This is a genomic window from Streptomyces sp. I05A-00742, assembly GCF_013055795.1.
Lineage (GTDB): Bacteria > Actinomycetota > Actinomycetes > Streptomycetales > Streptomycetaceae > Streptomyces.
Genome location: NZ_JABETO010000034.1, coordinates 1 through 56,396, shown reverse-complemented (window position 1 = coordinate 56,396; position 56,396 = coordinate 1). Strand labels below are relative to the sequence as shown.

The 56,396-nt window shown below is 71.1% G+C and carries 52 protein-coding genes, 6 tRNA genes and 4 pseudogenes; 26 read left to right on the top strand and 36 right to left on the bottom strand.

The features are described 5' to 3' along the window. Positions 1 to 18: 18 nt before the first annotated feature. Together recG and HN013_RS25570 are read right to left on the bottom strand one after the other, a co-directional pair. Positions 19 to 2,268 (bottom strand): ATP-dependent DNA helicase RecG, encoded by a 2,250-nt coding sequence (gene recG / locus HN013_RS25575; RefSeq protein WP_171170179.1) that lies wholly within the window; start codon positions 2,266 to 2,268, stop codon positions 19 to 21. 27 nt (positions 2,269 to 2,295) lie between these two features. Then, on the bottom strand, positions 2,296 to 3,957 hold the full coding sequence (locus tag HN013_RS25570; protein WP_312018713.1) for a DAK2 domain-containing protein: 1,662 nt from the start codon (positions 3,955 to 3,957) through the stop codon (positions 2,296 to 2,298). A 283-nt stretch (positions 3,958 to 4,240) separates the two neighbouring features. Between HN013_RS25570 and rpmB the strand changes: the two genes are divergently transcribed. After that, positions 4,241 to 4,426, top strand: a complete 186-nt coding sequence (gene rpmB, locus HN013_RS25565) for a 50S ribosomal protein L28 (RefSeq protein WP_004942804.1) — start codon at positions 4,241 to 4,243, stop codon at positions 4,424 to 4,426. A gap of 284 nt (positions 4,427 to 4,710) precedes the next feature. Here the strand turns inward: rpmB and thiD are convergent, their stop codons facing one another. Further along, a complete protein-coding gene (gene thiD / locus HN013_RS25560) occupies positions 4,711 to 5,502 on the bottom strand; it encodes a bifunctional hydroxymethylpyrimidine kinase/phosphomethylpyrimidine kinase (protein WP_171170175.1) in 792 nt (263 codons plus the stop codon). 43 nt (positions 5,503 to 5,545) lie between these two features. Continuing rightward, positions 5,546 to 6,532: a thiamine-phosphate kinase gene (locus HN013_RS25555; RefSeq protein WP_171170173.1), complete on the bottom strand. Its 987-nt coding sequence runs from the start codon at positions 6,530 to 6,532 to the stop codon at positions 5,546 to 5,548. 155 nt (positions 6,533 to 6,687) lie between these two features. Between HN013_RS25555 and HN013_RS25550 the strand changes: the two genes are divergently transcribed. Both HN013_RS25550 and HN013_RS25545 read left to right on the top strand, forming a co-directional pair. After that, complete coding sequence (locus tag HN013_RS25550) at positions 6,688 to 6,921, top strand: Lrp/AsnC ligand binding domain-containing protein (protein ID WP_004942812.1); 234 nt, start codon at positions 6,688 to 6,690, stop codon at positions 6,919 to 6,921. Positions 6,922 to 6,940: 19 nt separating this feature from the next. Next, entirely contained in the window at positions 6,941 to 7,522 is a 582-nt protein-coding gene (locus HN013_RS25545; RefSeq protein ID WP_312018712.1) for a DUF3515 domain-containing protein, read from the top strand. On the opposite strand, the gene HN013_RS25540 is transcribed toward HN013_RS25545, so the two are convergent. From HN013_RS25540 to HN013_RS25530, 3 genes are read right to left on the bottom strand one after another with little or no spacing between them, the layout of a single operon-like run. After that, on the bottom strand, positions 7,519 to 8,667 hold the full coding sequence (locus tag HN013_RS25540; RefSeq protein ID WP_171170172.1) for a D-alanine--D-alanine ligase family protein: 1,149 nt from the start codon (positions 8,665 to 8,667) through the stop codon (positions 7,519 to 7,521). The genes HN013_RS25545 and HN013_RS25540 overlap by 4 nt on opposite strands. Positions 8,668 to 8,701: 34 nt before the next feature. Next, positions 8,702 to 9,700, bottom strand: coding sequence for an NAD(P)H-dependent glycerol-3-phosphate dehydrogenase (locus tag HN013_RS25535; RefSeq protein ID WP_171170170.1), 999 nt, complete (start codon positions 9,698 to 9,700; stop codon positions 8,702 to 8,704). Further along, on the bottom strand, positions 9,697 to 10,455 hold the full coding sequence (locus HN013_RS25530) for a 1-acyl-sn-glycerol-3-phosphate acyltransferase (RefSeq protein ID WP_171170168.1): 759 nt from the start codon (positions 10,453 to 10,455) through the stop codon (positions 9,697 to 9,699). The genes HN013_RS25535 and HN013_RS25530 overlap by 4 nt, the downstream gene beginning before the upstream one ends. A gap of 242 nt (positions 10,456 to 10,697) precedes the next feature. Here HN013_RS25530 and cofC point away from each other — a divergent pair, with 242 nt between their 5' ends. After that, complete coding sequence (gene cofC, locus HN013_RS25525; protein ID WP_171170193.1) at positions 10,698 to 11,372, top strand: 2-phospho-L-lactate guanylyltransferase; 675 nt, start codon at positions 10,698 to 10,700, stop codon at positions 11,370 to 11,372. 9 nt (positions 11,373 to 11,381) lie between these two features. Further along, positions 11,382 to 11,606 carry a hypothetical protein gene (locus HN013_RS25520; RefSeq protein WP_171170166.1) on the top strand — a complete coding sequence of 75 codons (225 nt, stop codon included), beginning with the start codon at positions 11,382 to 11,384 and terminating at the stop codon, positions 11,604 to 11,606. 244 nt (positions 11,607 to 11,850) lie between these two features. Here the strand turns inward: HN013_RS25520 and HN013_RS25515 are convergent, their stop codons facing one another. The 4 genes from HN013_RS25515 to leuC form a co-directional block, all read right to left on the bottom strand. After that, positions 11,851 to 12,513 (bottom strand): HU family DNA-binding protein, encoded by a 663-nt coding sequence (locus HN013_RS25515; protein WP_171170164.1) that lies wholly within the window; start codon positions 12,511 to 12,513, stop codon positions 11,851 to 11,853. A 121-nt stretch (positions 12,514 to 12,634) separates the two neighbouring features. Further along, positions 12,635 to 12,880, bottom strand: a complete 246-nt coding sequence (locus HN013_RS25510) for a hypothetical protein (RefSeq protein ID WP_171170162.1) — start codon at positions 12,878 to 12,880, stop codon at positions 12,635 to 12,637. 170 nt (positions 12,881 to 13,050) lie between these two features. Then, positions 13,051 to 13,644: a 3-isopropylmalate dehydratase small subunit gene (gene leuD, locus HN013_RS25505; protein WP_171170160.1), complete on the bottom strand. Its 594-nt coding sequence runs from the start codon at positions 13,642 to 13,644 to the stop codon at positions 13,051 to 13,053. A gap of 52 nt (positions 13,645 to 13,696) precedes the next feature. Then, entirely contained in the window at positions 13,697 to 15,118 is a 1,422-nt protein-coding gene (gene leuC / locus HN013_RS25500) for a 3-isopropylmalate dehydratase large subunit (RefSeq protein ID WP_171170158.1), read from the bottom strand. A gap of 96 nt (positions 15,119 to 15,214) precedes the next feature. Here leuC and ndgR point away from each other — a divergent pair, with 96 nt between their 5' ends. After that, complete coding sequence (gene ndgR / locus HN013_RS25495) at positions 15,215 to 15,943, top strand: IclR family transcriptional regulator NdgR (RefSeq protein ID WP_040889156.1); 729 nt, start codon at positions 15,215 to 15,217, stop codon at positions 15,941 to 15,943. 224 nt (positions 15,944 to 16,167) lie between these two features. Here ndgR and HN013_RS25490 read toward each other — a convergent pair whose 3' ends face one another. The 11 genes from HN013_RS25490 to HN013_RS25440 form a co-directional block, all read right to left on the bottom strand. Further along, the gene (locus HN013_RS25490; protein WP_171170156.1) at positions 16,168 to 17,046 is read right to left on the bottom strand and encodes an MEDS domain-containing protein; all 879 of its coding nucleotides are present in this window, start codon (positions 17,044 to 17,046) and stop codon (positions 16,168 to 16,170) included. Positions 17,047 to 17,140: 94 nt separating this feature from the next. After that, positions 17,141 to 17,213 (bottom strand) — tRNA-Glu (locus HN013_RS25485). 28 nt (positions 17,214 to 17,241) lie between these two features. Continuing rightward, a tRNA-Gln gene (locus HN013_RS25480) sits at positions 17,242 to 17,313 on the bottom strand. Between the two features lie 13 nt (positions 17,314 to 17,326). After that, positions 17,327 to 17,399 (bottom strand) — tRNA-Glu (locus HN013_RS25475). A 60-nt stretch (positions 17,400 to 17,459) separates the two neighbouring features. Next, positions 17,460 to 17,532, bottom strand: a tRNA-Glu gene (locus tag HN013_RS25470). A gap of 60 nt (positions 17,533 to 17,592) precedes the next feature. Continuing rightward, positions 17,593 to 17,665 (bottom strand) — tRNA-Glu (locus HN013_RS25465). A gap of 64 nt (positions 17,666 to 17,729) precedes the next feature. Then, positions 17,730 to 17,801, bottom strand: a tRNA-Gln gene (locus tag HN013_RS25460). 89 nt (positions 17,802 to 17,890) lie between these two features. Further along, positions 17,891 to 18,625 (bottom strand): HAD family hydrolase, encoded by a 735-nt coding sequence (locus HN013_RS25455; RefSeq protein ID WP_171170154.1) that lies wholly within the window; start codon positions 18,623 to 18,625, stop codon positions 17,891 to 17,893. A gap of 71 nt (positions 18,626 to 18,696) precedes the next feature. After that, positions 18,697 to 20,169 (bottom strand): glutamate--tRNA ligase, encoded by a 1,473-nt coding sequence (gene gltX / locus HN013_RS25450; RefSeq protein WP_171170152.1) that lies wholly within the window; start codon positions 20,167 to 20,169, stop codon positions 18,697 to 18,699. Beyond that, positions 20,162 to 20,944 carry a fumarylacetoacetate hydrolase family protein gene (locus HN013_RS25445; protein ID WP_171170150.1) on the bottom strand — a complete coding sequence of 261 codons (783 nt, stop codon included), beginning with the start codon at positions 20,942 to 20,944 and terminating at the stop codon, positions 20,162 to 20,164. The genes gltX and HN013_RS25445 overlap by 8 nt, the downstream gene beginning before the upstream one ends. Before the next feature lie 125 nt (positions 20,945 to 21,069). After that, positions 21,070 to 21,255 carry a hypothetical protein gene (locus HN013_RS25440; RefSeq protein WP_171170148.1) on the bottom strand — a complete coding sequence of 62 codons (186 nt, stop codon included), beginning with the start codon at positions 21,253 to 21,255 and terminating at the stop codon, positions 21,070 to 21,072. Positions 21,256 to 21,736: 481 nt separating this feature from the next. Between HN013_RS25440 and HN013_RS25435 the strand changes: the two genes are divergently transcribed. The 8 genes from HN013_RS25435 to HN013_RS25400 all read left to right on the top strand — a co-directional run bounded on the left by HN013_RS25435 (position 21,737) and on the right by HN013_RS25400 (position 32,303). After that, a complete protein-coding gene (locus HN013_RS25435) occupies positions 21,737 to 25,639 on the top strand; it encodes a nitrate- and nitrite sensing domain-containing protein (RefSeq protein WP_171170146.1) in 3,903 nt (1,300 codons plus the stop codon). Positions 25,640 to 25,648: 9 nt separating this feature from the next. Continuing rightward, positions 25,649 to 26,062: a roadblock/LC7 domain-containing protein gene (locus HN013_RS25430; RefSeq protein WP_171170192.1), complete on the top strand. Its 414-nt coding sequence runs from the start codon at positions 25,649 to 25,651 to the stop codon at positions 26,060 to 26,062. A 103-nt stretch (positions 26,063 to 26,165) separates the two neighbouring features. Next, the gene (locus HN013_RS25425; protein ID WP_171170144.1) at positions 26,166 to 26,573 is read left to right on the top strand and encodes a DUF742 domain-containing protein; all 408 of its coding nucleotides are present in this window, start codon (positions 26,166 to 26,168) and stop codon (positions 26,571 to 26,573) included. Then, positions 26,554 to 27,135 (top strand): ATP/GTP-binding protein, encoded by a 582-nt coding sequence (locus tag HN013_RS25420; protein WP_171170143.1) that lies wholly within the window; start codon positions 26,554 to 26,556, stop codon positions 27,133 to 27,135. Before HN013_RS25425 ends, HN013_RS25420 begins: the two co-directional genes overlap by 20 nt. A 324-nt stretch (positions 27,136 to 27,459) precedes the next feature. Further along, positions 27,460 to 30,582 (top strand): nitrate- and nitrite sensing domain-containing protein, encoded by a 3,123-nt coding sequence (locus HN013_RS25415; protein ID WP_171170141.1) that lies wholly within the window; start codon positions 27,460 to 27,462, stop codon positions 30,580 to 30,582. A 1-nt stretch (position 30,583) separates the two neighbouring features. Further along, positions 30,584 to 31,006, top strand: a complete 423-nt coding sequence (locus tag HN013_RS25410; protein WP_049717348.1) for a roadblock/LC7 domain-containing protein — start codon at positions 30,584 to 30,586, stop codon at positions 31,004 to 31,006. Between the two features lie 84 nt (positions 31,007 to 31,090). Further along, complete coding sequence (locus HN013_RS25405; RefSeq protein WP_171170139.1) at positions 31,091 to 31,741, top strand: DUF742 domain-containing protein; 651 nt, start codon at positions 31,091 to 31,093, stop codon at positions 31,739 to 31,741. Further along, the gene (locus tag HN013_RS25400) at positions 31,722 to 32,303 is read left to right on the top strand and encodes an ATP/GTP-binding protein (protein WP_049717346.1); all 582 of its coding nucleotides are present in this window, start codon (positions 31,722 to 31,724) and stop codon (positions 32,301 to 32,303) included. The genes HN013_RS25405 and HN013_RS25400 overlap by 20 nt, the downstream gene beginning before the upstream one ends. 270 nt (positions 32,304 to 32,573) lie before the next feature. Here the strand turns inward: HN013_RS25400 and HN013_RS25395 are convergent, their stop codons facing one another. The 3 genes from HN013_RS25395 to HN013_RS25385 form a co-directional block, all read right to left on the bottom strand. Next, entirely contained in the window at positions 32,574 to 32,768 is a 195-nt protein-coding gene (locus HN013_RS25395; protein WP_171170138.1) for an acyl-CoA carboxylase subunit epsilon, read from the bottom strand. A gap of 18 nt (positions 32,769 to 32,786) precedes the next feature. Further along, positions 32,787 to 34,370 carry an acyl-CoA carboxylase subunit beta gene (locus tag HN013_RS25390; protein WP_171170136.1) on the bottom strand — a complete coding sequence of 528 codons (1,584 nt, stop codon included), beginning with the start codon at positions 34,368 to 34,370 and terminating at the stop codon, positions 32,787 to 32,789. 208 nt (positions 34,371 to 34,578) lie between these two features. Further along, entirely contained in the window at positions 34,579 to 36,945 is a 2,367-nt protein-coding gene (locus HN013_RS25385) for a polysaccharide lyase 8 family protein (RefSeq protein ID WP_171170134.1), read from the bottom strand. Positions 36,946 to 37,246: 301 nt separating this feature from the next. Between HN013_RS25385 and HN013_RS25380 the strand changes: the two genes are divergently transcribed. After that, positions 37,247 to 37,855 carry a YceI family protein gene (locus HN013_RS25380; RefSeq protein ID WP_171170113.1) on the top strand — a complete coding sequence of 203 codons (609 nt, stop codon included), beginning with the start codon at positions 37,247 to 37,249 and terminating at the stop codon, positions 37,853 to 37,855. A 41-nt stretch (positions 37,856 to 37,896) separates the two neighbouring features. Here HN013_RS25380 and cimA read toward each other — a convergent pair whose 3' ends face one another. The 4 genes from cimA to HN013_RS25360 all read right to left on the bottom strand — a co-directional run bounded on the left by cimA (position 37,897) and on the right by HN013_RS25360 (position 43,793). Further along, positions 37,897 to 39,519 carry a citramalate synthase gene (cimA, locus tag HN013_RS25375; protein WP_171170111.1) on the bottom strand — a complete coding sequence of 541 codons (1,623 nt, stop codon included), beginning with the start codon at positions 39,517 to 39,519 and terminating at the stop codon, positions 37,897 to 37,899. A gap of 342 nt (positions 39,520 to 39,861) precedes the next feature. Further along, positions 39,862 to 41,193: an MFS transporter gene (locus tag HN013_RS25370; protein WP_171170110.1), complete on the bottom strand. Its 1,332-nt coding sequence runs from the start codon at positions 41,191 to 41,193 to the stop codon at positions 39,862 to 39,864. A gap of 263 nt (positions 41,194 to 41,456) precedes the next feature. After that, entirely contained in the window at positions 41,457 to 42,542 is a 1,086-nt protein-coding gene (locus tag HN013_RS25365) for a branched-chain amino acid aminotransferase (RefSeq protein WP_171170108.1), read from the bottom strand. A gap of 210 nt (positions 42,543 to 42,752) precedes the next feature. Further along, positions 42,753 to 43,793 carry a 3-isopropylmalate dehydrogenase gene (locus tag HN013_RS25360; RefSeq protein ID WP_171170106.1) on the bottom strand — a complete coding sequence of 347 codons (1,041 nt, stop codon included), beginning with the start codon at positions 43,791 to 43,793 and terminating at the stop codon, positions 42,753 to 42,755. A gap of 138 nt (positions 43,794 to 43,931) precedes the next feature. On the opposite strand from HN013_RS25360, the gene HN013_RS25355 reads away from it, so the two are divergent. The 5 genes and pseudogenes from HN013_RS25355 to HN013_RS33290 all read left to right on the top strand — a co-directional run. Further along, positions 43,932 to 45,572, top strand: a complete 1,641-nt coding sequence (locus HN013_RS25355; RefSeq protein ID WP_171170104.1) for a metallophosphoesterase family protein — start codon at positions 43,932 to 43,934, stop codon at positions 45,570 to 45,572. A 456-nt stretch (positions 45,573 to 46,028) separates the two neighbouring features. Then, positions 46,029 to 46,283: a hypothetical protein gene (locus tag HN013_RS25350; protein WP_171170102.1), complete on the top strand. Its 255-nt coding sequence runs from the start codon at positions 46,029 to 46,031 to the stop codon at positions 46,281 to 46,283. Between the two features lie 204 nt (positions 46,284 to 46,487). Continuing rightward, on the top strand, positions 46,488 to 46,649 hold the full coding sequence (locus HN013_RS25345) for a hypothetical protein (RefSeq protein ID WP_171170100.1): 162 nt from the start codon (positions 46,488 to 46,490) through the stop codon (positions 46,647 to 46,649). Continuing rightward, positions 46,613 to 47,218 (top strand): hypothetical protein, encoded by a 606-nt coding sequence (locus HN013_RS25340; protein ID WP_171170097.1) that lies wholly within the window; start codon positions 46,613 to 46,615, stop codon positions 47,216 to 47,218. Before HN013_RS25345 ends, HN013_RS25340 begins: the two co-directional genes overlap by 37 nt. Before the next feature lie 399 nt (positions 47,219 to 47,617). After that, a pseudogene (locus tag HN013_RS33290) lies at positions 47,618 to 47,704 on the top strand (cold shock domain-containing protein); the annotation flags it as partial. A gap of 359 nt (positions 47,705 to 48,063) precedes the next feature. Here HN013_RS33290 and HN013_RS25335 read toward each other — a convergent pair. Then, a pseudogene (locus tag HN013_RS25335) lies at positions 48,064 to 48,261 on the bottom strand (IS481 family transposase); the annotation flags it as partial. Positions 48,262 to 48,355: 94 nt separating this feature from the next. Then, positions 48,356 to 48,721 carry a VOC family protein gene (locus tag HN013_RS25330; protein WP_171170095.1) on the bottom strand — a complete coding sequence of 122 codons (366 nt, stop codon included), beginning with the start codon at positions 48,719 to 48,721 and terminating at the stop codon, positions 48,356 to 48,358. 95 nt (positions 48,722 to 48,816) lie between these two features. Here HN013_RS25330 and HN013_RS25325 point away from each other — a divergent pair, with 95 nt between their 5' ends. The 4 genes from HN013_RS25325 to HN013_RS25310 all read left to right on the top strand — a co-directional run bounded on the left by HN013_RS25325 (position 48,817) and on the right by HN013_RS25310 (position 51,792). Beyond that, positions 48,817 to 49,782 (top strand): YafY family protein, encoded by a 966-nt coding sequence (locus HN013_RS25325; protein WP_171170093.1) that lies wholly within the window; start codon positions 48,817 to 48,819, stop codon positions 49,780 to 49,782. Between the two features lie 584 nt (positions 49,783 to 50,366). Then, entirely contained in the window at positions 50,367 to 50,714 is a 348-nt protein-coding gene (locus tag HN013_RS25320) for a hypothetical protein (RefSeq protein ID WP_171170091.1), read from the top strand. A gap of 399 nt (positions 50,715 to 51,113) precedes the next feature. Continuing rightward, positions 51,114 to 51,377: a hypothetical protein gene (locus HN013_RS25315; protein WP_212764791.1), complete on the top strand. Its 264-nt coding sequence runs from the start codon at positions 51,114 to 51,116 to the stop codon at positions 51,375 to 51,377. Next, a complete protein-coding gene (locus tag HN013_RS25310; RefSeq protein ID WP_312018715.1) occupies positions 51,373 to 51,792 on the top strand; it encodes a transposase in 420 nt (139 codons plus the stop codon). The genes HN013_RS25315 and HN013_RS25310 overlap by 5 nt, the downstream gene beginning before the upstream one ends. 3 nt (positions 51,793 to 51,795) lie before the next feature. Here HN013_RS25310 and HN013_RS33280 read toward each other — a convergent pair whose 3' ends face one another. From HN013_RS33280 to HN013_RS25300, 3 genes are all read right to left on the bottom strand, one after another. Then, complete coding sequence (locus tag HN013_RS33280) at positions 51,796 to 52,584, bottom strand: SMI1/KNR4 family protein (protein ID WP_249375383.1); 789 nt, start codon at positions 52,582 to 52,584, stop codon at positions 51,796 to 51,798. A 414-nt stretch (positions 52,585 to 52,998) separates the two neighbouring features. Then, the gene (locus HN013_RS33750; protein WP_283247684.1) at positions 52,999 to 53,133 is read right to left on the bottom strand and encodes a hypothetical protein; all 135 of its coding nucleotides are present in this window, start codon (positions 53,131 to 53,133) and stop codon (positions 52,999 to 53,001) included. 251 nt (positions 53,134 to 53,384) lie between these two features. Continuing rightward, positions 53,385 to 54,041 (bottom strand): NADPH-dependent F420 reductase, encoded by a 657-nt coding sequence (locus tag HN013_RS25300; RefSeq protein ID WP_171170088.1) that lies wholly within the window; start codon positions 54,039 to 54,041, stop codon positions 53,385 to 53,387. A 77-nt stretch (positions 54,042 to 54,118) separates the two neighbouring features. On the opposite strand from HN013_RS25300, the gene HN013_RS25295 reads away from it, so the two are divergent. Next, positions 54,119 to 54,469: a helix-turn-helix domain-containing protein gene (locus tag HN013_RS25295; protein ID WP_171170086.1), complete on the top strand. Its 351-nt coding sequence runs from the start codon at positions 54,119 to 54,121 to the stop codon at positions 54,467 to 54,469. Position 54,470: 1 nt separating this feature from the next. Here HN013_RS25295 and HN013_RS33275 read toward each other — a convergent pair whose 3' ends face one another. Beyond that, positions 54,471 to 54,650 carry a DUF397 domain-containing protein gene (locus tag HN013_RS33275; protein ID WP_312018711.1) on the bottom strand — a complete coding sequence of 60 codons (180 nt, stop codon included), beginning with the start codon at positions 54,648 to 54,650 and terminating at the stop codon, positions 54,471 to 54,473. A gap of 154 nt (positions 54,651 to 54,804) precedes the next feature. On the opposite strand from HN013_RS33275, the pseudogene HN013_RS25280 reads away from it, so the two are divergent. Next, positions 54,805 to 55,817: pseudogene (locus HN013_RS25280) on the top strand (IS5 family transposase). 230 nt (positions 55,818 to 56,047) lie between these two features. Here HN013_RS25280 and HN013_RS25275 read toward each other — a convergent pair. Then, a pseudogene (locus tag HN013_RS25275) lies at positions 56,048 to 56,396 on the bottom strand (hypothetical protein); the annotation flags it as partial.

Sequence of the window (56,396 nt, the reverse complement as noted above, 5' to 3'; positions counted from 1 at the left end):
CACAGCCCGCCGCAGGCGTCACCCCTTGTCCAGGAACTCCTCCCGCTCCGCGTCCAGCAGCGCATCCAGCGCCGTGCGCAGCTCAGGAAAGGAGCCAAGCTCCGGATCGGCGACGACGATCGCCGTCGCCTCCTCACGGGCCGCCGCGATGACCTCCTCGTCATCGATGACGGTGAGCATCCGGAGCGAGGACCGGACACCGGACTGGGCCTGGCCGAGGACGTCGCCCTCACGGCGCTGCTCCAGGTCGATGCGGGAGAGCTCGAACCCGTCGAGGGTCCCGGCGACGGCGGCGAGACGCCCGCGGGCGGGGCTCGCCTCGCCGGCCTCGGTGACGAGGAGGCAGAGGCCGGGGGCGGAGCCACGGCCGACGCGGCCGCGGAGCTGGTGGAGCTGGGAGACGCCGAACCGGTCGGCGTCCATGATCACCATGACGGTGGAGTTGGGGACGTTCACGCCCACCTCGATGACGGTGGTCGCCACGAGCACGTCCACCGCGCCGGCGGCGAAGCGGCGCATGACGTCGTCCTTGGCCTCGGGCTGCATCCTGCCGTGCAGGAACTCGACGCGCAGCCCGGCCAGCGGGCCCTTGCCGAGCTGTTCGGCGATGTCGAGGACGGCGAGCGGCGGGCGCTTCTCCGGGTCGTCCGGGCCGTCCGGGCCGTCGGCCTTCTTCCCGGCGGCGGCACCCTCCTCGTCGTCGCCGATGCGCGGGCACACCACGTACGCCTGGTGGCCGCCCTCGACCTCCTCGCGCACCCGCTCCCAGGCGCGGGTCAGGAAGTGCGGCTTGTCCTTGGCGGGGACGACGTGGGTGGCGATGGGCGAGCGTCCGGCGGGGAGCTGGTCCAGGACGGACGTCTCCAGGTCGCCGAAGACGGTCATGGCCACCGTGCGCGGGATGGGCGTCGCCGTCATCACCAGCAGGTGCGGGGGCTGCTTGCCCTTCGACCGCAGGGCGTCCCGCTGCTCGACGCCGAAGCGGTGCTGCTCGTCCACGACGACCAGGCCGAGGTCGTGGAACCGCACCTTGTCCTCGATCAGCGCGTGGGTGCCGATGACGACGCCCGCCTCGCCGGTGGCGAGGTCCAGGAGCGCCCGGCGGCGGGCCGGGGCGCCCATGGAGCCGGTCAGCAGCACGACCTTGGTGCCCTGCTCGGCACCGCCGAGCAGGCCGCCCTCGGCCAGCTCGCCCATCATCTCGGTGATCGACCGGTGGTGCTGCTGGGCCAGTACCTCGGTGGGGGCCAGCAGGGCCGCCTGGCCGCCCGCGTCCACGACGGCGAGCATCGCCCGCAGCGCGACCATGGTCTTGCCGCTGCCGACCTCGCCCTGGAGCAGCCGGTGCATGGGGTGCTCGGCGGCGAGGTCCTCGAAGATCTCGGCGGAGACGGTGCGCTGGCCGTCGGTCAGGGTGAACGGCAGCTTGGCGTCGAAGGCGTCGAGCAGGCCGCCCGCCACGGGCTTCCGGGCCACGGCCGGGAGCTGGGTGTCGGTGTGCCGGCGGCGGGCGAGGGCGACCTGGAGGACGAACGCCTCGTCCCACTTCAGCCGGGCCCGGGCGTCCTCGATGTCGGCCTTGGTGCGCGGCCGGTGGACCTTGCGGAAGGCGTCCGGGAGCTCGGCCAGCCCGCGGCCCTCGCGCAGCGCGGGCGGCAGCGGGTCGACGAGGCTCCGCCAGTGGTCCGCCTCGAAGGTGGCCAGCAGGGTGTCGACGGCCTTGGTGAGCTTCCAGGACGGGAACTGCTTGCAGGCCGGGTAGAGCGGCAGCAGCCGGTTGGCGAAGTCCTCGGCGGCCTCCGCGCCGCTGTCCCGGTCCAGCAGCTCGTAGTCGGGGTGGAGCAGCTGCCGGGTGCGGTGGAACAGCGACACCTTGCCCGCGAACATCCCGCGCCGGCCGGGGACCAGCTCCTTCTCGCGCGCGTACGCGCCGCGCCCGAAGAAGACCAGGGTCAGCGTGCCGCTGCCGTCGGTGACCACCACTTCCAGGCGGACGCCCCGGCCGTGGTTGAAGGTCTTCATGGCGGCCTTGGCGACCTGCGCGACGACCGTGACGTGCTCGTCGAGCGGCAGGTCGGCGAGCCGGGTCAGCTCGCCGCGCTCGGCGTAGCGGCGCGGGTAGTGGTGCAGGAGGTCACCGGCGGTGTGCAGGCCGAGGTGTTCGGCCATCACCTTCGCGGTGGTGCCGCCGAGGATCTTCTTCAGGGGTTCGTCCAGCACTGTCCCTCCAGGACCGGCGTCGTCTTCGGGACCGGCGTCGTCACCCATTGCACACCAGACCACTGACAACGCGGGCTATTCGATGCCGATCAGCAGCGGCGCCTGCTGCCGGCCGCCCCGGTAGACCACCGTGTCCACGGCGAGGTGGCCGCCGCGGACGTGCCGCTCAAGACCCTCGGTGACCTCGTCCGGGACGCCGGCGGCCACGACGAGGGTGACCAGCTCGCCGCCGGCCGCGAGCATCCGGTCGAGCACGGTGGCGGCGGTCGCGGCGAGGCCGGCGCCGATGACGGCGACGTCCCCGTCGATCAGCCCCAGCACGTCGCCGGCCTGGCAGACGCCGGCCATGGTCCAGGACTGCCGTTCCGCGACGGTCACTTCCGCGTAGCGGGTGGCGCCGGCGGCGGAGGTCATGGCGACGACGTCCTCGTCGAAGCGGCGGGCGGGCTCGTGGACGGCGAGGGCGGCGACGCCCTGGACCGGGGAGCGGGTGGGGATGAGGGCGACGCGGACGCCCTCGGTGCGGGCCTGTTCCGCGGCCGCGGCGGCGGTGTGCCGCAGGTCGGGGTCGTTGGGCAGCAGCACGACCTCGTGGGCGTGCGCGCGCCGGATCGCCTGGACGAGCTCCCCGCTGGCGGGCGGTTCGCCGGGCCGGACCGACACCACGGTCGCGCCGGCCTCCGCGCACAGGGCGGCCAGCCCCTCGCCGGGGACGACGGCCACGACGGCGCGCTGGACGCGCTCGGGGACGCGGGTGCGCTCCTCGGCGGCGGCGCCGAAGTGGGTGATCCGGATCCGGTGCGGGCGGCCGGCGTCGATCCCGGCCTCGACGGCGGCCCCCGCGTCGTCCACGTGGACGTGCACGTTCCACAGCCCGTCGCCCCCGACGACGACGAGCGATTCGCCGAGGACGTCGAGCCGGGCGCGCAGCCGGGCGACGGCCTCGTCGTCCGCGTCCAGCAGGTAGATCACCTCGAAGGCGGGCCCGTCGCCGGGCGCGGCACCGGAAGCGGGCTCCGCCGGGCAGCCCTCGGTCCGCCACGCGCGCGGCGCCTGCCCCTTCCCGGGGGACGCCACCGGCACGGCGCCGCCCTCCAGGGCGGCCGAGAGGGCCCCCAGGACCTCCACCAGGCCCTTGCCGCCCGCGTCGACCACTCCTGCCCGGCCGAGCACCTCCAGCTGGCAGGGGGTGGCCTCCAGGGCCGTGCCGGCCGCGTCGTGCGCCGCGCGGGCCACAGCGGCCGCGTCGCCCCCGGCCCGCCGGGCGGCGGCGGCCGCGGCGGCGGCCACGGTGAGGACGGTGCCCTCGACGGGCCGGGCGACGCCCTCGTACGCGGAGTCGACCGCGCGGCGCAGCGCCCGGCCCAGCAGGTGACCTTCGTCACCCGGCGTTCCGGCGGGGGCCGTGTCGTCGGCCAGTACCTCGGCCATGCCGCGCAGCAGCTGCGCCAGGATCGTGCCCGAGTTGCCGCGCGCCCCTATCAGCGCGCCGTGCGCCATGGCCCGTACCGCCTCCGGCAGGCCGGGGCGGGCCTCGGGGCCCGTCGTGGCGTGCGCGTCGAAGACGGCGTCCACGGCGCGGGCGGCGGACTCGACGGTCAGGTAGAGATTGGTTCCGGTGTCGCCGTCGGCCACGGGGTAGACGTTGATCGCGTCGATCTCCTCGCGGGCCCGGCCGAGCGCGTCGAGCGCCAGAGCGCACCAGGTGCGTACCGCGGTGGCGTCCAGGTGCGGCACCTTGCGTTCCTCCTCGGGGTCCTGGGCGGGGGCGATGTCGGGGCGATGGGGGCACAGTAGTCGCGCCGGGCGTCCGGAAGGGCCGCCCGGGCGGGATACGGGCCGGTCATGGTAGTTTCGTTGTCCTGGAGCGGTCGTTGTATGCTGCTCCGGTTGCCTGATGAGAGTCAGGCCATCCCCCTGACACTGCCGGTCACTCTCCAGAGATCTCGGCGCGCAGGGATTCACCGTACGTGCCTGTCGTCCTCGCGTGAGCGAGGGTGACCCGTCTTTGGAGTAACCCGTGGCTGCCAACTGCGACGTCTGCGGCAAGGGGCCGGGCTTCGGCAACAACATCTCGCACTCGCACCGCCGTACCTCCCGCCGTTGGAACCCCAACATCCAGCGGGTGCGTGCGAAGGTCGGGGCGACGCCGAAGCGGCTCAACGTCTGCACCTCGTGCATCAAGGCCGGCAAGGTCTCGCGCTAGCGGCTTCGCGCCACGCGCAGCCCTTTCCGGTTGCTGAAGGCCGGCCCCCTGTGGGGGTCGGCTTTTGGCTGTGCCCCGGTCCCGCCCTTTCACCGTTTCTGCGGGGAGGGCCCCGCACCCCCTTGAAACCGCGCTCCGCGCGGTTGTCCTCAAACGCCGGACGGGCTGAATAGCCCGTCCGGCGTTTGAGGACGCGCGCCGCAGGCGCGCTCCGGGGGTGCGGGGGCTCGCCCCCGCAAGAAACGGTGAAAGGGCGGGACCGGGGCACAGCCCGCCGCAGGCGCTCACCGCCCCAACGCCCACCCATGATCCACCGGCCCGATCCCCTCCCCCAACGCGAACCCCGCCGCGATCGCCCCGGTCACATACTCCTTCGCCACGGCCACAGCCTCCGGGACGGAACACCCCTTCGCGAGCCCGGACGCGATCGCGCTCGCGAGCGTGCACCCCGTCCCGTGCGTATGCCGGTTGTCATGACGCGGCGCCCGCAGCCAATGGGCTTCGGTGCCGTCCGTGAGCAGATCGACCGCGTCACCGGGCAGATGGCCGCCCTTGATCAGAACCCAGCGCGGCCCGAGCGCCAGCACAGCGTCGGCGGCACGCCGCAGATCGTCCTCGGTGGTCACGCGGACGCCGGTGAGCCAGGCGGTCTCGTCGAGGTTGGGGGTGGCGACGGTGGCGAGGGGGAGGAGTTTGAGGCGGAGGGTGTCGAGGGCGGAAGTGGGGAGGAGGGGGTCGCCGTGTTTGGAGATGCCGACGGGGTCGACGACTACGGGGGCGTCGACGCCGGTCAGCAACTCGGCCACGGTCCCGACCAGGTCGGCGGAGGCGAGCATGCCGGTCTTGACCGCCTGGACGCCGATGTCGTCGACGACGCTGCGGAACTGGGCCCGCACCGCCTCGCGGGGCAGCGGCCAGGCGCCCTGCACGCCTCGGGAGTTCTGGGCGGTGACGGCGGTGAGCACGCTCATGCCGTGCACGCCGAGGGCCAGCATGGTCTTCAGGTCGGCCTGGATGCCCGCGCCGCCGCCGGAGTCGGAGCCGGCGACGGTCAGGACGCGTGGGGGTATCGGCATGGGCCCAATCTAGAACCCCGGCCGGATCCCCGGAAAAACACGGTCAGTCCTGGTCCTCGGGCTCCGGCAGGTCCTCGTCGTCGAAGTGGTCCCAGCCGCCGGCCCGCTCCCAGGGGGCGCCGTCCACGGTGACCTGCGGCAGGGCGGACGGGTTGACGACCTCGCCGATGACCTTCCAGCGGGCGGGGAGCTTCACGTCCGGCGGGAAGGTGGCGACGATGGCGTGGTCCTCGCCGCCGGTGAGCACCCACTGCAACGGGTCGACGCCGACGGCCTGCCCGATGTCGGACATCTGCGTCGGGACGTCGATCGCCGCCGTGCGCAGGTCGATCCGCACCTTGCTGGCCTCGGCGATATGCCCGAGGTCGGCGATCAGCCCGTCGCTGACGTCCGTCATCGACGTGGCGCCGAGCGAGGCGGCGGCGGGCCCGGCGTGGTACGGGGGTTCGGGGCGGCGGTGCGCCTCGACGAAGGCGCGGGGGGAGCGGAAGCCCCGGGAGAGGACGGCGAGTCCGGCCGCGGACCAGCCGAGCCAGCCGGTGACCGCGACCACGTCGCCCGGCTGGGCGCCGGAGCGGGTGACGGGTTCGTGGTTGCGCAGGTCGCCGAGGGCCGTGATGGCGACGGTGATCGTCTCGCCGCGCACCACGTCCCCGCCGACCACGGCCGCGCCGGCGACCTGGCACTCGTCACGGATTCCGTCCATCAGCTCGACGGGCCAGGTGGCGGGGAGTTCGGCCGGGACCACGAGGGCGAGCAGCACCGCGGTCGGGACCGCGCCCATGGCGGCGATGTCGGCGAGGTTCTGGGCGGCGGCCTTGCGCCCCACGTCGTAGGCGGTGGACCAGTCGCGGCGGAAGTGCCGGCCCTCCAGGAGCACGTCCGTGCTGGCCACGACCCTCCGGTCGGGCGCTGCGACCACCGCGGCGTCGTCGCCCGGCCCGAGCCGGACGGCCGGGGTGGTGGTGAGCCGGGACGTCAGCTCTCTGATGAGGCCGAACTCCCCCAACTCGCCGACGGTGCCTTTCACTGCGCTCCTCCTCGGAGTATCCGGTGCTGTGATCTCGCGGTTCCCGAGGAACCGCGCGCCGCGCAGGCGGCGCAGGTCTCCCCGTGCCGTGCGGCGGCGCGGTACGGTGGCGTCTCTTCTCCCCACATGATCCTCGAAGCCGCCCTGGAGGTTCCGTGGTACAGGCGTACATCCTGATCCAGACCGAGGTCGGCAAGGCGTCGACCGTGGCCGAAGTCATCTCGAAGATCAACGGCGTGATCCAGGCCGAGGACGTGACGGGTCCCTACGACGTCATCGTCCGCGCCCAGGCCGACACCGTGGACGCGCTGGGCCGCATGGTGGTCGCCAAGGTCCAGCAGGTGGAGGGCATCACCCGGACCCTGACCTGCCCGGTCGTCCATCTGTAGCCCCTCGTATGCTCGGCCGGTGAGCACCGTCCACCCCACACGTCCCACCCGTACGCGCCGGCTGATCGCTCTGCCCGTCGCGGCCCTGCTGTGCTCGGCCGTCGCCTGCTCGGCGGCGGACGGCGCACCGGGCCCGGCGGTGCCCACCCCCTCCGCACGGCAGGCCGGGCTCTGCCGGGCGCTGCACAAGGAGTTGCCCGACACGGTGGGCGGGCTGAAGCGCCGCGCCACCGATCCCGCCTCGGACTTCACCGCCGCCTGGGGCGACGACCCGTGGATCACCCTGCGCTGCGGGGTGCCGCGTCCGCAGATCTTCAACGACGTCGCGACGCAGTCGGTGGAGATCGACGGGGTGAAGTGGGCCCCCGAGAAGCTGCCCGACGGCTCCATCCGCTGCACCACTCCCCTGCGTCCGGCGTACGTCGAGGTCACGCTGCCGGGGAAGACCGTCGGTGACAGCGGCGACATGAGCGCGCTGATCGATCTCGCCGCCGCCGTCAGGAAGGCGATCCCCGCGGACGACTCCGACGACGTCCCGGACGGCACCGGTGGTTCCGCCGCCCCGGACGCGACGGGTTCCCCGGACGCGACGGGGTCCTAGCGCAGGCCGGTCGGGCGGCGCAGCGCCGCCTGGATCAGCCGGTCCACCAGCTCCGGGTAGTCGACGCCGGACTCCTGCCACATCCGCGGGTACATGGAGATGGGCGTGAAGCCGGGCATGGTGTTGATCTCGTTGATGACGAACTCGCCGTCCTCGGTGAGGAAGAAGTCCGCGCGCACCAGGCCCTCGCAGGAGGCGGCGTCGAACGCCTGGACGGCCAGCTGCTGGACCCGGCGGGTCTCGTCCTCGGTCAGCGGCGCGGGGACGATGCCGGAGGCGGAGTCGATGTACTTGGCCTCGAAGTCGTAGAAGCCGTGGGACTCCACCGGCGGGATCTCGGCGGGCACGCTGGCGCGCGGGCCGTCCTCGAACTCCAGGACGCCGCACTCGATCTCCCGGCCGCGCAGCAGCGCCTCGACGAGGATCTTGGGGTCGTGGCGCTGGGCCTCGGCGATGGCCTCGTCCAGGCCGGAGACGTCGTCGACCTTGGTGATGCCGATGGACGAGCCGGCGCGGGCGGGCTTCACGAAGAGCGGCCAGCCGTGCTCGTCGGCGAAGTCGACGATCTTCCGGCGGGCGGCGACGGGGTCGTTCCGCCACTCGCGGGGACGGATCACCTCGTACGGGCCGACGGCCAGCCCGTAGGAGAGGAAGATCCGCTTCATGTACTCCTTGTCCTGGCCGACGGCCGAGGCGAGCACACCGGCGCCCACGTAGGGGATCCCGGCCAGGTCGAGCATGCCCTGGAGGGTGCCGTCCTCCCCGTAGGGGCCGTGCAGCATCGGGAAGACGACGTCGACCTCGCCGAGCGCCTTGGGAACGGCGCCGGGCTCGGTGTACACGACCTCGCGGTTGGCCGGGGCGACGGGCAGCACGACCTCGCCGTCGGACGATTCGGCGAGCTGGTCGACGCTCGGCAGCGCACGGTCGGTGATGGCCATGCGCTCGGGGTCGTCCGCGGTCAGCGCCCAACGGCCGTCCTGTGCAATGCCGATCGGCAGCACGTCGTACTTGGTGCGGTCGATGGCGCGCAGCACCGCGCCGGCGGTGACCACGGAGATCGCGTGCTCGGAACTGCGGCCGCCGAAGACGACCGCTACGCGCGGCTTGCGGCCAGGGCTCTGGATGGGGTTCTCGCTGCTCATATCGCGTTGAGACTACCTGGTGGTACCGCGGGTCTCAGTGCCGCTCCGCCTTGGCGCTGCGTGCCATGAGTTCCTTGAGGGCGACCATGGGCGGCTTGCCCTCGTGGACGATGCCCACGACCGTCTCCGTGATCGGCATGTCGACATGGTGCCTCCGGGCCAGATCGAGCACCGACTCGCAGGACTTGACGCCCTCCGCCGTCTGCCTGGTGACGGCGATGGTCTCGGCGAGGCTCATCCCGCGGCCGAGGTTGTGGCCGAAGGTGTTGTTGCGGGAGAGCGGGGACGAGCAGGTGGCGACGAGGTCGCCCATGCCCGCCAGCCCGGCGAAGGTGTGCGCGTCGGCGCCCATCGCCAGCCCCAGCCGGGTGGTCTCGGCCAGTCCGCGGGTGATGAGGGACGCCTTGGCGTTGTCGCCCAGGCCCATGCCGTCGGCGATGCCCACCGCGAGCGCGATGACGTTCTTGACGGCGCCGCCGAGCTCGCAGCCGACGACGTCGGTGTTGGTGTACGGGCGGAAGTACGTGGTGTGGCAGGCGGCCTGGAGGCGCTTGGCGACGTCCTCGTCGCGGCAGGCGACGACGGCGGCGGCGGGCTGCCGGGCGGCGATCTCCTTGGCCAGGTTGGGGCCGGTGAGGACGGCGACCCGGTCCGGGGAGACCCCGGCGACCTCCTCGATCGCCTCGCTCATCCGCTTGGCCGTGCCCAGTTCGATCCCCTTCATCAGGGAGACCAGCACGGTGCCGTCGGCCAGCAGGGGCGTCCATCCGGCGAGGTTGCCGCGGAGCGTCTGGGAGGGCACGGCCAGGACGGTGAACGCGGCCCCGGCGGCGGCCTCGGCGGGGTCGGTGGTGGCCCGTACGCGGGAGGGCAGCTCGACGCCGGGGAAGTAGTCCGGGTTGGCGCCCTTGTTGATGGCGTCCACGACGGCGGCGCGGCGGCCCCACATCGTCACGTCGCAGCCGGCGTCCGCGAGGATCATCGCGAAGGCGGTGCCCCAGGATCCGGTGCCGAAGACGGCGCAGCGCGTCACTTGCTGTCCTCCCGGGAAGACCCGGCCTCGCGGCGGGCGGCCGCGCGGGCCTTCTTGAGGTTGTACGGCTCGGCGGGGGCCGGCTCGTCCCGGAGCTCCGCGAGGAGTTCGGTGATCGCGGCCATGATCTTGTCGGTGACCGCGCGCAGCACCTCGGCGGTGGGCTCCTTGCCGTGGTACTCCGAGAGGTCCACGGGCGGGCCCGCCATCACCCGGAGCGTCTTGCGCGGGAGGAGCCGCAGCTTCTTCTCCCTGGCGTACGGCGGCATGGCCTCGTGGGCGCCCCACTGGGCGACCGGGACGACGGGCGCCCGGGTGAGCAGGGCGACGCGGGCGGCGCCCGTCTTGCCCTCCATGGGCCACAGCTCGGGGTCGCGGGTCAGGGTGCCCTCGGGGTAGAAGGCCACGCACTCGCCCCTGTTGATGGCGTCGACGGCGGCCCGGAAGGCGTTGGCCGCGTCGGTGCTCTCGCGGTAGACGGGGATCTGCCCGGTGCCGCGCAGCAGGGTGCCGACGAAGCCGTTGCGGAAGAGGCCGGCCTTGGCCAGGAAGCGGGGGACGCGCCCGGTGTTGTACTGGAAGTGGGCGTAGGACAGCGGGTCCAGGTACGAGTTGTGGTTGATGGCGGTGATAAAGCCGCCGTCGGCGGGGATGTGCTCCATTCCGCGCCACTCCCGCTTGAACAGAATCACGAGCGGCGGTTTTGCCAACACCGCCGTAAAGCGGTACCAGAAGCCGATTCTGTGGCGGGACACCCGTACACCCTTCTCTTGGGACCTGGAAGCTTCCGCGGGTCTGTTGCTCACCCGGGGGCCGGACAAGTGTGGCGCCAGGTACCCGGTCTGTCGAGAACACCGTAACCCCGTGCCCGTCCGCCGGACGCGGCAGGAGAGGGCGGACGGGCGGTGGCGGTGCCCGGGACGGACGCCCGGAGGGCGCGGGCAACAATGGGACCGGGACCGGGGGACGCCGGGGAAAGGTGAGGAGAGCTGCTGTGGTGGTCTGGACGCTGGTGGTGCCGCTGAAGCCGCTGGCCCGGGCCAAGAGCCGGCTCGCGGCGGCCGTGGGGACCGGTCCGCGGTCCGCGCTGGCACTGGCCTTCGCGCTGGACACGGTGGACGCGGCGCTGGCCTGCGAAGCGGTGCGGGATGTGGTGGTTGTCACCGACGACCCGCTGGCCGGGGCGGAGCTCGCGGCGGCCGGAGCCCGCACGGTGGCCGAACCGCCGGGCGGCGGCGGCCTCAACGCGGCCCTCGCGCACGGGGCGCGGACGGTGCGGGCGCACCGCCCGCATTCCGGTGTGGCGACGCTGAACGCGGATCTCCCCGCGCTGCGCCCCGGGGAACTCGGGCGGGTGCTCGAATCGGCGACGGAATTCCCCCGCGCATTTCTCGCCGACGCGGCCGGAATCGGGACGACGCTGCTGGCGGCGGCTCCCGGAATGCTTTTGGCGCCGGCGTTCGAGGGCCGCTCGCGCGCCCGGCACCGAGCGTCCGGGGCCCGGGAAATCGGACTGGCCGGGGTGGATTCCGTACGGCGGGACGTGGACACCCTCGCGGATTTGCGGGCGGCGCTGGCCCTGGGCGTGGGGCCGCGCACGGCCGCGGTCGCCGGTGCCTGGGCGGTCTGCGGGCCGCCGCGGGGGGCCGGTGGCGGTCCGGGGACGGACTAGGCTGCCGTTATGCAGGCCACCGCGTACACCTACGACCCCGAGACCCGCTGCGGAAGCGTTCTCCTCGACGACGGCACCCCGGTGCCGTTCGACGCCGAGGCGTTCGACGCGGGCGGCCTGCGGCTGTTGCGGCCCGGCCAGCGGGTGCGGATCGAGTACGCGGGCGGCGCGGAGGGCGCTCCGGGCGGCCCGGAGGAGCGCCGGGTGACGTTGGTGACGCTCCAGACGCTCTGATTTCCTCTGCTTCCCTCTGATTTCCTCTGGTTCCCGGGATGTCCTGAAGGGCTGCCCCCGGGGCGCCCTGAGGGGCTTTGAGAGGCTTGTACGAACTCCCGGGCACTTCCCGGGCCTCCAGGGGTCCGCGGCCCTCCAGGGGCCGGGCAACGGGCTTCTCGGCCCTCCCCCGCCGTCGACGCACCGCGGGCCGGGCTCCCCGGAGGGAGCCCGGCCCGGCGCGTGACGCGGTCCGCAGCGTTTTTTACTTCTTCTTGGCCGCGGTCTTCTTGGCGGTCGTCTTGCGCGCCGTGGTCTTGCGCGCAGGAGCCTTGGTCGCCGTGGCCTTCTTCGCCGGCGCGGTCTTCTTCGCCGTGGCCTTCTTGGCGGCGGTGGCCTTCTTCGCCGTCGTCGCCTTCTTCGCGGCCGCCTTGGTGGCGGTCGTGGCCTTCTTCGCCGTGGTCTTCTTGGCGGTGGTCTTCTTCGCCGCGGTGGCCTTGGTGGCGGTCGTCGCCTTCTTCGCGGTCGCCTTCTTCGCGGCCGTCTTCTTGGCGGTGGCCTTCTTGGCGGCGGCCTTGGTGGTGGTCTTGCCGCCGGAGAGGCTGCCCTTCGGCGCCTTCTTCACCGCGACCTCGCCGCCCTTCGGCAGCTTCTTCGAGCCGCTCACCAGGTCCTTGAAGCCCTGGCCCGCGCGGAAGCGGGGCACCGAGGTCTTCTTGACCCGGACGCGCTCGCCCGTCTGCGGGTTGCGGGCGTAACGGGCCGGGCGGTCGACCTTCTCGAACGAGCCGAAACCGGTGACCGAGACCCGGTCGCCGGCGACAACCGCACGGACGATCGCGTCGAGTACCGCGTCGACAGCGTCAGCGGCCTGCTGACGGCCGCCGAGCTTGTCGGCAATCGCTTCAACGAGCTGCGCCTTGTTCACGTCTTCCCCTTCGGAGACATTGCTGGAATTGTTCCAGCCTTTTCGCACGTTAGGCAGATATATACCGCAAATCAAACACGAAACGGTCTAATCACCCTTGTGCCGCAACGAACCCGACCCATCACGGAGTTCCGTCGGTGCCGCGCTCTGAAGGGAAACGGCCCTCGTCGAGGTCCTTCATCAGCCGGTCCAGACGCATTGCCGCGCCTGAGAGATCGTGCTTCGCCACGGCCGTGATGGCCAGCAGCTTCCGGGACAGCGCCATCCGTACGCCCTCCGGGACTTGCAGTGTGCGCACCCGGAGGTGCGCTTCCTTGAGTTGGTCGGCGACGAGCCGGTAGAGCCCGAGTTGGCTGTCGCGTTCCATGCACCGATTGTGCCATCTGAGGCGAGTTGTCGCCTCACGGGGCCTCAACAACGCGATGCGCCCCCTGTCCGAAGACAGGGGGCGCATCATGCCAAACCTGGGGTGAACAGCGGAAATCGAGGGTCGGTCCGGGGCCCGCGCGCTGGGCCGAACGGGCGTGAAAACCCGCCTCAGACCAGGGCCGTGGACGGCTTGTGGGACGGCCGGCGGGCCTCGAAGGCGGCGATGGCGGCGTCGTGCCGGAGGGTCAGCGCGATGTCGTCCAGCCCCTCCAGCAACCGTCGCCGGGCGTCGTCGTCAAGGGTGAAATCAGCCGTGATGCCCTCGGCCCGGACCTGACGGCCGACGAGGTCCACGGTCACCTCCGCCGACGGGTCCGCCTCCGTCAGCTCCCACAGCCGCTCGACGGTCTCCTGGGGCAGGACGACCGTCAGCAGACCGTTCTTGAGCGAGTTCCCACGGAAGATGTCCGCGAAACGGGAGGAGACGACGGCCTTGAAGCCGAAGTTCTGGAGCGCCCAGACCGCGTGCTCGCGGGAGGAGCCGGTGCCGAAGTCGGGTCCGGCGACCAGGACCGAGGCGCCCGCGCGCTCGGGCCGGTTGAGAACGAACCCCGGATCCTTGCGCCACGCCTCGAAGAGCCCGTCCTCGAAACCGTCGCGGGTGACCTTCTTCAGCCAGTGCGCCGGGATGATCTGGTCGGTGTCCACGTTGCTGCGGCGCAGCGGGACGGCCCGGCCGGTGTGTGCGGTGAAAGCTTCCATCTGCTGCTCTTCCCTCGCTGGGTGGAGTGCTGGGGTAGGGTGCCCTGCGCCGTCAGGCGACCAGAACGGGGCCGGTCGGGAGGTCGGCCGGGGAGGCCAGCCGGCCGAGCACCGCGGTGGCGGCGGCGACCTGGGGCGAGACCAGATGCGTCCGGCCGCCCTTCCCCTGCCTGCCCTCGAAGTTGCGGTTGGAGGTGGATGCCGACCGCTCGCCCGGCGCCAGTTGGTCGGGGTTCATCCCCAGGCACATCGAGCAGCCCGCGTGCCGCCATTCGGCCCCCGCCGCGGTGAACACCGTGTCGAGCCCCTCCTCGACGGCCTGCAGCGCCACCCGGACGGACCCCGGGACGACCAGCATCCGCACCCCGTCGGCGACCGCGCGGCCGCGCAGGACGTCCGCGGCGGCGCGCAGGTCCTCGATCCGGCCGTTGGTGCAGGAGCCCACGAAAACGGTGTCCACCGAGATGTCGCGGAGCGCCTGACCTGCCGTCAACCCCATGTACTCCAGGGCACGTTCGGCGGCCGAGCGCTCCGATGCGTCCTCGTACGAAGCGGGGTCGGGGACCGCCGCCGACAGGGGGGCGCCCTGCCCCGGATTGGTGCCCCAGGTGACGAACGGGGACAGCGTGGAGGCGTCGATGACGACCTCGCGGTCGAAGACGGCGTCGTCGTCGGTGCGCAGGGTGCGCCAGTGGGCGACGGCGGCGTCCCAGTCGGCGCCCCGGGGGGCGTGCGGCCGGTCCTTGAGGTAGGCGAAGGTGGTCTCGTCCGGGGCGATCATGCCGGCCCGGGCGCCCGCCTCGATGGACATGTTGCAGACGGTCATCCGGGCCTCCATCGAGAGCTTCTCGACGGCGGACCCGCGGTACTCGATGACGTGCCCCTGCCCGCCGCCGGTGCCGATCTCCGCGATGACGGCCAGGATCAGGTCCTTGGCGGTGACGCCCTCGGGCAGTTCGCCCTCGACCGTGACGGCCATGGTCCTGAAGGGCGCCATCGGCAGCGTCTGGGTGGCCAGGACGTGCTCGACCTGGCTGGTGCCGATGCCGAAGGCGAGCGCGCCGAACGCGCCATGGGTGGAGGTGTGGCTGTCGCCGCAGACGACGGTGGTGCCGGGCTGGGTCAGTCCCAGCTGCGGTCCCACCACGTGGACGACGCCCTGGTCCACGTCCCCGAGCGGATGGAGCCTGACCCCGAACTCCGCGCAGTTGCGGCGGAGGGTCTCCAGCTGGACCCGGGAGACGGGGTCCGCGATGGGTTTGTCGATGTCGAGGGTGGGGGTGTTGTGGTCCTCGGTGGCGATGGTCAGGTCGGTCCTGCGCACCGGGCGCCCGGCCTGGCGGAGGCCGTCGAACGCCTGCGGGCTGGTGACCTCGTGCAGCAGGTGCAGGTCGATGTAGAGGAGGTCGGGCTCGCCCTCGGCGCGCACGACGACGTGGTCGTCCCAGACCTTCTCCGCCAGTGTTCGTCCCATCGCTGTCCCTCCGGTTCGGGTGCCGTGAGTACAGGTTGGCGCCTCCCGGGAAAACGTGAACTTGCGTTTCATAGTGTGAGACGCGAGTATCGTTGCATGGACAATTCTGGCGGCGCCTCTAGCGGAGTGGGCGTTCTCGACAAGGCGGCTCTGGTACTGAGCGCCCTGGAGTCCGGCCCGGCGACGCTCGCCGGGCTGGTCACGGCCACCGGGCTGGCGCGCCCGACCGCGCACCGGCTCGCGGTGGCCCTGGAGCACCACCGGATGGTGGCGCGCGACATGCAGGGCCGCTTCATCCTCGGCCCCCGGCTGAGCGAGCTCGCGGCGGCGGCGGGCGAGGACCGGCTGCTCGCCACGGCGGGCCCGGTGCTCACGCACCTGCGGGACGTCACGGGCGAGAGCGCCCAGCTCTATCGCCGCCAGGGCGACATGCGCATCTGCGTGGCCGCCGCGGAACGGCTGTCCGGACTGCGGGACACCGTGCCCGTCGGCTCCACCCTGCCCATGAAGGCCGGATCCGCCGCCCAGGTCCTCATGGCCTGGGAGGAGCCGGAGCGGCTGCACCGCGGCCTCCAGGGCGCGCGCTTCACCGCGACGGCCCTCTCCGGCGTGCGGCGCCGCGGCTGGGCCCAGTCGATCGGCGAGCGCGAGCCGGGCGTCGCCTCGGTGTCGGCGCCCGTGCGCGGGCCGTCCAACCGGGTGGTGGCGGCGGTGTCGGTGTCCGGGCCGATCGAGCGGCTCACTCGGCATCCTGGGCGGATGCATGCGCAGGCGGTGCTGGATGCGGCGGTTCGGCTGACGGAGGCGCTACGGCGGAACGGCTGACGCCGGTGGGTGCCCCGGTCCCGCCCTTTCACCGTTTCCGCGGGAGGGCCCGCATCCCCCGTGAAAGCACCTTCGGTGCTTGTCCTCAAACGCCGGACGGGCTGAATAGCCCGTCCGGCGTTTGAGGACTGGGGGTACCCCCTCTGGGGGAGCGCGCAGCGCGCTTCTGGGGGTGCGGGGGCTTGCCCCCGCGGAAACGGTGAAAGGGCGGGACCGGGGCACCCCTACCCCGCCCCCGCCAGCCGCAGGCCAGGCGTCCGGTCCCACCCGATGAGCGTGATGACCTGCGACAGGTGTGGCGCGAGCCCGGCCAGTTCGACGGCGCGATGCCGAGCCGCGCGGGCCCGGGCGAACCCCATGAGCAGCCGGAGGCCACCGAGGTCGAGGAACTCGACGCCGGACATCTCCAGGAGGACGTCCGCCCGCACAGCGGCCACCGAGCGCAGAGCATCCCGCAGCTGCCGGTGCGAGCAGACGTCGACCACGCCCTCCAGGCGGAGCCCCTGCGGGCGGTAGGTGCGGGCGACGACCAGCTCGGCGGCCCTGACCAGGGGATCGGCCTCGACGCTGCGGGAGTGGACGGACGCGAAGGCGTCCAGGGCACCGGGGCCGCAGCGCCGGACGTCGTACTGGCAGACGGTGAGCGCCTGGCCGGAGCCGAACTCCTCGCCCAGCAGGGTCTCGTACCGCAGCAGCCGGTGCACGTCCCCCTCGTCGCGCAGGGCGGCACACAGCTCTCCCGCGACCCGCAGCGCACGGAACCCCTCGGCGCGCGAGCGGGCCGCGGCGCCGCGTAAGTGGCCCAGCAGGGCGGCGGGCTCCAATGCCCCGGTGCCGGTGAGGAATTCGGTCAGGGCCACCACCTCCACGCCGCCGTCGCGCGGGAGCGGCAGGCGGCACCGGTCCAGCGGGCCGGCGGGGTCGCGGGGGTCCCGGCGGCCGGCCAGGTAGAGGATCTTGTCCCGGGCGTCCAGGCCGCAGCGGACGAAGTCGCGCAGGACCGAGGTCCGCTCCTCCTCGGACGCGAAGAGCAGGCAGACATGGTCACCGGGCCGGAGATCACCGACATGCACCCGGCGGAGTGCGCCACGAGGAGGGACCATGCGGGGAATTATGGCGACGGCACCCCGGCCCGAGAAGGGCGCGCGGCGGAACAAGAAATGCCCCCCGCCAATGCGGAGGGCATTTCCTCATATGTACCCCCGACCGGATTCGAACCGGCGCTACCGCCTTGAGAGGGCGGCGTGCTAGGCCGCTACACAACGGGGGCTTGCATTTGCAGACTCGGAAGTCATGCGCTGGGCTACCAGGACTCGAACCTAGACTAAATGAACCAGAATCACTCGTGCTGCCAATTACACCATAGCCCATGGTGTCAACCAGTACCCCCGACCGGATTCGAACCGGCGCTACCGCCTTGAGAGGGCGGCGTGCTAGGCCGCTACACAACGGGGGCCCTAGCGATCCTTCGACATCGCCTCCGGGCTTTCCCGGATGGTGACGGATTCAGGATCAGTACCCCCGACCGGATTCGAACCGGCGCTACCGCCTTGAGAGGGCGGCGTGCTAGGCCGCTACACAACGGGGGCCCTAGCGATCCTTCGACATCGCCTCCGGGCTTTCCCGGATGGTGACGGATTCAGGATCAGTACCCCCGACCGGATTCGAACCGGCGCTACCGCCTTGAGAGGGCGGCGTGCTAGGCCGCTACACAACGGGGGCTAGTCACTGCGTTTTTCCAAGAGAAATCATAAGGCAATTCGAAGGAATTCCGTTAATTCTCTTGCTGGGGTACCAGGACTCGAACCTAGACTAAGTGAACCAGAATCACTCGTGCTGCCAATTACACCATACCCCACCAGAACTCGACCCCCGCGAAGGGGTCTTGCTCGGGCTCGCGCCTCCCGCTCCGGCCTCTCGGCCCTCTCGGGCGGCGCAGGAAGAACATTACCCGAAGGTGGACGGGGCACCAAAATCGATAACGGGGTCCAGCAGCCCCGGCAGCTCATGCAGGCCCCGGATCCGCCGCACACCGTCGGGCAGGGCGGCCGGCGGCTCCGTGCCCGTACGGTCCAGCCATACGCCCAGGAGCCCCGCCTCGCACGCTCCCACGGCGTCGGTCTCCAGCTCGTCGCCGACGTAGAGCACCTCGGCCGGGGGCAGTCCGAGCGCCGCGCAGGCGGCCAGGAACGCCTCGGGCTCGGGCTTGGCGCAGCCCAGCTCGTCCGCGCACAGCAGGTGCTCGAAGTGCCCGCGCACGCCCAGCGTGGTCAGCTTGCGCCGCTGGGCGACGGCGGCGGCGTTGGAGAGCACCGCCTGCCGGAAGTGCGGTGCGACGGTGTCGAGGGCGGGCCGGGCGTCCGGGAACAGCGTCCACGCCGCCTCGTAGTGGCGCGTGTACCGGCCGAACCAGGCGTCGGCCTCGGCGGCGGTGAGCAGCGGGGCGTCCAGGAAGACCCGGACCCGCTCCCTGCGGTGCTCCCGGAAGTCGATCTCCCCGGCGCGGAAGCGGGCGAACTGCTCCCGCCAGATCTCGCGCCAGAGCCCGAAGGCCTGGTCAGGTGGGCCGTACCGGTCCGTCAGCCCCTCGGCCTCCAGGTGGCGCCGTACGCCGGCCCGGTCGGAGCCGGTGTAGTCGAAGAGCGTGTCGTCGATGTCCCAGAGGACGGCGCGGATCGGCACGCCCCCGACGGTACCGGGAACGCGCGGGGCCCGGAAGCCGGGTGGCTTCCGGGCCCGTGGGCGGGCGGGTGCTACGCGGCGAGCCTCGCCAGCGCGGCGTCGACGCGCTCCAGCGTGCGCTCCCGGCCGAGGACCTCCAGGGACTCGAAGAGCGGGAGGCCGACCGTGCGGCCGGTGACGGCCACCCGGACGGGGGCCTGGGCCTTGCCGAGCTTCAGTCCGTGCTCCTCGCCGGCGGCGACGACGGCGGCCTTGAGGGCCTCGGCGTTCCAGTCGGCGGCGGCCAGCTTCTCGCGGGCGGTGCGGAGCAGGGCGTCGGAGCCCTCCTTCATGGCCTTGGTCCAGGACGCCTCGTCCTCCACCGGCCGGTCGAGGAAGAGGAAGTCGACGTTGGCCGTGATGTCGGAGAGGACCGTGAGGCGGGTCTGGGCCAGCGGGGCCAGCTCCGCGAAGGCGGCGGCGTCGAACGCCTCGGGCGCCCAGGGGGCGTGCGGGGCGCGCAGCCAGGGCTCGCAGGCCGCGACGAAGTCCTTGACGTCCAGCCGGCGGATGTGGTCGGCGTTGATCGCCTCGGCCTTCTTGAGGTCGAAGCGGGCCGGGTTGGCGTTGACGTCCTTGATGTCGAAGGCCGCGACCATCTCGTCCATCGAGAAGATGTCCTGGTCGGCCGAGAGCGACCAGCCGAGCAGGGAGAGGTAGTTGAGCAGGCCCTCGGGCAGGAAGCCGCGCTCCCGGTAGAGGTTGAGGGAGGACTGCGGGTCGCGCTTGGAGAGCTTCTTGTTGCCCTCGCCCATGACGTACGGCAGGTGGCCGAACTCCGGGACGGCCTTGGCGACGCCCAGCTCGATCAGCGCCTTGTAGAGGGCGATCTGGCGCGGGGTGGAGGACAGCAGGTCCTCGCCGCGCAGCACGTGGGTGATCTCCATCAGCGCGTCGTCGACGGGGTTGACGAGCGTGTAGAGGGGCGCGCCGTTGGCCCGGACGATGCCGAAGTCGGGCACGTTCTCCGGGGTGAAGGTGAGCTCGCCGCGGACCAGGTCGGTGAAGGTGATGGGCTCGTCGGGCATCCGGAAGCGGACGATCGACGCGCGGCCCTCGGCCTCGTAGGCGGCCTTCTCCTCGGCGGTCAGGACGCGGCACTTGCCGTCGTAGCCGGACGGCTTCCCGGCGGCCCGGGCGGCCTCGCGGCGCGCGTCGAGCTCCTCGGTGGTGCAGTAGCAGTGGTACGCGTGGCCGGCGTCGAGGAGCTTGGCCGCGACGTCGCGGTAGAGGTCCATGCGCTGCGACTGGCGGTAGGGCGCGTGGGGGCCGCCGACCTCGGGGCCCTCGTCCCAGTCGAAGCCCAGCCAGCGCATCGCGCCGAGGAGCTGCTCGTACGACTCCTCGGAGTCGCGGGCCGCGTCGGTGTCCTCGATGCGGAAGACCAGGGTGCCGCCGTGGTGGCGGGCGAACGCCCAGTTGAAGAGGGCGGTGCGGACCAGGCCCACGTGGGGGTTGCCGGTCGGCGAGGGACAGAAACGTACGCGGACGTTCGCGTTAGCCACGCTTGATCACCTTGTTGGTGAGAGTGCCGATGCCTTCGATGGTGACGGCGACCTCGTCGCCGTCGTGCAGGGGTCCGACCCCGGCCGGGGTGCCGGTGAGGATGACGTCGCCGGGGAGCAGCGTCATGGCCTCGGAGATGTGGACGACGATCTCCTCGACGGAGCGCAGCATCTGCGCCGTGCGGCCGCTCTGCCGCAGTTCGCCGTTGACGGTGCAGGTGATCGCGAGGTCGGCCGGGTCGGCCTCGGTCTCGATCCAGGGGCCGAGCGGGCAGGAGGAGTCGAAGCCCTTGGCCCGGGCCCACTGCTTCTCGCGCTGCTGGACGTCGCGCGCGGTGACGTCGTTGGCGCAGGTGTAGCCCAGGATGACGTCCTTGACGCGCTCGCGCGGCACCTCGCGGCACATGCGGCCGATGACGACGGCGAGCTCGGCCTCGTGGTGGAGGTCGCTGCTGAAGGACGGGTGCACGATGGGGTCACCGGGGCCGACGACCGAGGTGGACGGCTTGAAGAAGGCGACGGGGACCTCGGGGACCTCGTTGCCCAGCTCCGCGGCGTGCTCGGCGTAGTTGCGGCCGATGGCGACGACCTTGCTGGGCAGGACGGGCGGGAGCAGGCGGACCTTGCTCAGCGGGACCTTGGTTCCGGAGCGTTCGAAGTCGCCGTAGGGGATGCCCTTGATGATGTCGAGGACGGGACCGCCCTCCACGGAGGCGTCCCCCTCGACCACGCCGTAGCCGACGTTGCCGTCGATGGAGAATCTGGCGATGCGCACGGGAAGCTGAGCCCCTCACTGGTCCGGCCGGAGTCTGACGCTCCAGGCTATCGCGGGGCCTCCGCGCGCCCCGTGCGCAGCGTGCTCCCGGGTGGACCGGCCGTACGGGGGCCGGTCCCGGCCCGTCAGTCGCGGACGGCCGTCGCGGGGGCGGTCATGAGGATCGTGCGGCGCGGGTTCGCGGTGACCGTGGGCAGCTCGGCCGCGTGCTCCGGGCGCTCGGCCGCGAAGAGCGGCGCGGCGTCGTCGAGGTGCGCGAGCGTGGTGCGGCGCGGGTTGGCGGTCTTCCGGGCGGGGGTGGTGGTCTTCACTGTGCGGTTGCCTCGCGTTGTCTCTGAGTGGTCGTCGCGTCTGCGCAAAGGTCCAGGCTAGGCGCGCCTTTCCCCGTCCCGCAGAGTGAGATGCGGGGTGTCACCTGTGAGTTTCCTCACGAAGCTCGTGATAAATGCCGCATAACGGTCGCGATCTTCGCTGTCATGAAACGGACATTGCGGGGCTGAAGCTGACGTTCCGCTCCTGATCATGGCGACTGGGACACGGGGCGCGGAGGGGCGGGATGCGACGCATTCGCCCCCGTACGTCCGGATTGACGGGAGTCCATGGTCCACACAGAGCTACCGTGACGGCTACGTTCGGTGACCGATGGACGGCCGGGTGCACCGGCCTTGTTGGGGGATCCGGCACTGTGCTGGAATTCCACGGACCGCCAGGGGGGCATCGCGGTCCCCCCACGACTCGACACCGTTCCTCCGTTCATCCGGAGGGACGCCTGGTCCAGAGGTTGCGACGCTAGTGCAGGGACGTTTCAAGAGGGATGGCAGCGCTGCGGCGGAGCCGGAGCCGCACGGTCCGGTGGCGGCCGGAGGCCCCGGCGCGCCCGCCGACGCGCCGAACGGCGGCGAGCCCGCCGAACGGCCGAAGGCGAAGGGCCCCAGCGGGCCGGGCTCACGAATAGCCCTGCGCAACTGGCGAATCAGTACCCGTCTGGTCTCCCTGCTCGCCCTGCCCGTCGTCGCGGCGACGACGCTGGGTGCGATGCGTATCGACACCTCGCTGAAGAACGTCGATCAGCTCGATCACATGAAGCTGCTGACCGACATGACCAGCGCGGCGACCCAGCTCGCCAACGCCCTCCAGGAGGAGCGCGACAAGTCCGCCGGTCCGCTGATCAAGAAGGACGACAAGAACGACGCCGTCGTCTCGTCGCGGCAGCGGACCGACCGGGAGATCCAGGAGTTCAAGGACCTCACCAAGCGGGTCCAGCCGGACGACAAGACCATGGTCGGGGTCGGCACCACCCTGGTGGACATCAGCAAGCAGCTGGATGCCATCAAGGAGGCCCGGAACGACGCGTACCGGAACCCCGAGTCCATCTCGCGGACCATCGACAGCTACGACGCCCTGGTCAACTCGCTGCTCGCGCTCTCCCAGGACATGGCGCAGGCGTCCAGCAACAGCGAGATGATCTCCGCCACCCGCGCCCTGGCGACGTTCTCGTCCGCCAAGGAGTACGCCTCCATGCAGCGCGCGCTCATCAGCGCCGCGCTCGCCCGTCCCACGCCCGAGCTCTCCCCGAACGACCGCCTCTTCGGCCAGGCCGTGTTCGGCAAGGAGAGCCAGGCGATGAAGCGCTTCATCAACATCCACGGGGACGGGGATCCGGAGCTGCTGCAGTCGCTCAACGGCGGCAACTACGAGATGTCCCAGGCGAACACCTACGCCGAGCGTGTGCTGATCAAGGGTGACGGCCTCAAGAGCGGCGACACGGTCAGCTACCAGGACTGGTACGACCGGGACAGCACCAAGATCCAGGAAATGATCAAGATCGAGGACACGCTGCTCAGCGACATGCAGCAGAAGGCCCTCGAACTCCGTGAGGACGCCCAGCAGGAGGCCTACCTCAACGGTGCGCTGATCATCCTGGTCCTCGGCATCTCGCTGGTCGGCGCCTTCGTCGTGGCCCGGTCCATGGTGCGCTCGCTGCGCCGGCTCCAGGACACCGCGCAGAAGGTCGCCCAGGACCGCCTGCCCGAGCTGGTCAAGCAGCTCTCGGAGAGCGACCCGCAGGACGTGGACACCTCCGTGGAGTCAGTCGGTGTGCACAGCCGGGACGAGATCGGCCAGGTGGCCGCGGCCTTCGACGACGTGCACCGCGAGGCGGTCCGGCTGGCCGCCGAGCAGGCCCTCCTCCGGGGCAACGTCAACGCGATGTTTACCAACCTCTCGCGCCGTTCCCAGGGCCTCATCCAGCGTCAGCTCTCGCTCATCTCCGAACTGGAGTCCCGCGAGGCCGACCCGGACCAGCTGTCCTCGCTCTTCAAGCTCGACCACCTCGCGACCCGTATGCGCCGGAACGGTGAGAACCTCCTCGTTCTCGCCGGTGAGGAGCCCGGCCGACGGTGGACCCGCCCGGTGCCCCTCGTCGACGTGCTCCGTGCCGCCGCGTCCGAGGTGGAGCAGTACGAGCGCATCGAACTCACCGGTGTGCCGCCGACCGAGGTCGCCGGCCGCGTCGTCAACGACCTCGTGCACCTCCTCGCCGAGCTGCTGGAGAACGCGACGTCGTTCTCCTCGCCGCAGACCAAGGTCAAGGTCACCGGCCACGCGCTGCCGGACGGCCGTGTGCTGGTCGAGATCCACGACACCGGCATCGGCCTGTCCCAGGAGGACCTGGCCGCGATCAACGAGCGGCTCGCCAGCCCGCCGACCGTGGACGTCTCGGTCTCCCGGCGCATGGGTCTGTTCGTGGTCGGCCGTCTGTCCCTGCGACACGGCATCCGCATCCAGCTCCGTCCGTCGGACTCCGGCGGCACCACCGCGCTCGTCATGCTCCCGGTCGACGTCGCCCAGGGCGGCAAGAAGCCCGCTCCCGGCGCCCCGGCCGGCACCCCCGGGATCCCCGGTGGCGGCATGCCGCCCGGTCTGCCCGGTACGGGAACCCCCGGCGGCGGCAAGGGCATGCCCGGCCTGCCCGGTGGTCCCGGCGGCGCCCCGCAGCAGGCGGACCGCACCCGCCAGCAGCTGCCGCCCAAGGGCCCCCGCCCGCCCGCCGCTCCGTCCCGCACCGGCGGCCTGACCGGGAGCGGTCTGCCGACGCGCGTCCCGGGCAGCACTCCGGGCGCGGGTGCCCCGACCGGCGGCCCCAGCCTCTTCGACGCCTCGCCGCCCAGCGACTTCCCCTCCGGCGGCAAGGGCGCCCCGGCCGCCGACGGCCGTCCGGGCCTCCCGCCGCGCGGCAAGCGGCCCGCCGTGATCGCCCCCGTGGGCAACGGCCGCCGCCCGCAGCTCCCCAAGCGCGACGGCGGTGGCCCCGCCGATCTGCCCGTCCGCGGCGGCAAGGGCAACGACCTCCCGGCCCGCGGCGGCGACGGGAACGGGCTGCCCACCCGCGGCGGCGACCGGAACGAGCTCCCCACCCGCGGTGGCGACGGGAACGGACTCCCCACCCGCGGCGGCGACGGGAACGGACTCCCCACCCGCGGCGGCGGCGCGCCGTCCGGCCTGCCGACGCGCGGCAGTGGCCCCGCGGACCTGCCCGTCCGCGGCGGCAAGGGGAACGACCTCCCGGCCCGCGGCGGTGGCAACGACCTGCCCACGCGCGGCGGTGGCGGGACCGAGCGCCCCACGGGCGAGCCGTCGGCCCGCCCGGCGCCGAGCTGGGGCAACGACCGTTCGCCCGCGCCCGCCGCGCCGGCCGACGACTGGCCGCTGGCCTCGGACGGCTCCTCGCGCGCCGCGCAGGACACTCCGCGCGGCCACGACAGCGCCGACAGCGCGGAGAGCACCGCGGCCTTCCCGGCCCTCGACCGGTCCGGAAACCCCTCCGCCACCGGCCAGTTCCCGCAGCTCACGCCCGTTCCGGAGCCCGAGAGCAGCAGCACGGGCCGCCACGCCCTGCCCGCCGCCCCCGGCGACACCGGGCAGTTCGCCCGCCCCCGGACCGACGGAGCCGCGGACGGTCCGGGTACCACCGGGCAGTTCCCGCGCCTCGCGCCCGTTCCCGAGCCGGAGAGCAGCAGCACCGGCCGGCACGCCCTGCCCGCCGTCCCGGCGGCCGGCGACCCCGCCGACACCGCCGCCTTCCCGCACCTCGCCCCCGTGCCGGAGCCCGAGGGCGACGCCGCCGGGCGGATCGTTCCGCCCGGCGGGACCGGCCGGTTCGGGCAGCGGGACGCCGGGCAGGAGACGACGCCGCTCTTCCAGGAGCTGGAGTCGCACTGGTTCCGCGACCAGGAGGAGGCCCGCGACCGTGCGGCGGAGCCGGCGGCGGAGGCGCCCCGCGACCTGCCCCGGCGCGAGCCGCGCGGGACGCTGCGCCCCGAGGCCGCGGCACCTTCGGCCCCCACGGCCCCTGAAGCCCCCGAAGCCCCTCTGTCAACGGCCCAGACCCCGCTGCCGGACTGGCGCGAGTCCCCGAACGACGAGCGCTGGCGCCGGGCCGAGCAGGTCCGCGAGCCCGCCGCGGGCGGCACCACCTCGTCGGGTCTCCCCCGCCGGGTGCCCCGTGCCAACCTCGTGGAGGGCACGGCCCAGCAGCAGTCCCTGCCGGCCGGTCCGCAGGTCTCGCGTGCGCCCCAGGACGTGCGCGGCCGGCTGACCAACCTCCGTCGGGGCATCCAGCAAGGACGTCAGGCCGGCACCAGTTCGGCCACCGGTAGCCACAACGTTGGCCCCACCTACCAGCAGGAGCGTTAGTTGAGTCCGATGAGCCAGGCGGCGCAGAATCTGAACTGGTTGATCACCAACTTCGTGGAGAGCACCCCGGGGGTGTCCCACACGGTGGTGGTGTCCGCCGACGGACTTCTGCTGGCCATGTCCGAAGGGTTCCCCCGGGACCGCGCGGACCAGCTGGCAGCGGTGGCCTCTGGCCTGACCTCCCTGACGGCCGGCGCGTCCCGCATCTTCGAGGGCGGCGCGGTCAACCAGACGGTGGTGGAGATGGAGCGCGGCTTCCTCTTCATCATGTCCATCTCGGACGGCTCCTCACTGGCCGTACTGGCGCACCCGGAGTGCGACATCGGCCTCGTGGGCTACGAGATGGCCCTGCTGGTCGACCGCGCGGGCACCGTACTGACGCCCGACCTCCGCGCCGAACTGCAGGGAAGCCTGCTGAACTGACCGTACACACACCGCAAATCCCGTCCGACCGTACGGCCGAAAGCTCCCACCGGCCCCCGCTCGACGGCATCATTGCCTTCCTGCTGTCCCGCCCGGAGGATTCATGACCCCGCCCGTCTCGCCCGGCCCGTACGGCGCCTCGCACCACATGCCGTACGGGAGTGAAGGCGACCAGCCCCTGGTCCGTCCCTACGCCATGACGGGCGGCCGGACCCGGCCGCGCTACCAGCTCGCCATCGAGGCACTGGTCAGCTCGACCGCCGATCCGTCGCAGCTGGGGAACCTGCTTCCCGAGCACCAGCGGATCTGCCACCTCTGCCGTGAGGTGAAGTCGGTCGCGGAGGTCTCCGCGCTGCTGAACATGCCGCTCGGCGTGGCGCGGATCCTGGTCGCCGACCTGGCGGAAGCGGGCATGGTGGCGATCCATCAGCCGGGTGGCGGCGGCGAGACCGGCGGAACGCCGGATGTGACACTGCTCGAAAGGGTGCTCAGTGGACTTCGGAAGCTCTAGCGGGAACGCCGGCCGCTCCACGACCTCCGCGAAGATCGTGGTGGCCGGTGGTTTCGGCGTGGGGAAGACCACGTTCGTCGGCGCGGTCTCGGAGATCAGCCCGCTGCGCACCGAGGCCGTGATGACGTCCGCGTCGGCGGGCATCGACGACCTGAGCCACGTTCAGGACAAGACGACCACGACCGTGGCGATGGACTTCGGCCGCATCACGCTGGACGACGACCTGATCCTCTATCTGTTCGGCACGCCCGGACAGGACCGGTTCTGGTTCATGTGGGACGACCTGGTCCGCGGTGCCATCGGTGCCGTCGTCCTGGTCGACACCCGCCGTCTCGCCGACTGCTTCCCCGCCGTCGACTACTTCGAGAACAGCGGCCTGCCCTTCGTCATCGCCCTCAACGGCTTCAACGGAGAGCAGCCCTACGGTCCCGAAGAGGTGCGCGAGGCGCTGCAGATCGGGCCCGACGCGCCGATCATCACCACCGACGCGCGGCACAGGAACGAGGCCAAGAGCGCGCTCATCACTCTCGTCGAGCACGCCCTCATGGCGCGGCTGAAGTAACCGGCGGGGGCGGGCGGCCGTGGAACGGACCACGGACCGCCCCCGGGGTTCATAACGTTTCGACAGAGAATTGACCGGCCTTCGACAGGCAAGTCACCACACGCCGCATCCGCCCGGTTCCGCTCCGCGCATGATTCACCCGCCTTTTGGCGCCGCTCGCTCTTAATGCCCGTTTTATGTCGGGCACTTTCCCCCGGCCGCCGGCTCTGCCCACTGTTTGGAACGCACCTGTCCGGCGTGCTGGAATTTCCCGCACTGGGCCGTCGTGGCCCAGCCGAAAGACGGCACGACGACAAGTGCCGACGCCGAGAGGTTGTTGGACGAGTGAGGCGAAGAAAGACGGGCACCGCGCAGCAGTCGGGAAACGCGCGGGGCAACTTCACACCGCCGTCGCAGGCCGCGGTGCTGACCTCCGACGTTCCCCGGGCCACCCCCGACGCGCCTCCGGGCGGCGGCGGGCGGTTCTCTCCCCGCAACTGGCGGGTGGCCACCCGCCTGAACGCGATCCTGCTGATCCCGGTGCTGGTCGCCCTCGTCTTCGGTGGCCTCGGCATCAAGAAGTCGGTCGACACCTGGCTGGAGGCCGAGGACGCGGCGGACACCGCCCGCGTCGTACGGGCCGCCGCCGACTACGCCCACGCGGTCGTCGACGAGCGTGACGTCAGCGTCATCCCGCTGCTGAACCACGACAAGGACGACGAGGACGTCAAGAAGGCGCGGGAGGCGACGGATTCCGCCCGCGCGGCCTTCGACAAGTCCGTCGAGCGGATGCCGGACACCCCCAGCCTCGAACGCCGGCTGAAGGCCGTGCGCGAGGCAGAGTCGAAGCTCCCGCAGATCCGGAAGACCGCCTATACGTCCGTGGACGCCAAGACCGAGGACGCGTACGGCTCCATCCAGCGGCCGCTGATGGCGTTCACCAACGAACTCGGCTACGGCACCGGCACCGGCAACAGCACCGTCACCTCGTACGGCCGCATGGTCTACGCCGTCTCGCTGGCGAAGGCCGCCGAGTCGCTCCAGCGTTCCATGGGCACGCACCTGCTGGCCAAGCCGAACATGCCCGGCCAGGACCGGCTGTACCTGCTGACCTCGTTCGCCTCGTACAACTTCCTCGAGTACATCGCCTCCGACGAGTACAAGACCGGTGGCACCAAGGAGGACATCGACCGCCTGGCGAAGACGATGGAGGAGAAGGCGCAGGTCGAGAAGCAGGACAAGATGGCCCAGGCCATCCTGACCGGCGAGACCGGTGCGCCGCTGAAGGCCGCCGGTGCCACCAAGGAGTCCTGGTACACCACGGCCACGGGCAAGTTCGAGGCCTACCGGGCCGTCGAGCAGCACCTGGCCGACCACGCGGTGAACGAGGCCTCGAAGATCGCCTCCAACGCCCGCCAGGACGCCATCGTCAACTCGTCGATCATGATCGTCGCGCTGCTGATCGCGTTCTTCGTCGCCGGGCGCATCGCCCGCTCGATGAGCCGCAGCATGCGCCGTCTGCGCGGTGCCGCCTTCGAGGTCGCCGAGCAGCGGCTGCCGGCCCTGGTCGACCAGCTCTCGCGCACCGAGCCGGGCCGGATCGACACCCGGGTGCAGCCCATCCCGATCGACACCAAGGACGAGATCGGCGAGGTCGCCCGCGCCTTCGACCAGGTGCACCGGGAGGCCGTCCGGCTCGCCGCCGAGCAGGCGATGCTCCGGGGCAACGTCAACGCGATCTTCACCAACCTCTCCCGCCGCAACCAGAGCCTGATCGAGGGCCAGCTGGAGCTCATCACCGGGCTGGAGAACAACGAGGCCGACCCGGACCAGCTGGAGAACCTCTTCCGCCTGGACCACCTGGCCACCCGTATGCGCCGCAACGGCGAGAACCTCCTCATCCTCGCGGGCGAGGAGCCCGGCCGCCGCTGGGACCAGCCGATCCCGCTGGTGGACGTGTTGCGCGCGGCCTCCTCCGAGGTGGAGGCGTACGAGCGCATCGAGCTGAGCGGTATCTCGGAGGCCGAGATCCACGGCCTGGCCGTGACCGACCTCGTCCACCTGCTCGCCGAGCTGCTGGAGAACGCGACCACGTTCTCCTCCCCGCACACCAAGGTCCGCGTCACCGCGACCCGGCTGCCCGACGGCCGGGTGATGGTCGAGATCCACGACAAGGGCATCGGGCTCACCCCCGAGGACTTCGCGGACATCAACCACAAGCTGGCCAACCCGCCGACCGTGGACGCCACGGTCTCCCAGCGGATGGGTCTCTTCGTGGTCGGCCGGCTGGCCATGCGGCACGGCATCCGCGTCCAGCTGCGCCCCTCGGGCGAGCAGGCCGGCACCACATCGCTGGTCATGCTCCCGGACGCCATCACCCATGGTGGCGGTGGCGAGGACGAGCAGGCGGGCGACGACTTCACCGTCTCCCGGATCGTCCCCGAGCAGCAGGCCGGTGCCGTGGGCGCGGGCGGTCTCCGCACCGCCGCGGAGCTCGGCTTCGACGACTCCCGCTACGAGCCCGGCGCGGCCGGCGCCCCCGTGCTGGACCCGCTCAACCGCTCGCGGCTGCGCGAGGAGCGGCGGGCGGCCCTGGAGGCGTACTCCGGCGGCCAGGCCGACGAGCACGGCCCGGCGTTCCCGCAGCAGCCCTACGAGCGGCAGCAGCACGAGCAGAGCACGCCGCAGCAGCAGGGTTCGCCCCATGAGACCCGGCAGAACCCGTTCGCACCGCAGGCCCCTGGCGAGCAGCCGTATACGGAAGCCGCCTACAACGAACAGGGCTTCACGGACCAGCAGACCTACGGCGACTACAACGCCCCCGCCTACCAAGGCGAGTGGGGTGCGTCGGCCGAGGACGCCCGTCCGTACGAGCACGAGTACGCGCCGGGTTACGGAGCGGAATCGGAATCTCAGCCGTCCGCTGACACGGCCCAGCCGGAGCGCGTAGAGTTCGACCGTCCGGGCCCCGCCACGAGCGGCCCTCCCTCGCTGACCGGGTCCGGTCTGCCTCGCCGCGATCGGCAGTGGCAGCAGCCGGAGACGGGCGAGGAGGCCACGAGGGACGGCGGAGAACCGGAGCAGTCCCAGCAGGAGGTCCCCCAGCAGCCTCGGAACGAGGGGGGCGCGTCCGCCGGGCAGTCGGCCAACGACGAGCGCTGGCACCGCGCCGAGCAGCTCCGGGCGCCGAAGGCCGACGGAGTGACTCCCTCCGGTCTCCCGCGCCGGACGCCCAGGGCCAACCTGGTCGAGGGCAAGGCGGCGGAGACCTCCCAGGGCAGCAGCCCGCAGATCTCCCGTGCACCGGAGGACGTCCGCGGCAGGCTCGCCAACCTGCGCCGCGGTGTCCAGCAGGGGCGCAGCGCGGGGACGGACTCCTCGGAGTTCCCCGCGGTCACCGCGCACGAGCAGCACCAGCAACACGACCAGGGCTTCGGCCCCGGCGGCACCTACGAGCAGGAGCGTTAGTGTGAGCCCGATGAGCCAGGCGGCGCAGAACCTGAACTGGTTGATCACCAGTTTCGTGGAGAACACCCCAGGGGTGTCCCACACCGTCGTGGTCTCCGCCGACGGACTCCTTCTGGCCATGTCCGAAGGGTTTCCGCGGGACCGCGCGGACCAGCTGGCGGCGGTGGCCTCCGGCCTGACCTCCCTGACCGCGGGTGCCTCCCGGATCTTCGAGGGCGGCGCGGTCAACCAGACGGTGGTGGAGATGGAGCGCGGCTTCCTCTTCATCATGTCCATCTCGGACGGCTCCTCACTGGCCGTACTGGCGCACCCGGAGTGCGACATCGGCCTCGTGGGGTACGAAATGGCCCTGCTGGTCGACCGCGCGGGCAATGTCCTGACGCCCGACCTCCGCGCCGAACTGCAGGGGAGCCTTCTCAACTAGCAAAGAGGCAGTGCGTTTCGCGCCACCGCGCCTTAAGGTGCGGTGGCGCGACCAGCAGCAGACAGGAAAGTCGGAGGAGGAGCCGTGGCAACGCCCCCAGGCGGTTACCCGTATGGCAATGATCAGCAGGCGGACCCGCCGCTGAACCGCTTCAACTTCCCCTCCGCACCCAGCCCCAGGGACCGGTCGGAGGCCCAGCACCCGCAGGCGCCCTATGCCCCGCAGCCCCCGGCGCCGCACTCGGCGCCCGGCGGGCCCGGGGTGCCGGGCGGCGGGTACGCCCCGTCCGGGCACGTCCCGGCGGGCCATGTACCGCCGGGCGCGGGACAGGGCGGCCAGCGCCCGGGGCAGGGCCCCCAGCACCGGCGGACGGGATCGCCCTCGGGCGGGAAGCACAACCCGTTGGTCCGTCCCTACGCCATGACCGGCGGCCGGACCCGGCCGCGCTACCAGCTCGCCATCGAGGCGCTGGTGCACACCACGGCCCAGCCGGCCCAGCTCCAAGGGCAGTTGCCGGAACACCAGCGCATCTGCCACCTGTGCCGCGAGATCAAGTCCGTCGCCGAGATCTCCGCACTTCTCTCCATTCCGCTCGGCGTCGCCCGAATCCTCGTCGCCGACTTGGCCGAGGCCGGGCTCGTCGCCATTCATCAACCCGGCGGCGACGCGGCCGCCGGCGGCCAGCCTGACGTGACACTGCTCGAAAGGGTGCTCAGTGGACTTCGGAACCTCTAGCGGCGAGGCAGCCCGCTCCACCACCAGCGCGAAGATCGTGGTGGCCGGTGGTTTCGGCGTGGGCAAGACCACGTTCGTCGGCGCGGTCTCGGAGATCAACCCGCTGCGCACCGAAGCCGTCATGACCTCCGCCTCGGCGGGCATCGACGACCTCACGCACGCGCCGGACAAGACCACGACGACCGTGGCGATGGACTTCGGCCGGATCACCCTGGACCAGGACCTGATCCTCTACCTGTTCGGCACGCCCGGACAGGACCGGTTCTGGTTCATGTGGGACGACCTGGTCCGCGGTGCCATCGGCGCGGTCGTCCTGGTCGACACCCGTCGTCTCGCCGACTGCTTCCCCGCCGTCGACTACTTCGAGAACAGCGGCCTGCCCTTCGTCATCGCCCTCAACGGCTTCGACGGCCACCAGCCGTACACGCCGGACGAGGTGCGGGAGGCGCTCCAGATCGGCCCCGACGCGCCGATCATCACGACGGATGCGCGGCATCGGAACGAGGCGAAGAGTGCGCTCATCACGCTGGTGGAGCATGCGCTGATGGCGCGGTTGCGGTAGTTCCGCTGCGCGGGGCTGTGCCCCGGTCCCTCCCTTTTACCGTTTCTGCGGGGGGTGCCCCGCGCCCCCTTGAAACCGCGCTGCGCGCGGTTGTCCTCAATCGCCGGACGGGCTGAAGTCAGCCCGTCCGGCGATTGAGGACAAGCGGCGAAGCCGCTTTCAAGGGGTCCGGGTCTCCCGGGAAACGGTGAAAGGGCGGGCCAGGGGCAACTCCCGGCGAAGCCGAAAGGGCCCCGCACTCCTCGGAGTGCGGGGCCCTTCCCGTGGGCGTCAGCCCTGCCAGCTATGAGCCGCCGTAAAACCGGCGGACCGCTCCAGCCGCCGCCAGGACGCCGAAGACCGCCGCGGCCGCGGCACCGCCCCCGACGACCCCACAGACGCACGGGCGAGCAGAACGGCCGTGACGGCGGCCAGCTCCTCGGGACCGGCGGTCCCCTTCTCGACGCGAACGAGCGTGTCAGTCATGTCTGCTGTGTCCTTCGGTTACTGGGGCGGATTGCCGTGCTTGCGCGACGGCAGGTCCGCGTGCTTCGTGGCGAGCATGGCCAGCGAACGGATCAGGACCTGGCGGGTCTCCACCGGGTCGATGACGTCGTCGACGAGGCCGCGCTCGGCGGCGTAGTAGGGGTGCATGAGCTCGGCCTTGTACTCCTTGACCATGCGGGACCGCATGGCGTCGGGGTCGTCGGCGTCGGCGATCTGCTTGCGGAAGATGACGTTGGCGGCACCCTCGGCGCCCATGACGGCGATCTCGTTGGTGGGCCAGGCGTAGGTGAGGTCGGCGCCGATGGACTGGGAGTCCATGACGATGTAGGCGCCGCCGTAGGCCTTGCGCAGGATGACGGAGATGCGCGGCACGGTGGCGTTGCAGTAGGCGTAGAGCAGCTTGGCGCCGTGGCGGATGATGCCGCCGTGCTCCTGGTCGACGCCGGGCAGGAAGCCGGGGACGTCCAGGAGGGTGACGATGGGGATGTTGAACGCATCGCACATCTGGATGAACCGGGCGGCCTTCTCGGACGCCTCGATGTCCAGGACACCGGCGAGGGACTGCGGCTGGTTGGCGACGATGCCGACGACCTGGCCGTCGAGCCGGGCCAGGGCGCAGATGATGTTGGTGGCCCAGCGCTCGTGGACCTCCAGGTACTCGCCGTCGTCGACGATCTCCTCGATGACCTTGCGCATGTCGTACGGGCGGTTGCCGTCGGCCGGGACGAGGTCCAGCAGGGCCTCGCCGGTGCGGTCGACGGGGTCCTCGCAGACGACGCGCGGCGGGTTCTCGCGGTTGTTCTGCGGGAGGAGGGACAGCAGGTAGCGGACCTCCTCCAGGCAGGTCTCCTCGTCGTCGTAGGCGAAGTGGGCCACGCCGGAGGTCTCGGCGTGCACGTCGGCGCCGCCGAGGCCGTTCTGGGTGATCTCCTCGCCGGTCACCGCGCGGACCACGTCCGGGCCGGTGATGAACATCTGCGAGGTCTCGCGGACCATGAAGACGAAGTCCGTCAGGGCGGGCGAGTAGGCCGCGCCGCCGGCGCAGGGGCCGAGCATGACGGAGATCTGCGGGATGACGCCGGACGCCTTGGTGTTGCGCTGGAAGATGCCGCCGTAGCCGGCGAGGGCGGAGACGCCCTCCTGGATACGGGCGCCGGCGCCGTCGTTGAGCGACACCAGGGGGGCGCCGGCCGCGATGGCCATGTCCATGATCTTGTGGATCTTGGTGGCGTGGGCCTCGCCCAGCGCGCCGCCGAAGATGCGGAAGTCATGGGCGTAGACGAAGACGGTACGGCCGTGGACGGTGCCCCAGCCGGTGACGACGCCGTCGGTGTACGGCTTCTTCGCCTCCAGGCCGAAGCCCGTGGCGCGGTGCCGGCGCAGCGGCTCCACCTCGGAGAAAGAGCCCTCGTCCAGCAGCAGATCGATACGCTCGCGGGCCGTCAGCTTTCCCTTGGCCTTCTGTGCCTGGGTAGCCCGGTCGCTCGGACCCCGCCGAACCTGCTCGCGGATGGCGTGCAGCTCGGCGACGCGCCCACGGACGTCACTCGCCTCTTCGGGCGCACCTTCGAGATTGCTCATGGATAGACGGTACGCGGGACCCGTGCCGGAACATCATGTCGACTCCGCACAAGGTAGTGCTCGATTTCGTGGGCAGGCGGTACAGAATCGCACAGCGCCTCTATCAGTTGCCCGTGTTCGGGAGGGCGTACCACGCTGTGAGTACTCCACAAAGCCCACCCGGCTTCCGCCGTGGGGCGGACCGCTTGACCGGGGTCCGGGCGGCCGCTCAGCCGGTCTCCACCTCGCAGCGGTGCGGCAGGCACCGGGTCCCCGGCCGGATCCGCAGCCGCAGGGCGGCTCCCGTGCCGCACACCTGGACGGACGTGTCGTGTGCCACCACCCGGCGCACCGGCCGGGCCCAGGTGAGGTCGATCACCCCGCCGGTCCGCGGCGGCTCGGCGAGGTGGAGGGTGGCGCGGTCGCCGCGCCGGCGGACGAGGACGGCGGCGGGGGCCGTCACGCTGAGGGTGCCCACAGTGCCGGCGCGCCAGAAGGTGGCCGCGGTGACCCCGAGCGAACCGAGACGAACCGCCTGCCGGTCCGGCTCGTTGGCGAGGACCGTCAGCCAGTCGTGGTCCGCCGCCCGGGCGGCGACGGCGGCCGGGCCCGCGCCGGGCATCAGCACGTACACGAAGGCGGCGTCCTTCGGGTCGGTGCCGTGTGGGTGCCACAGGGTGAGGTAGCGGCGGGTGAGCGGCCGGGCGGAGCCGCTCGCGTTGATGTCCCGCCAGGCCCCGGTGCGGCTCTCGCGCAGCGCCAGGACCGGCCCGCCGCCGGGGAGGATCCAGCCGCCGTGCCCCTCCAGGTGGATCCAGCGGGCCCGGCGGAAGGCCGCGCTCCAGGAGCGTCCGTCGCCGGGGTCCGGCTGGACCGTGCCGTCGACGGTCAGCCGCGGGGTGCCGGTGATCCCCCGGTTGTCGACGACCGTCTCCACCTCCGTGCCGTCGCGGGCCGTGACGCCGGCGACGAGGCGGACCACGGCGTCGTCCGCGCAGAACCAGGAGACGCGTGCCTCCAGGGTGGAGGCGAGCCCCTTGAGGTGCTGGCCGACGGCCGCGTACGTACCGTCCGTCACCCCGCCCACCCAGCGCGCGTCCGGCCGGGGAGCGCCCCAGCCGCCGCCCTCGTTGTCGGCGAGCCGCTTCGTGGAGACGGTGGTCCCGGGGAGCCGGTACGGGTCGACGGTGGGCCAGTAGCCGTCGCCGTACTGGTCCTCGCCCCCCGGAACCCACCAGGAGAGCATCCCCGCGCCGGTGTGCCAGCCGCGCGGGTTCTCCCCGTTGCCGTTCTCGTAGTGGGTGACGCGGTCGGAGGCCATGGCGATGCTCGCGGCCCAGCCGTGCCCCCGGTGCACGGCCCGGTCCATGGCCGGGAACAGCCGGTGGCCGGCGGGCTCGGGCGCGGGCGGTTCGGGTCCCGCGAGGACGGCGGCGAGCCGGGCGAGGTCCCCGGTGTCGAACTGCGGGTCGGCGAGGAGGGGTTCGCCCGGGTCGCGGGCCGCCCAGCCCTTGATCATGCCGTGTCGGCGGGCCCGTTCGGCGGCGGTCCCGCTGCCCGCGAGGAGCGCGATCGCCGCGATCAGGGCGTGGCCGCGCTGCCGGTCGCTCTGCGGGGGCCCGTCGTCGGTCAGTCCGCGGCTGATCGCCCGGCCGGAGACGCAGTCCATCACCAGGCCGTTGTGGATCAGCGGGGCGAACGCGGTGTCGGCGCTGTCGTGGACGATCCGCCGGTTCGGGTCGGTGACCTCCCACTCCGAGCCGTCGAGCAGGGCGAAGAGCCGGGCCAGGCCGTCGAGCAGCACACAGCCGTAGGTGCCGGTGTAGGCGACCCAGGTGTGCTGGAGGAACGATCCGTCCGCGTACAGCCCGTCGCCGCGCTCGGCGTAGGGGAACACCGGGGACAGGGCGTCGCGGGCGAGGGCGAGCTTCGCCGGGGCCGCGCCGAGGAGGCCGCGCAGGGCGACGACGCGGCACAGGTCCACGCGGTTGGCGCCGGTGCTCGTGCCGGTGTACGGGCCGAGCAGCGCGTCCGGGACGAAGTGGTCGACCGCCGCGAGGCTTTCGGCGCGCCGGGCGGCCCCGGCCTCGTCGTACAGCAGGGCGAGCGTGTCGAGGAGGAGCCGGGGGGTGCCGATCTGCCACTCCCACCAGTTCCCGTACCGCTCGGTGCCCGCGCGGTAGACGGTCCGGTGGACGTGGTCCAGTCCGGCGAGGACGTCGGCGGCGAGCGCCGGGTCGCCGGTGAGGCCGGTGCCGGGCTGGACGTACGCCCGGGCCATGGTGTGCAGGCGGGCGTGGCTGAGGGTGATGCCGGCGGGCGGGTCGAAGGGGGCGTCGGGCCAGAGCGACCCGGGGCCGGGGCGCATCCGCGCCCGGTGGGCGCGGGCGGCGTCGCCGGTGCGCCGCAGGACCGTGGCGTACGGCTCGGCGGCGGGGTCGAAGCCGGTGCCGAGGAGCAGGTCGCGCCAGCGGTGGCGCAGGGCGGTGTACGCGTCGCCGGGGGCGGCGGCCGCCGCGCGGTGCGGGCCGAGGAGGGCGAGGGTGCCCGCGGGGGCGGTGGCGAGGAAGGCGCGGCGAGTCCAGGCTGGAGGCATGGGGGTCCTCACGGGAGGTCCTCACGGGACGGGAGGGGCTGCGCGGGGCGGGCCACACCGTGCCACGGGGCGGAAGGGGCACGCAATGCCGCGTCCGGGGCCCGGGGGAAGCCCGAGGCAAGTCCGGCGGGAAGGAGCCTTCCTGGCGGCTGCGGGCGACGGGAAGAATCCCTCCCGGAAAGCCACCCCCACTCTGTTGAATCTTTAACCATCCCGCGCTACCGTGAAATCGCTTGAACAATCAACGACTCTTGGCCCGGTCACCGTCCGGCCGGCCGACGACCCCGCGAGGAGACACGTCATGGGCCCCTTCACCCGCAAGTCCGCCGCCCAGCCCGCCGCCGCCCCCGTCAACCCCGCCCTGGCGGCGCTGACCGGCGACTGGACCATCGACCCGACCCACAGCAGCATCGGCTTCACCGTGCGCCACGCGATGATCACCAACGTCCGGGGCTCCTTCGCCGAGCACCGGGGCACCCTCCACCTCGACGGCAGCGACCCCTCCCGCTCCACCGCCGCCCTCGACATCACCATCGCGAGCGTGGACACCGGTATGAAGGACCGCGACGCGCACCTGCTCAAGGACGACTTCTTCGACGCCGAGCGGTTCCCGCTGATGACCTTCCGGTCGACCGCCGCCGAGGCTCTCGGCGGCGACGTCTACCGCGTCACGGGCGACCTCACCATCAAGGACGTCACCCGTCCCGTCGCCATCGACCTGGAGTTCAACGGCTCGGCCACCGACGTCTACGGCACCGAGCGCGTCGGCTTCGAGGGCCGCGCCGAGATCCTCCGCTCGGACTGGGGCCTGTCCTGGAACGCGGCCCTGGAGGCCGGCGGTGTCATGATCAGCGACAAGGTGAAGCTGACCTTCGACATCTCGGCCGTCCGCGCCACGCCCCAGGGCTGAGCCCCCGCCCGCCGCTCACTCCCGGCGTTCAGTCCCGGCGTTCACTCCCGCGGTTCGACGCCCGCGCGCCACAGCCCGTACGCGTAGGCGTCGTCCAGCGCCTGCCAGGACGCCGCGATGACGTTCTCGGCGACGCCGACCGTGGACCACTCCCCGTCCTGGTCGCTCGTGGAGACCAGCACGCGGGTGATCGAGCCGGTGCCCAGACTGCCTTCCAGGATGCGGACCTTGTAGTCCGTCAGCTCCAGCCGGGCGAGCTGCGGATAGAAGGGTTCGAGGGCCACCCGCAGGGCCCGGTCGAGGGCGTTGACCGGGCCGTTGCCCTCGGCGGTGGCGACGATGCGCTCGCCCTTGGCCCAGAGCTTGACCGTCGCCTCATTGGCGTGGGTGCCGTCGGGACGGTCCTCGGCGATGGCGCGCCAGGACTCGACGCGGTAGTAGCGCAGCGCCCTCCCGGTCACCTCCTGGCGCAGCAGCAGCTCGAAGGAGGCGTCCGCCGCCTCGTACGTGTAGCCCTGCGCCTCCCGCTCCTTGACCCGTTCGACGACGCGGCCGATCAGCTCCCGGTCGCCGCCGAGGTCGATGCCGAGCTCCTTGCCCTTGAGCTCGATCGAGGCCCGGCCGGCCATGTCGGAGACCAGCATCCGCATGGTGTTGCCGACCTGTTCGGGATCGATGTGCTGGTACAGGTCCGGGTCGACCTTGATCGCCGAGGCGTGCAGCCCCGCCTTGTGCGCGAAGGCCGAAACCCCCACGTACGGCTGATGGGTGGACGGCGTGAGGTTGACGACCTCGGCGATGGCGTGCGAGACGCGGGTCGTCTCCGCCAGCTTGCCCGGCGGCAGGACCCGGCGGTCGTACTTGAGCTCCAGCGCGGCCACGACCGGGAACAGGTTGGCGTTGCCCACCCGCTCGCCGTACCCGTTGGCCGTGCACTGCACATGGGTCGCGCCCGCGTCCACGGCGGCCAGGGTGTTGGCCACCGCGCAGCCGGTGTCGTCCTGCGCGTGGATGCCCAGCCGCGCGCCGGTCGCGGCGAGCACGGCGGCCACGGTCTCCGTCACCTGCGCGGGGAGCATCCCGCCGTTGGTGTCGCAGAGCACGACCACATCGGCGCCCGCCTCGTGCGCGGCGCGGACCACCTCGGTGGCGTAGCCCGGGTTGGCGCGGTGGCCGTCGAAGAAGTGCTCGCAGTCGACGAACACCCGACGGCCGTGGGCCCGCAGATGGGCGACGGTCTCCCGGACCATCGCGAGGTTCTCCTCCAGCGTGGTGCGCAGGGCGAGCTCCACATGCCGGTCGTGCGCCTTGGCGACCAGGGTGACGACCGGGGCGCCGGAGGCGAGCAGCGCGGCGACCTGGGGGTCGTCCTCCGCCCGGACGCCCGGTTTGCGCGTGGCACCGAAGGCGACGAGCCGGGCGTGCCGGAAGGTGATCTCCTCCCGCGCGCGCCGGAAGAAGTCGGTGTCCCGGGGGTTGGCCCCCGGCCAGCCGCCCTCGATGAACCCCACGCCGAAGTCGTCCAGGTGCCGGGCGATGGTGAGCTTGTCCGCCACCGTGAGGTTGATGCCCTCCCGCTGCGCGCCGTCGCGCAGCGTGGTGTCGAAGACGTGGAACGCGTCGGACGGGGCCGCCTCGGGGGCGTCCGTGAGAGTGTCCGTCATGCTGCTGTGGCTCCTGTCGGGATCTCGGTCTACCGGAATGACCGGCTCCGCCGTCCCTCCATGGTCCCGCGTGCTCCGCTCCCGGCGAAGGGTGGGCCGGAAACGAAAAGACCCCTCGCGGGTGCGAGAGGTCTGCGCGCGGGTCAGGGACGACGGTGATCGCGCCGTACGAGGTACATACGGGGCGATCACTGCGGACCGGCGCGCCTGCTGCCCGTAATCATGGCGAGCGAGAACACGAACGCAGTCTTGCACAGCCGCCGCCGCTGGGGCGGAACCGTCTCGCCATGCGGGCAGCGGCGCGGACGCGGCACCGGAGGGCGGGCAGGAGGGCGGGCCTCCTCACGACGCGGCGACCACCTCCTCGGGCCCCTCGGGCTCCTCGGCCCGCGCCCCCGGCGCCGTCGCGCCGATGTGCTTCAGGTCGATGTCCCGGGTCTCCCGCATCGTCAGGTACACCACCAGCGACACGGCCGCGCACCCCGCCACGTACCAGGGGAAGCCGGACTCGATGCCGCTGTTCTTGAACCACAGGGCGACGTACTCCGCCGTGCCCCCGAAGGCGGCGTTGGCGATGGCGTAGGGCAGCGCGACGCCCAGCGAGCGGACGCCGGTGGGGAAGAGTTCGGCTTTCACACAGGCGTTGATGGAGGTGTAGCCGGTGACCACGATCAGGGCGAGGAGGGAGAGGCCGAGCGCGGGCCAGAAGGACCCGGCGTGCTTGAGCAGCGTCATGATCGGCACCGTGAGGAGGGTGGAGCCCACGGCGAAGGTGATCAGCAGCGGGCGGCGGCCGATCCGGTCGGAGAGGGCGCCGGCGAATGGCTGGAGGACGGCGAAGACGAGGAGGGCGCAGAAGCTGACCAGGGTGGCGGTCTGCTTGGGCAGTCCTGCGGTGTTGGAGAGGTACTTGGTGAGGTAGGTGGTGTACGTGTAGTACGCCACCGTGCCGCCCATGGTCAGCGCGATCACCAGCAGCGCCTCGCGCTTGTGCCGCAGCAGCGCCTTGACCGTGCCGCGGTCGTCCTGCGGAGTGTCGTCCGCCTCCTGGTAGGTCTCCGTCTCCAGCATGTTGCGCCGCAGGTAGAAGATGACAGCCGCGCCCAACGCCCCGACGGCGAACGGGATGCGCCATCCCCACTCGTGCAACTGGTCGCTGGTGAGCGTGTGCTGGAGCACGATCAGGATGCCCAGCCCGACCAGCTGGCCCGCCGTCATGGACACGTACTGGAAGCTCGACGCGAAGCCTCGGCGGCCCGGCGCCGACGCCTCCGTCAGATACGTCGCGCTGGCCGCGTACTCCCCGCCGACCGACAGCCCCTGCAGCAGCCGGGCCACCAGCAGGACCGCGACGCCGCCGTAGCCTGCCACCCCGTACGTCGGCGCGACGGCGATCAGCACCGCCGAGGCCGACATCAGCGTCACCGTCAGGGTCAGCGCCGCCTTGCGGCCGCGCCGGTCGCCGACCCTGCCGAGCAGCCAGCCGCCGACGGGGCGCATGAAGAAGCCGACGGCGAAGATGCCGGCCGTGTTCATCAGTTTGGCGGTCTCATTGCCCTCGGGGAAGAAGGAGCCCGCGAAGTACGTCGCGAAGCTGGCGTACACGAACCAGTCGAACCACTCGACCATGTTGCCGGCCGAGCCGACCCAGATCTTCTTCCAGTGCTGTCCCATGGACGGCAACGGTGACGGAACGGCGAGTGTCCGGACAAGGCTTGTCTGGCAACGATCCCGCGTACTTGCGTACGTTGCGGTCGCGGGTTGACGTGGCGCTGCGCGGGCCGGAGCGCGCCTGCGGCGCGCGTCCTCAATCGCCGGACGGGCTGATTTCAGCCCGTCCGGCGATTGAGGACAACCGCGCGAAGCGCGGTTTCAAGGGGGCGCGGGGCACCCCCCGCAGAAACGGTGAAAGGGAGGGCCCGGGGCACCCCAACCAATCACCCCAGCTGGTGCATCCAACCGTGGCTGTCCTCAACCGCACCCGTCTGAATATCCAGCAGCGCCTTCCGCAACCGCATGGTCACCTCACCCGGCTCCCCATCCCCCACCGTCCAGTCCGCCCGAGCGGACTTCACCGACCCCACCGGCGTGATGACAGCAGCGGTGCCACAGGCGAACACCTCGGTGAGCGACCCGTCCGCGTTACCGTTCTTCCAGTCGTCCACGGAGATCCGCCCCTCGGACACCTCGTACCCCAGGTCCTCGGCGATCCGCAGCAGCGACGCCCGGGTGATGCCGGGCAGCAGCGAGCCGGTGAGCTCAGGAGTGACGATGCGGTCGCCGTACACGAAGTACAGGTTCATGCCGCCCATCTCCTCGATCCAGCGGCGCTCCACGGCGTCCAGCCAGACCACCTGGTCGCACCCCTTCTCGGCGGCCTGCGCCTGGGCGACGAGCGAAGCGGCGTAGTTGCCCGCGCACTTGGCGGCGCCGGTGCCGCCGGGAGCGGCGCGGACGTACTCCTCGGAGAGCCAGACGGAGACGGGCTTGATGCCGCCGGAGAAGTAGGCGCCGGCGGGCGAGGCGATGATGACGAAGAGGTACTCCTTCGCGGGCCGCACCCCCATCCCGGCCTCGGTGGCGAACATGAAGGGGCGCAGGTAGAGGGAGGCCTCGCCGGAGGCGGGGACCCAGGCGCGGTCCTGGCGCACCAGGGCGTCGCACGCCTCGATGAAGGTGTCGACGGGCAGCTCGGGCATGGCCAGCCGGCGGGCCGAGGCCTGGAAGCGCTTGGCGTTCTCGTCGGGGCGGAAGGTGGCGACGGTGCCGTCGGGGCGGTGGTACGCCTTGAGGCCCTCGAAGATCGCCTGCCCGTAGTGCAGGGTCATGTTCGCCGGGTCGATGGACAGCGGCGCGTAGGGCACGAGCTGGGCGTCGTGCCAGCCGACCCCGTCGGTCCACTTGATGGTGACCATGTGGTCGGTGAAGTGGCGGCCGAACCCGGGGTCGGCGAGAATGCGCTCCCGCTCCGCGGCGGACAGCGGCTGCGACGAGGGCTTGAGCTCGATCGTGGGCGTGGTCATGGGTGCGTGTCCTTAACTTTCAGGTGCTGCGGACCGCGCTCACGCCGTCCCGACCGGTCGGGACGTCCGAGCTTCTTCGCCTCTATTCGCGGCCCCGCGTCCGATTATCGCTCGGACGGGGGGTGGAGCGAAATGCCTGTGCGAACGCCGAGGGCGCGCGCGGCCCGGTGGGACAGGTGGGACACCGGCCGCGCGCGAGGGGCGGACGGGTCAGGCCGATACGAGGGTGACGAGCGCGCTGCCGGTCTCCTCGGTGGTACGGGCGGCCCCGGCCCGCTCGGCGAGGTCCTGGGCCACGGCGGCCTCGACGCGCGCCGCCTCCTCCGCGTACCCGAGGTGCTGGAGCAGGAGGGCGACGGAGAGGACGGTCGCCGTGGGGTCGGCCGTGCCGGTGCCCGCGATGTCGGGGGCGGAGCCGTGGACCGGCTCGAACATGGACGGGAAGGTGCCGTCGGGGTTGATGTTCCCGGAGGCGGCGGTTCCGATGCCGCCGCTGACGGCCGCCGCGAGGTCGGTGAGGATGTCGCCGAAGAGGTTGTCGGTGACGATCACGTCGAACCGCTCCGGCTGCGTCACGAGGAAGATCGTCGCTGCATCCACGTGCAGGTAGTCGGTGGTGACCTCGGGGAACTCCCGGCCCACCCGGTCGAAGATGTTCTTCCAGAGGTGACCGGCGTGTACCAGGACGTTGTTCTTGTGGACCAGCGTGAGCTTCTTCCGGGGCCGGGCCTGGGCCCGCGCGTAGGCGTCCCGCACCACGCGCTCCACGCCGTAGGCGGTGTTGACGCTCACCTCGGTGGCGACCTCGGCCGGGGTGCCGGTGCGCAGGGAGCCGCCGTTCCCGGTGTACGGGCCCTCCGTCCCCTCGCGGACCACGACGAAGTCGACGGCCGGGCTGCCGGCGAGCGGGGTGGCGGTGCCGGGGAGGAGCTTCGAGGGGCGCAGGTTCACGTAGTGGTCGAAGGCGAAGCGCAGCTTGAGCAGCAGCCCGCGCTCCAGGACCCCGGAGGGCACGGAGGGGTCGCCCACCGCGCCGAGCAGGATCGCGTCGTGCTGCTTCAGGGACTCCAGCTCGTCGTCCGGAAGGGTCTCCCCGGTCGCGTGCCAGCGCCGGGCGCCGAGGTCGTACTCCCGGGTCTCCAGCTTCACGTCGGAGGGGAGGACGGCCGTGAGGACGCGAAGGCCCTGGGCCACCACTTCGGGGCCGATGCCGTCACCGGGGATCACTGCGAGGCGCATGCTGCGAGACATGACGGGACCGTACTCCTTCGTCCCACGGGATGACACTCGATGTCCACCATGCGGACGGCAGTCGACCGGCCGGGGCCAGTTCGACGGAATTCGGCGTAAGTGGGTGACGGGACCGGCGTTTGCTGGCACGTTCCCGGCATGGACACCCCACGCGTAGGCATTCCCGGCCGTCTCGCCGAGCGCATGACCATGCCGGAGCAGCACGAGTACCTGCGGAGCAAGCTCACCCGGCGCGGTCTGCTGCGCGCGGGCGCGGTCACGGCCGGGGCGGTCGCCGGGACGGGACTGCTGGGCGGCGGTACGGGACTGCTGGGCGGCGGTCCCGAAGCGGTGGCGGCTCCCCCCGCCCCGGGGACCCCGGTCTCCCCTGCCCCGGCCCCCGCCCTGACCCCCACCCTGGTCACGGCGAGAGCCACCGGCCGGGTCAGCGGCGCCCTCGTGGCCCCCTTCGGCCGGCACCTGGCCTTCGGCGCGGACCCGCGCACCCAGATGCGCGTCTCGTGGCAGGTGCCCTTCGCGGTGCGCAAGCCGTTCCTGCGCGTCGGGCTCAAGCCCTGGGACCTCGGCCGCCGCGTCGAGGCCGAGGTACGGCACCTGCACACCCCGCCGCTCGCCCGGAAGCTGCCCGCCGTCGACCAGTACTACCTGCACGCCGCACTGGACGGCCTGCGCCCCGGGACCACGTACTACTACGGCGTCGGCCACACCGGCTTCGACCCGGCGAACGCCCGCCACCTGGGCACGGTCGCGTCCTTCCGCACCGCCCCCGCCCGCCCGGAGAAGTTCACCTTCACGGCCTTCGGCGACCAGGGGGTCAGCTACCACGCCCTCGGCAACGACCAGTTGCTCCTCGGACAGGACCCGGCGTTCCATCTGCACGCCGGGGACATCTGCTACGCCGACAGCAGCGGCGCCGGCCGGCCCGGCGACGTGTACGACGCGCGGGTCTGGGACCTGTTCCTCGCCCAGACGGAGTCCGTGGCCCGGACCGTGCCCTGGATGGTCACCACCGGCAACCACGACATGGAGGCCTGGTACTCCCCCAACGGCTACGGCGGCCAGAGCGCCCGCTGGACGCTCCCCGCCAACGGCTTCGACCGGCGGAACGCGCCGGGCGTCTACTCGTTCGTCTACGGCAACGTGGGCGTCGTCGCCCTCGACGCCAACGACGTCTCGTACGAGATCGCCGCCAACACCGGCCACAGCGGCGGCCGTCAGACGGCCTGGCTCGACCGCCGCCTCCGCGAACTGCGCGCCCACCGCGAGGTCGACTTCGTCGTCGTCTTCTTCCACCACTGCGCCTTCTCCACCACCAAGGCCCACGCCTCCGACGGTGGCGTCCGCGACGCCTGGCTCCCCCTCTTCGACAAGCACCGCGTCGACCTCGTCATCAACGGCCACAACCACGTCTACGAGCGCACCGACGCCCTCCGCGCCGGCCGCGTCCGCCGCCGCGTCCCCATCGGCGCCACGGTCGAACCCGCCCGCGACGGCATCGTCTACGTCACCGCCGGCGGCGCCGGCGCGGACCTCTACGACTTCCCCGTCCCCGACAGCTACGAAGGCCACGTCCACGACCTCGAAAGCGTCGCCAGCTATCACTGGGAGAAGGGCCGCGTGAAGGCCCCCGAACGAGTCGAATGGTCCCGCGTCCGCTACACGGGCCACTCCTTCCTCGCCATCGAATCCGAACCGGGCACCCGCCCCCGCCTGCGCGTCAGCGCCCTCGCGGAGAGCGGGAAGCGGGTGGACCACTTCGAGGTGGCGGGACGGCGCTGAGGGACCCCCACCCGCCTTGGCGGTCAGGTCCGCGCCGAAGGGCCCGGCGAGTTCGGTGGTGCGCTCGAGCGGCTGGAGGAGCGAGGTGCGCACGACATTGATGCCGACGGTCGGGGCCGTGGGCGGCGTTAGTCACCGCTGACGCCGCCCAGGAACCTGGACCCTCCGCGCCGGACAGCGCACTGCGGCAATCCGAGTTCAAGCTCAGTAAGAGCTACGGGACTTGATGATGCCTTGTGGCGGCGTCCCGGCGCCTGACCAGGGCTTGGGCGTGCGTGGGAGTCCGTGCGCCTGTCCGTACTCCTCTGCCCGTGCTCTCGCGAAGCCGACAGGGTTCTGGAGGCGTAGTTTTGATATCAACAGCCGCTGAGCAAGAGCCGCCGAACGGCAAGCGCCCGCAGCCCAAAGGCTGCGGACAAGGGCTGAAACGCCTGACAGAAGAACGGAAGGCAAGCCATGAGTACGCACAAGCCTCTCGCTGTCGCCGCGACCACCGCCGCCTGCGCCGCGCTCCTCGTCGGAGCCACCGGCACCGCCGCAACCGCTGCGACCGCCCCGCAAGCCCGGACCGTCGCGGCTGCCCCGCAGGCCGACCCCGACCCCGTCAGCGACCTCTTGAAAGGAACGTCAGGAGTGATCAAGGATTTGGACCACATGCTGACCGTGGTCCCGACGCTCGCGACAGGCGCGGTGCCGTTGCCGGGGGTGTAGCCGCCCGCGCCGCCCGCACCCGACGGTACCGCCGTTGGGTGCGGGCGGCGGAAGGCAGCCGCACGGTGGGGAGATCTGTCCCGTGCCCCGGTCCCCACACGCGCTCGTTGGCGCCAGGAGCAAGTGTCAGTGGGAGCGCCTACGATCCGGACCGACTGGTGGATCAAGCGTGAGCACAGCTTCCGGCTGAAAAGGCGCCCCGGCATGACCAGTATCTTCACCGTGTCCGTCGACTCCGTCGAAGGCTCGACCCTCCGTGGGAGGGTGCACATCATCAACCCCGACATCCCATGGGTGCCGCAGGAGGCAGCCTTCCCCTGTCTCTCCTGGTGGACGGCTGGTGGCACCTGGAAAGCGGGGCTCTGAACAACGAAGTCGCCGAGCAGCGTGGCGGGCAGCGATACCCCTTCACCGTGGAGCAGGGAAAGGCCATCGTGGCGGGCATGCGACTGAAGGACGAGTTCCCGAAACTCCACGAACTCATCCTCGGTAAGGAGATAAGGGTTACCCAAGACGGGTACCTGCTCGCGGACGACGGCAAGACCGTCCTCGAACCCCGGCGCAAAGCGAAAGACGTGTACAAGCTGAGCGGCGGCATCCGCCCCGGCTATTCCGTGCGTACGTCCGCCAACGCCGAGGAGTTCTCACAACGCGCCGCCGACATCGTGACCTCCTACGACATCAGCCCGTACCGCAACGTCCCGCTGCTGAGTGAGGTGGCGGCACTGGAGGACCCGGACGAGCCCTGGAATCCGGAGGAGCCGGACGGCCCAGCCGATCTGGACGGTTTCGGCGCATGGGAGCTCCTGAGGGACCGGCCTTTCTCCGAACTCCCTTACGCGGAGATCGTGGTGACGGTCAGCGACGCGGGCTATCTGGAGCACATGGTCGCCGGGATGCGCTGGGCGACGACCATGACGGGACATGTGTGCTGAGAGCCCGCAACGTGATCGTTGAGAGTATCCGTGGGCACGCCCCCGCACACCACGCGTCCGCCGACCTACTGGCAGAAGCTCTCAGCGGAACAAGCCGATGAGCGCGAGAGCAGCGCCGACCAAAGCCGTGACCGGAGCGAGAAGTGGGGCAAGCAGCATGGGAGAACTCCCTTTCAGATAAGCCGCGTTGACGAGGACGCACCTTCTTGATGTGGTGCTGTCGACTGCATTACCCGACCCGCCGAATGAAGATGCGCTCATCACTCGAACGAGGTTTGATCGCCCTCCGGTTGAAGGGAGACCCTCGTGCCCCATAGACCCCGCCCCCTCGCGCAGCCCCCAGGAACACGGAGGGTTCGTACCACCACTGTGCCCGGCTCGGTCCTCACCCGTTATTCACAGGTCGACCTCACGTGGGAAGCCCCCGGCTTCAAGCAGGACGGGTACGACTACCGCGCGGTGGCCATCGCGCCTCGGCCTGCCTGACATCCACAACGACGCACACCCACGGTCCCCCGCGGCTCACGGTGCCTTCGCACCCTCGACCGGGGCGTTCGGCGATGCCCCGTTGACCGGTCGAGTCCGGGGCCTTTCACCTCCATAGCTGGCGCACGGCCGGACGGCGTACCCGAAGATCGTGCGTCCGGTGTCGGCACGGCCGTTGATGAAGGTTCACGGATCGCGTGGTTGGCGAGTGGAGGAGAGCTGTGCTGTCCCGAGACCAGGCTGTGGGCGATGACCGGTGGACTAAAGCCAATGCCGTTGCCTTACTGGTTCGTTGGTTCGGGCGATGCTGCCGGTCTGATGCTCGGGGGTGGTGCCGGTGGCCGAGAGTGTGCCGGAGTTGCTCGTTGCAGCACCCCGACGGCGGTGATGGGGGTCTCGTCGTCGTGTACCTCGGTATATGCGACGCGTGAGTGGTCGTCGATGATCGTGTGCATGAAGGCGTAGCCGAGTTTCGGGTTGCCCCACTTGCTCTTCGGCCTGTCGGGAGTGGCCGAGCGGTTCTTCTCGCCTTGCCGTCGCCCGACGTAGCGCCATCCACTGTGACATGTCTGAGCTGGACAGGTTGAAGGGCCGGCCATCGTGTGTGGCCGGCCCTTCGAGAACGAACATAGTGGGTAGGGGTCGTGCAGATCAGTCCACCGGGGAGACCCGGATGAGGTTGCCGTCGGGGTCCGTGATCACGAACGTGCGGCCGAAGACAGCGTCGTACGGCTCCTCCACGACATGGACTCCCTTCGAGACCCAACTCGTGAAGATCTCGTCAACTGCGGACGCTGCTCCTGGCACCATCAGCCCGACTTCGCTCGTGCGAGGGGTGGTCGGGACCGCGTGTTCGCTGCCCCCCGTCCACAACGCGAACAGGACGCCGGGGGCTACCTCGAAAGCAACGTAGTGGGTACTGGTGAAGGTCGGTTCGATCTCGAACAGATCGCTGTAGAAGGCCGTAGCGGCCTCGGCGTTGCGGACGTAGATCAGGAACAGGTTGGGGGCGGGCACAGAGCGCTCCTCAGATCGTCGAATTCTCGGTACCGCTCCAGTTGATCGCCTAATCGCGACAGAACCTGTCACCTTTTCTGTGAGCATTGGTCAGTATGAAGGCTTCGAGGCTGTTGCACCTCTTGCTGCTCCTGCAGGCACGTCAGCGCATCACCACCACCGAGCTCGCCGAGCGTCTGGAGGTGTCCCGGCGGACTGTGCTGCGGGATGTCGAGGCGCTCTCTGCAGCAGGTGTGCCTGTCTATGCCGAACGCGGGCGGAACGGTGGGATCGTTCTGCTCCCCGGTGCACGGCTCAACGCATCCCATCTGGAACCACCAGAGCTGGAGGTCCTCTCCGTGGCCGGTTTGGACAGCGCGCAACTTGAGCTCATGGGCCTGTCTGCGGTGCAGGAGTCGGCCGCGCGCAAGATCGCCGCCCGCCAGGCCGCAGCACCTGAGTCGCCGAGCCTGCTGCGGCTGGCGGACCTGGTACTGGTGGACAGCAACGCGTGGCTTGCTGACTCAAAGCCGGCGGTGGACGTATCGGATCTGGCCTCGGCCCTGCGACACCGACGCCGGCTGCGAATCCAGTACCGGCGCAGCGCCGAGAAACAGGCCTCGGCGCGGGTGGTCGACCCGTACGGGATCGTGGCGAAATCAGGCCGCTGGTATCTCATCGCCGACGACCAGGGGACCGGTCGGCTGTTCGCTCTGGAACGGCTCTCGGCCTACGAACAACTCGACGCGCCAGCTGTTCTCCGACCGGATGAGACCCTCCGCACCAGGTGGGCTGCCTTGAAGGAACGCACCGAGAGGCCAGGTCGCGTGAGCGTGACCGTCCGTCTGCGAGAAAATGGCCTCGACCTGGCACGGCGCATCCTCGGCACCCGCATCCACGATGTCTCCGACACGGAAAACGGCTGGTGCACCGTCGTCGTCCGCTACCCCGACATCGAGTCAGTGCGTCAGCTCCTCCAGTTCGGCGACCACATCGAGATACTCACCCCGGAGACAGCCCGCAAACGCATGAGCCAGCTTGCCAAGGACCTGGCTGAAAGACACTCGGCCCCAGCCTCGTGACTGCCAAGCGACACGCCCTGCTCTCGATCAATGTCCCCGGTCGGTACAGCGCTCCACGGTCCGGTGCGAGACACCCAGACGCTCCGCCAGGGCCCTCGTGGAACCCTTGACGCGCGTGAGAAGGAATTTCACCTGAGCCTTTGCGGATCTCGGCGCGGACCGGGTGACAGTCGCGCGCTCCGCCCGGACGAGGGCGTCCAGGACCTTGCCGCGGCGCGGGGCCGGCTGCTGCTTCTCATGATCGGTCATGCCTCCAGGGACCACGGATTGCCTGTGGACAGATCCGGACGTTCGCGCAGCCCGCGCCGTATGCACGTACGATAATTCGTGCACATGTGCGGCATGTTGGGGGTTATTGTCAGATTTTGCTGCCACCATCCGGCCATGCCGCTCATCACACCGGACTACGCCCGCACCCTCTTCGCGGACCTCACGCAGAACTCCGCCGTGCCCCTGGCACCGGACGACCTCTTCCACATGGTGTCCCTGCGCCGCCACGGCCATGTCGTCATCGGCGATGTCGCGCGCACGACCACGGCTTCGTCCGCGGCCCTCTGTGCGCCAGGTGTAACACCCTCGAAGGCATGGGCATCCCGGAACTCTTCCTCCGGCGGGAGGGTGGCGCTCTGCACCTCCTGGAGTGCCGTGGCTGTACGGACCAGCGGACCCTGACCCGCAGGTTCCAGGTTGAGGTGGTCCGTGCGCACCTGGAGGAGACCGAGCACCATGGGCGGTGCCACCACCAGGCGTACGCCCGGTACCCGGTGGACACCGCCCAGGAGGTGCTCCGGTTCGAGCTGGCCTGCGGGCGGCACACGGCACGGTGGGTGAAAGACGTGACGCCAGCCGAGGCCGCGCTCGTTGTACGGGCCTTCGTTGACGCGGCGCTCGACGTAGGGCAGCAGCGCCCGGCTGAGCCGGGCACTGGCTGACGGGAGACTGCCCTGACCACGACATGAACGGTTCCCGGACCGTTGGACCGGGAACTCACCTCGATGGGATGGTGCTCAAGGCGGGCTCAGTCTCGTGCCCTGCAGGGCGACGTCCTCAGTCCTCGATGAGCTGCTGGAACTGCGGGCAGCCCACGGCGTGCCACTCCCTGACGAGGATCTCTCCCTCGACAACTACGACTTCCGCGTGCCACGGCAGGCAGTGGTGGCACGCGTGAATCCCGTACGCTCGGCCGTCGTCGTCGAACGCCCTGAGATCGACGGAGCCGACCGGCGCTCGGTCGGTGACGTCCCTGCTGGGGATCTGCGCCTTCTGCCATGCCGGTCAGCGTGCGATAGACGGTGGGTATACGGACCTCGAGTAGGGACTACCAATTACCGTTGTTCTGCTGTCCGTTGCCCTGTCAGTATTCCTGGGACCTCGCGCACGCCACCGGGCGGCTCGCCGAACTCGACCCCGACCTTGCCGCGCAGGCACTCGAGGCATTCCCGAAGTTTGCGCCGCCAGAGGCCCGCAGCGAACAGGGCCCGTTCAGCCCGGTCCTACCGGTGCCCGACGACGCCGACGTCTACACCCGGCTCGCCGCCTGCACGGCCGCCGAAGGGGCAGTAACCACACCCCCGAAGAAGGCTTCGATCAATTGATCACGATCCACCATTCTGCAACCCTCCCAAACAATTATTCCGAATCAGCATCCAAGGCACCCTTCGCCTGCCCGGCGCGAGCAGCTCAACCGAACTCCTGGCCGTATGCCCCGGCCTGGCAACCGCCCGCGATCTCGCCTACGAGTCCAGTTCAGCAGCCATCGCCCGGGAACGCCGCGGGCACGACCTCACGCACTGGATGGCACTCCCCCTCGACCAGGGGCCACAGCCGGTGCAGGGATTTGCGGCCTTCCTTCAGGACGAATGGGCCGCCGTAGTGAACAGCCTCACACTGAACTGGAGTTCAGGAGTGGTCGAGGGCCAGGTCACACCACATGAATTGATCAAACGCCGGTCGTACGGACGAGCTTCCTTCGGTCTCTTGACGACCCTCGCCCTTGCTCAGTCGCCATGAACATCAGAAGGGAAACGCCATGTCCCAACCGTCGGTGGGGTCCGTCAGCGCAGGCGAGGCAGCAGGCCACTCACCTGGGATCGAGTCGAGAGCACGCTGAAGATCAGTCTCTGCCCTTCCGATCACGACCAGGTCCATGCCCACGGATCCGGGTTCGAGCCGGAGCACCAGGCCGGGCGAGGAGAACCACCGCACGGGCGGTCCCATCGGCTCGAACCATGCCGGGTGCGGTGGCAGCGGAACCGGTGCGAACTCGGCCTCCACGACGGTAACCACCGCACTTGATGCCCGGCAGGCCCGTCCTTCCGGCCCGCCTGACCTCGCCATGACGGCTTCGCTCAGGACCATCTCCACACAGGCCAGCGAAACACGGTCCAGAAACGAGCACGTCGTGAGCTGCGGCAAGTGATCGGAGAACAGAGCTACCGGCGGGTCTTCCCTCGACAGGTCGGTCAGACGCACCCCCCAGCCCGCACCACCCTGGTTCTCGCTGCGGAAGACCAGTAGCTGACCAGAAGGATCGAGAAGCAGCTCATCCGGCTCAAGGAGGGGATCCTGCCGCGCAACGAGGTCACCGCGTCGGCCGAACAACCCGTACGCCTCCCGCAGAGCAACCGGCAGCCGCAGGTCCAACCGCTCCTCCGCCTGCTGCACCTCACCGGCGGAGAACCCATCGGCCGAGGTCAAAGGGGTGGCCCAGGACGCCGCGAACTCTCTGACAAACTCCCAGGCGCCCACTCGGTCCGGGCAACCACCGGCCAATGCCCGAGCCACATCGAACCCGTCATCCATCCGGCCGACCCTACGCGGTCATAGGGACACCAACATCCACCGGCTCCAACCGGGCCATCATGAAATACCCGCCACAGCCACGTTCGAAGAACCCTCCGGCTCTCGCTGAGCCCGCCACAGCCCGGCCATCGTCACCCGCGTCGTCGCGGGATCGATCCTCCGCCGGCGGGAGACCCTCACCGAGGAGGATGCCCCGGGGTCCTGACACGGGACCGGAATGCCGCAGGTCATGACTCGGCTTCCCGGCTCAGTGCGCGGCGGTGGCGCCCGCTCGGGGTATCGCCGCCAGCGGGGAGGGCCGGTTCTTTTTGCCGGCGGGACTGCTCGCCGGGCTCTTGGCCGACCGGCCCCGCCGGAGGTCGGCCGCCGCCCGGGACCGGGGCCGGGGGGGGCGGCTCGGCCGCCCCCTCGCCGTCAGTGGCCCGCAGGGCCCCCGTTGTCGCGGCGGTCGAGGGCGCGCTGGAGGGCGGCGGCGGCGTTGAGGCGGTCGGTGTCGCGGTCGGCGCGGCGGGTGCGGCGGGGCTTGCGGACGGCAGTGGTCTCGGCCATGGGTCACGTCTCCTCTGGAAGAGTCCTGCGAGGGATGCGAAGAGCCGGAGAAGGGGCGGGGGCTCGGGCGCCACAGGGATCACCTGCACAGACGCGCCCGGCCGCGACCGCCGTCGCTCGATGGAGCGGGACGTTCGGCTTCCTCCACGCTAAGCCAGCATTCCCGCTCTGTCGCCACATTTACTCGGGCTTCCTACTATCTGAGACGGCCCGCGCGCCCGGACCCGGCCGCGCGGGCCACCCCCCGGGTCTCACGCGCTCTCGGCCCGCTGACCCGTCGCGTAGGCCAGCGGCGGCGCGACCGCCCGTGCGTCCGCCCGCTCCGCCACCCACAGCCAGATGAACAGCAGGGCGGTCGCCTCCAGCAGCCCGGCGCGGTCCAGCCCGCCCCCGGCCACCGGCTCGCAGCCCACGTCCCGCACCAGCTCGTGGATCCGTGCGAGCGCCGCCTCGCCGTCACCGCAGACCGGAACAGTCAGCGGCTGACCGTCGAAGACCGGCGGCGTCCTCCGCCACACGCTCTCGTGGCAAATGTTGAACGCCTTGACGACATGCGCCCCCGGCGCCGCCTCGGCCAGTCGGACGGCGGCCGAAGGACCGCCCTCCGTCAGCAACCCGAAGCCGGGGCCGATCGGATTCGCGCAGTCGAGCAGCACCTTCCCGCTCAGCGCGGACTGGTGCTCCTTCACGACGTCCGCTCCCACCCCGTACGGCAGCGCCACCAGCACCACCTCGCCGAAGCCGGCCGCCGCCCGCAGCCCCCCGTGCCCCGCCGCGCCGATGCGCGTCGCCAGCTTCCGGGCCGCCTGCTCGTTCCGGCCGCCGATGAACACCTCGTGCCCGGCCCGCACCCACTGCGTGGCCAGTGCGTCAGCCATGTTGCCCGTTCCCAGTACACCGATCTTCATCGATACGTCCCTTCCCGCGTCTGTTCCCATCGCTTTCGGGGACGACACTAGGAAAACCGTCAGGCACCATTTGGTACGTGACGACCGACGCCTACATCGCCGACTGCCGCGCCCGCCTCGCCTTCGACCTCCTCTCCAACACCTGGAACGCCGTGCTCATCTGGGCCCTGCGGGACGGTCCCAGGCGTCCGGGCGAACTGCGCGACCACATCGGCGGCATCAGCCCCAAGGTCCTGACCGAGACGCTGCGGCGGCTGGAGTTCAACGGGCTGGTCGCCCGGCACGTCCACGGCGGAGCGCCACCTCGTGTCGAGTACGAACTCACCGCTCTTGGGCGGACGTTGCTCGGTCCGATCGACGCGTTCGGCACATGGGCCTTCGAGCACGGCGACGAGGTCATGGCCGCCCAGGAGCGCATGGGCGGGTGACCTACGCCGACAGCTTGCCGTCCGTGGCGGCCACGGCGGTCACGAACGCGGACCAGGCCGCGCGGGGGACGACGATCGGGAGGCGGTCGGGCGCCTTGGAGTCCCGGACGGGCATCATGCCGGGGAACTGCTCGGCGATCTCGATGCAACCGTCGTCGTTTTCGCTATGAGCTCGTAACACGATCTTGTTGATCGTGGCTGGTCGGCCGTGACGTGGGCGGTGTTCCGGCCGTTCGTGATGGCGTGAGGAAGCGGCCGTGGATCGTGGACGACGAACTATGGGCAGTGANGAGCTCGTAACACGATCTTGTTGATCGTGGCTGGTCGGCCGTGACGTGGGCGGTGTTCCGGCCGTTCGTGATGGCGTGAGGAAGCGGCCGTGGATCGTGGACGACGAACTATGGGCAGTGATCGAGCCGTTGCTGCCGGCCTGGCCCGAGCGGTCGCCGGGGCCGAGACCGGTGTCCGACCGGCTGTGCCTGCAAGGCATCCTGTACGTGCTCTACCAGGACATCAGCTGGCAACTCCTCCCGCCGGAGCTGGGGTTCGGCTCCGGGCAGACCTGCTGGCGACGGCTGGGCCGCCGGCACGAGGCCGGCGTTTTCGACCGGCTGCACCGCGTCCTGCTCGCGAAACTGCACGCCGCAGGCGAGCTCGACTGGTCCCGTGCGTGTGTGGACGCCTCCCACATCCGCGCGAAAAANAAAAAGGGGGAGCCGGGACCGGCCCGTCGCCGGTCGACCGCCGGAAAACGGGCAGTAAACACCACCTGATCCGCGACGGGAAGGGCACCCCGCTCAAGGTCATCACCACCGCGGCCAACGTCAACGACGTCACACAGACCCCCGCACTCGTCGACGGCATCCCGCCTGTCGCCGGACGGCACGGACGCCCACGCAGACGCCCCGACGCCCTGCTCGGCGACAAGGGCTACGACAGCAACCCCAACCGCCGCGAACTGCGCAAGCGCCGCATCCTGCCGGTCATCTCCCGCAAAGGCGCACCCAACATCGAGGGGCTGGGGAAGCTCCGCTACGTCGTCGAGCAGACCTTCTCGCTCCTGCACCAGTTCAANGACGCCCTGCTCGGCGACAAGGGCTACGACAGCAACCCCAACCGCCGCGAACTGCGCAAGCGCCGCATCCTGCCGGTCATCTCCCGCAAAGGCGCACCCAACATCGAGGGGCTGGGGAAGCTCCGCTACGTCGTCGAGCAGACCTTCTCGCTCCTGCACCAGTTCAAACGCCTGGCCGTCCGCTGGGAACGACGGCTCGAACTCCACGACGCCCTCGTCTCCCTGGCCTGCGGCCTCATCTGCTGGAGACGCCTCAACAACCGCAAACCATGATCCTGTTACGAGCTCTATGGGTACTCTTACGCCAGGCAGCTATGGACTCGTCAAGCGCAACCGTACTCACTGGTGCCATCAGCGGACTCATTCCCAGGACACGCTGGAGGTACAGCGTCCAGGTCATCAAGAACAGCCCGCATACTAGGCCGAGCATCAGCTGCGCGGACAGGCTGCCGGAGAACTACCTACCCCGGAAGACGGACAGTGTCACGAGCGGGGCGTCGTCTTCACTTGAGGAGTTCGATGCCGCCGTGGTCTCCGTTTGCGTCGATGTCGGGGTACAGGCCGAGGTTGCCGTTGTTCCAGCTGATCAGGATGTCGTTGACGCGGTCGTCATTGTGGGTGAAGGCGCCGGTGGTCAGGATGTGGGCGTTCTTCCAGGCGGTGCCTGCTTCGCGGATCTTGGTGCGGCCGTGGTAGCCCTTGGCGTCGACGCCCGGGAAGACGCTGGTCTCGCCGTCCTTCCACTGGATGAGGAGGTCGGAGGTGGGCTTGCCGGTGAACTCGCCTGCGCTGATCTGGATGGCGTTCTCCCAGGATTTGGCCGCCGCGGACAGTTGGCTGTAGCCGCTGAGC

Coding starts and splice junctions, on each gene's coding strand:
- recG (WP_171170179.1), bottom strand. CDS start 2,268: ATGGGTGACGACGCCGGTCCCGAAGACGACGCCGGTCCTGGAGGGACA.
- thiD (WP_171170175.1), bottom strand. CDS start 5,502: ATGCCGATACCCCCACGCGTCCTGACCGTCGCCGGCTCCGACTCCGGC.
- HN013_RS25540 (WP_171170172.1), bottom strand. CDS start 8,667: ATGAGCAGCGAGAACCCCATCCAGAGCCCTGGCCGCAAGCCGCGCGTA.
- HN013_RS25520 (WP_171170166.1), top strand. CDS start 11,382: ATGCAGGCCACCGCGTACACCTACGACCCCGAGACCCGCTGCGGAAGC.
- HN013_RS25510 (WP_171170162.1), bottom strand. CDS start 12,880: ATGGAACGCGACAGCCAACTCGGGCTCTACCGGCTCGTCGCCGACCAA.
- leuD (WP_171170160.1), bottom strand. CDS start 13,644: ATGGAAGCTTTCACCGCACACACCGGCCGGGCCGTCCCGCTGCGCCGC.
- leuC (WP_171170158.1), bottom strand. CDS start 15,118: ATGGGACGAACACTGGCGGAGAAGGTCTGGGACGACCACGTCGTCGTG.
- ndgR (WP_040889156.1), top strand. CDS start 15,215: ATGGACAATTCTGGCGGCGCCTCTAGCGGAGTGGGCGTTCTCGACAAG.
- HN013_RS25490 (WP_171170156.1), bottom strand. CDS start 17,046: ATGGTCCCTCCTCGTGGCGCACTCCGCCGGGTGCATGTCGGTGATCTC.
- HN013_RS25430 (WP_171170192.1), top strand. CDS start 25,649: ATGAGCCAGGCGGCGCAGAATCTGAACTGGTTGATCACCAACTTCGTG.
- HN013_RS25425 (WP_171170144.1), top strand. CDS start 26,166: ATGACCCCGCCCGTCTCGCCCGGCCCGTACGGCGCCTCGCACCACATG.
- HN013_RS25395 (WP_171170138.1), bottom strand. CDS start 32,768: ATGACTGACACGCTCGTTCGCGTCGAGAAGGGGACCGCCGGTCCCGAG.
- HN013_RS25390 (WP_171170136.1), bottom strand. CDS start 34,370: ATGAGCAATCTCGAAGGTGCGCCCGAAGAGGCGAGTGACGTCCGTGGG.
- HN013_RS25385 (WP_171170134.1), bottom strand. CDS start 36,945: ATGCCTCCAGCCTGGACTCGCCGCGCCTTCCTCGCCACCGCCCCCGCG.
- HN013_RS25380 (WP_171170113.1), top strand. CDS start 37,247: ATGGGCCCCTTCACCCGCAAGTCCGCCGCCCAGCCCGCCGCCGCCCCC.
- cimA (WP_171170111.1), bottom strand. CDS start 39,519: ATGACGGACACTCTCACGGACGCCCCCGAGGCGGCCCCGTCCGACGCG.
- HN013_RS25370 (WP_171170110.1), bottom strand. CDS start 41,193: ATGGGACAGCACTGGAAGAAGATCTGGGTCGGCTCGGCCGGCAACATG.
- HN013_RS25365 (WP_171170108.1), bottom strand. CDS start 42,542: ATGACCACGCCCACGATCGAGCTCAAGCCCTCGTCGCAGCCGCTGTCC.
- HN013_RS25360 (WP_171170106.1), bottom strand. CDS start 43,793: ATGTCTCGCAGCATGCGCCTCGCAGTGATCCCCGGTGACGGCATCGGC.
- HN013_RS25355 (WP_171170104.1), top strand. CDS start 43,932: ATGGACACCCCACGCGTAGGCATTCCCGGCCGTCTCGCCGAGCGCATG.
- HN013_RS25350 (WP_171170102.1), top strand. CDS start 46,029: ATGAGTACGCACAAGCCTCTCGCTGTCGCCGCGACCACCGCCGCCTGC.
- HN013_RS25345 (WP_171170100.1), top strand. CDS start 46,488: ATGACCAGTATCTTCACCGTGTCCGTCGACTCCGTCGAAGGCTCGACC.
- HN013_RS25325 (WP_171170093.1), top strand. CDS start 48,817: ATGAAGGCTTCGAGGCTGTTGCACCTCTTGCTGCTCCTGCAGGCACGT.
- HN013_RS25320 (WP_171170091.1), top strand. CDS start 50,367: ATGGGCATCCCGGAACTCTTCCTCCGGCGGGAGGGTGGCGCTCTGCAC.
- HN013_RS33280 (WP_249375383.1), bottom strand. CDS start 52,584: ATGGATGACGGGTTCGATGTGGCTCGGGCATTGGCCGGTGGTTGCCCG.
- HN013_RS33750 (WP_283247684.1), bottom strand. CDS start 53,133: ATGGCCGAGACCACTGCCGTCCGCAAGCCCCGCCGCACCCGCCGCGCC.
- HN013_RS25300 (WP_171170088.1), bottom strand. CDS start 54,041: ATGAAGATCGGTGTACTGGGAACGGGCAACATGGCTGACGCACTGGCC.